Raw genomic sequence first — 49,500 nt, 5'->3', positions numbered from 1 at the left:
CTGATTCCGGCGGCGTTGGCGGAAATCGGCTACCCGTATTGGGATGAAAGCGAAAACCCGGCTTACAAGCTGTTCCTAGGCTAACCCGCTGAGGAGCACTGCTGCGCTGCTACCCTGACTAATAAGCTCTGACAGGAATTTACCAAAAATGGAATATTTCACCGCCATCAAAATCGTCCACGTTGTCGCCACCGTGCTGCTTCTACTCAGCGCATTGGCGCTTGTGGTCTGGGTCATTCGCAGCCGCCGTGCTGGCGACTTGACCGCCCAGCGCCGCACCTTGCAGCGACCATGGTTGTTTGCCTGGATCTTGATGGGCTTGTGCTTGTTGATCTTGCCGGTCAGCGGCTGGTGGCTGGTGCATTACGCCGGCTGGCCATTGGGCCAGACCTGGTTATTGGCCGCGAGCGTGCTTTACACCTTCGGTACCCTGAGCTGGGCGTGGCTGTTGGTGCGCCTCAACCGCCTGCGCGTCCCCTCCGTCATCGGTCACCCCAAATTCACCTTGGCCCTCGCCCTGTTCTGCGGCGTGTGTTTTATCGCCATCGCGGGGTTGATGGGGGCTAAGCCGGTTTAAACCCAAGCGTTATGTCCGGAGTACCGAGACTCCCTCTTCGCAACTTATTCGCGGAGGAACCATTCGAAACGGCTTAATTCCTCAGCGTGATTACCGGCCAGCCACGCCGCTCGGCTTCAGCGCGCAACGTTGGATCTGGGTCGACAGCTATTGGGTTGGCTACTTGCTCCAGTAAGGGCAGGTCGTTCATTGAGTCGCTGTAGAAGTAGCTGTCGTCGAGATTGAATCCGGTCTCCTCTAGCCAGCGATTAAGTCGCGTCACTTTCCCTTCGCGGAAGCACGGGACGTCGGTTGTTCGCCCGCTGTAGCGACCATCAACGATTTCGCACTCGGTGGCCAGCAAGGTATCAACACCAAACCGCGCAACGATTGGCGCGGTCACAAAGCGGTTGGTGGCGGTGATCACCAGCAGTTTGTCACCCGCTTTACGGTGCTTAGCCACCAGCGCTTCGGCTTTGGGCAAAATAATCGGCTCGATGCAGTCGCGCATGAACTCACGGTGCCATATGTCCAACTGGGCCATGTCGGTGCGACCGAGGATTTCCAGGCTGAAGTTCAGATAGTCCGTCAGGTTGAGGGTTCCCGCCAGGTAATCCTGGTAAAACGCGTCGTTGCGCGTTTTGTAGGCGATGGCGTCGAGAATGCCGCGTTCGCAGAGATAATCTCCCCAAGCGTGATCGCTATCGCCACCTAGAAGTGTGTTGTCAAGGTCGAATAAGGCCAGGCGCATGAAGTTACTCACTGAATTACCACGGAAAAGGCCGTCAGAATACGAGCTTTTCACAAGAGTTCACATAAGCTGCGAAGCCTCGTTGCTGCTTTCAACAGCTTTGTGGAACAATGCGACGACATGCGTTTACGAGGCCGCTGCCGTGATCGACCCCGATGGTTTCCGTCCTAATGTCGGGATTATTCTGACAAATGATGCTGGTCAGGTCTTATGGGCTCGGCGAATCAACCAAGATGCCTGGCAGTTTCCGCAGGGTGGAATCAACCCGCTCGAGACGCCAGAAGACGCTTTGTATCGCGAATTGAATGAAGAAGTCGGGCTGGAACGGCAGGATGTTGAAATTCTCGCCTGCACCCGTGGCTGGTTGCGTTATCGTTTGCCGCAGCGTTTGGTCAGAACGCACAGCCAACCGCTGTGCATCGGCCAGAAGCAAAAGTGGTTTCTTCTGCGCCTGATCTCAAACGAGCAGCGGGTAAGGATGGATTTGACCGGTAAACCGGAGTTTGATGGCTGGCGTTGGGTCAGTTATTGGTATCCGTTGGGCCAGGTAGTGACATTCAAGCGCGAGGTTTACAGACGCGCCCTTAAAGAACTTGCACCGCGCCTGTTGGCGCGCGACTGACCACGGAGTTCGACCCCCAGCCATGCTCAATACGCTGCGCAAGATCGTCCAGGAAGTTAACTCCGCCAAGGATCTCAAGGCGGCGTTGGGGATTATTGTGTTACGCGTCAGAGAGGCCATGGGCAGCCAGGTCTGCTCGGTCTATTTGCTCGACACCGAATCCAACCGCTTTGTATTAATGGCCACCGAGGGCCTGAACAAGCGATCCATTGGTAAGGTCAGCATGGCGCCGAACGAAGGTTTGGTCGGTCTCGTGGGGACCCGCGAAGAGCCGCTGAATCTGGAAAACGCTGTTGACCACCCACGTTATCGCTACTTTGCCGAGACTGGTGAAGAGCGCTACGCCTCGTTCCTTGGCGCACCGATTATCCACCACCGTCGCGTGGTCGGGGTGTTGGTGATCCAGCAAAAGGAGCGGCGCCAGTTCGACGAGGGCGAAGAAGCCTTTCTCGTGACCATGAGCGCTCAGTTGGCTGGCGTTATCGCCCACGCCGAAGCCACTGGTTCGATTCGTGGCTTGGGTCGTCAAGGCAAAGGCATTCAAGAAGCCAAGTTTGTTGGCGTGCCGGGCTCGCCAGGCGCGGCTGTCGGTACAGCTGTGGTGATGTTGCCCCCGGCTGATCTGGAAGTGGTGCCCGACAAGAACGTCAGCGACATTAAAGCTGAATTGGCGTTGTTCCAAAATGCACTGGAAGGCGTACGCGGCGATATGCGTTCGCTCTCGGCCAAACTCGCCACGCAGCTGCGACCTGAAGAGCGTGCATTATTTGATGTTTACCTGATGATGCTCGACGACGCTTCTCTGGGCAGTGAAGTGACCGACGTGATCAAGACCGGCCAATGGGCCCAAGGTGCACTGCGCCAGGTAGTCAACGAGCACGTCAAACGTTTTGAATTGATGGACGACGCTTATCTGCGTGAGCGCGCCTCCGACGTCAAGGATTTGGGTCGTCGGCTGTTGGCTTATCTGCAGGAAGCACGTCAGCAAACCTTGGTTTATCCCGACAACACCATTCTGGTCAGCGAAGAACTGTCACCGGCGATGCTCGGTGAGGTGCCCGAAGGCAAGTTGGTCGGCCTGATCTCGGTGCTCGGTTCCGGCAACTCCCACGTCGCGATTTTGGCGCGGGCCATGGGTATTCCCACGGTCATGGGCGTGGTGGATCTACCTTATTCCAAAGTCGATGGCATCCAGCTGATTGTCGATGGCTATCACGGTGAGGTTTACACCAACCCCAGCGATATTTTGCGCAAGCAATACGCTGAAGTGGTCGAAGAAGAGCGCCAGCTGTCCTTAGGTCTGGACTCCTTGCGTGAATTGCCGTGCGTGACGCTGGACGGGCATCGCATGCCACTTTGGGTCAACACCGGCCTGCTGGCAGACGTCGCGCGCGCGCAACAGCGCGGAGCCGAAGGTGTAGGTCTTTACCGCACTGAAGTGCCGTTCATGATCAATCAGCGTTTTCCGAGCGAAAAAGAACAACTCGCGATTTATCGCGAACAATTGGCGGCTTTCCACCCATTGCCAGTGACCATGCGCAGCCTGGACATCGGTGGCGATAAATCGCTGTCGTACTTTCCGATTAAAGAAGACAACCCGTTCCTGGGCTGGCGCGGTATCCGCGTCACCCTCGATCACCCGGAAATTTTCCTGGTGCAGACCCGCGCCATGCTCAAGGCCAGTGAGGGCTTGAACAACCTGCGGATTTTGCTGCCAATGATTTCCAGCACCCACGAAGTGGAAGAAGCGTTACACCTGATCCACCGAGCCTGGGGCGAAGTACGCGACGAAGGGTTCGACGTGCCGATGCCGCCAATTGGTGTGATGGTTGAAGTCCCGGCAGCGGTGTACCAAACCCGTGAATTGGCGCGTCAGGTGGACTTCCTTTCGGTGGGTTCCAACGACTTGACCCAATACTTATTGGCGGTAGATCGCAACAACCCACGGGTTGCCGATCTGTATGACTACCTGCACCCGGCAGTGCTGATGGCGTTGCAGCATGTGGTGCACGATGCCCATTTGGAAGGTAAACCAGTGAGCATTTGCGGTGAGATGGCCGGCGACCCCGCGGCAGCGGTGCTATTGATGGCAATGGGTTATGACAGTTTGTCGATGAATGCCACCAACTTGCCGAAAGTGAAGTGGATGTTGCGTCAGATCCACCTGAGCAAGGCCAAGGAGTTGCTGGCGCAATTGATGACCAACGACAATCCGCAAGTCATCCGCAGCTCGTTGCAGTTGGCCCTGCGTAATCTTGGCCTGGCCCGGATGATTAATCCGGCGTCGGTTAAAGGGCATTGATCACGCAGCACGGCACCACAGGGATTTAGGTCAAACAATCAACTCAACCACCCCTAAATGCCCGCCATACGGCCCGAAGCTGTGTTCAGCGAAGTGACGACTGCCGTCGGCATTAACGATCAATGCGCTGCTGGCGCGCGTGCCGTAGTTCGGGCTGGAAATAAACACGCTGGATAACAGGCTTTCCGTAACCCGTCCTACCCCGGTGTCAGGTAGACCAGCCTCGGGTGCAATGTCAGGATCGCGCAGTAACCCCAATAGCGCCGAGACTTGCGGATCGTCTAATTCAGCGAGCAGCGCCGCTTTGGCTTTCAACAGCTTTGGCCATGGAGTGTCCAGTCCGGCGTTTGATAGGCCGTAAACACCGGCCTTGAGTAGCTGCGGCTGCGCACTGACCGCACTCAGGAAAAACAAAGAATCCGCCGTGCCCAGCAACAAATTGAAACCCCCATATTCGCCTGCACATGCCACCACTTCGGCCAGATAATCCTCAATGGGCTGCTCACCGGTCAGAAACCGCGCAACCAGTTCGCCGCGAGAGCGTCGTCCCGGCGGGTGATTCGGATCGCGAATGTTAGTCAGCGCTGCAAATCGACCGTGGTTTCCGATACCGAGCCACGTCCCACCAGCTTCCAGATCCCGGCCCGCATACACGCCGGGCGCATCGTGCCATTCAGTCATTGGCTGGGTCGGGCGCGCGTAAAATTCATCGCGGTTGGCAGCGACGATCAGCGGTTGCCGGTGAGTGGGGCGCCAAGCGAAGACGATCAGGCACATGCGAACCTCCTTTTTCACCACTGTACCGCAGATCGATCCGACACCCATCCGCTCACACGGGTAGAGCTAAAGGGTGTGCTTCCGTTACCATGACCGATTGAAAATCGCAGACGGCTGACCGCTGCTGCCAAAGCGTTTATTTGAGGAGTCGCAATGCTGCCTTACCCGCAGATTGATCCAGTTGCATTGGCCATTGGCCCGCTGCAGATTCATTGGTATGGCTTGATGTACCTGGTCGGCATTGGTGGTGCATGGTTACTCGCGTCACGTCGTATGAACCGTTTCGACCCGACCTGGACCAAAGAAAAGCTCTCCGACCTGATCTTTTGGCTAGCCATGGGGGTTATCGTCGGTGGGCGACTGGGCTATGTGCTGTTCTATGACCTGAGTGCCTACATCGCCAATCCGCTGTTGATTTTCGAAGTTTGGAAAGGCGGTATGGCGTTCCACGGCGGCTTTATCGGCGTGATGATTGCCGCCTGGTGGTTCGGCAGGCGCAACGGCAAGTCGTTCTTCCAATTGATGGACTATGTTGCGCCGATGGTCCCGATTGGTTTGGGCGCCGGGCGTATCGGCAACTTCATCAATGCCGAATTGTGGGGCAAACCGACGGACCTGCCGTGGGCCATGATTTTCCCGCCGTTCAGCGATCCGGCGCAGTTGCCGCGTCATCCGTCGCAGCTTTATCAATTCGCGCTGGAAGGCGTGGCACTGTTCGTCATCCTCTGGCTGTTCTCGCGCAAACCCCGTCCGACCATGGCGGTTTCCGGGATGTTCGCGTTGTTCTATGGGATCTTCCGCTTTGTCGTCGAATTCGTCCGCGTGCCGGATGCGCAGCTGGGCTATTTGGCTTGGGGCTGGGTCACTATGGGTCAGATTCTGAGCCTGCCAATGATCATTGGCGGTCTGGTGCTGATCTGGCTGGCGTATCACCGCGCATCTGCCACCAAAAGCGCGACGGTTTAACACTGAAATGCCGGGCGTTTACGTCCGGCGGGTTCATTGATGCAGGGTAATGTATGAAGCAATATCTGGATCTGGTCGCTCATGTGATCCAAAACGGAACGCTGCAAGCGAACCGCACCGGGGTCAAAACCATTAGTTTTCCCGGCGCCATGCTGCGTTATGACCTGAAAGAGGGCTTCCCGGCGATTACCACCCGGCGCATGGCCTTTAAGTCGGCCATCGGCGAAATGGTCGGTTTCCTGCGTGGCGTGAGCAACGCCGCAGAGTTTCGAGAGCTGGGTTGCAAGGTCTGGGACCAAAACGCCAACGAAAACGCGCAATGGCTGGACAACCCATTCCGCAAGGGCGAAGACGATTTAGGCGAAATTTACGGTGTGCAATGGCGCAAGTGGCCCGCGTATAAACGTATCGATTCTGGCAACGTCAAGGCTATCGAGCTGGCGATCAGTCATGGCTATCGGCAAATTGCTCAGTCCGAAGAATACGGTCAGGCCTATGTGGTGCTGTACAAGGCCATCGACCAGATTCGCCAGTGTGTCGACACCATCATGAAAGACCCAGGCAGCCGGCGGATTCTGTTTCATGGCTGGAACTGCGCGCAATTGGATGAAATGGCCTTACCGCCGTGTCATCTGCTTTACCAGTTCCACCCTAACCAGGAAACTCGCGAAATCTCCCTGACGCTGTATATCCGCTCCAACGATTTGGGGCTGGGAACGCCGTTCAACCTGACCGAAGGCGCGGCGTTGCTGTCGCTGATCGGACGCCTGACGGGCTACACCCCGCGTTGGTTCACGTATTTCATTGGTGATGCCCACGTCTATGAAAATCACCTGGACATGCTCAATGAACAGCTCAAGCGCGAGCCGTTCCCGGCGCCTCAGTTGGTGATCTCCGAGCGCGTGCCAGCGTTCGCCCAGACTGGCGTGTATCAACCAGAATGGTTGGAGCTGATCGAACCGGCTGATTTCTCGCTGGAAGGGTATCAACATCACCCAGCCATGACGGCGCCGATGGCTGTTTGAAAATGGGTGCCTGACACATCGCCTTCCCGAATGAATTCGGGAAGGGCTTAGCGCGTTGTCGTAGACACGCCGCCATCAATGCCCATGACTTCTCCCCACATGAGAATGCTCGCTCTCCACCGCTATCACCGCGCCACTCACTTCCAACTGCTGCAAAATCCCACAGTGTTTCAGCGTGCCGTCGGTGCAGCGTTGGCGCAGTTCCAGTAATTGCGTTTGCAGCGCTTGCAGGCTGGCGACCCGGGCGTTGACGTGTTGGATGTGTTCGTCGATCAATGCATTGACGCTCTCGCATTGGTCTTGCGGGCTGTCACGCAAACTCAACAGGCTGCGGATTTCTTCGTGAGTCATGTCCAGGCTGCGGCAATTGCGAATAAACGTCAGCCGCTCAACATGAGCCTGGGTGTACACCCGATAATTGCCGTCACTGCGCGCAGGCGGCGGCAGCAGGCTTTCGCGTTCGTAGTAGCGGATGGTTTCCACTTGGCAATCGGTCAGTTTTGCCAGTTCGCCAATCTTCATGGATTTATCTCAAATAGTTGCTTGACCCTATAGTGGCTACAGGGTGTTCACTTGGCAATAAGCGCCAACAAGGACACCCTTATGAATTCCCTCGAACACCGCCACGTCAAACTGCCCGCCGCCCATGATCATGACCACGGCTGCTGTTCGAGCGCTAGCGCTCCGGCCATCGTTAAAATCGCTACGTCGTCTGCTTCGGCTGGCCGGCTGAGCAGTTTTCGCATCGAGCAAATGGACTGTCCTACCGAGCAAACCTTGATCCAGAACAAACTGGGCAAGCTCGCCGGTGTTCAGCAGTTGGAATTCAACCTGATCAATCGGGTGCTGGCAGTGACCCACGATCTGCCTTGCGTCGATCCAATCATTGAAGCCATCAAGTCGATAGGCATGCATGCCGAGCCGATTGAGAAGGGCGCTGATCTCGCCGCGCCCGCACCGATGCCGCAGAAAAAATCCTGGTGGCCGCTGGCTGTGTCGGGCGTCGCCGCGTTGGCCTCCGAAGTGATTCACTTTACTCAGTTGGCGCCAACGTGGGTGGTTGCGCTGGTGGCGATCATTGCGATTTTGAGCGGTGGCCTGAGCACCTACAGAAAGGGCTGGATCGCCCTGAAGAACTTCAACTTGAACATCAATGCGCTGATGAGCATCGCGGTGACCGGTGCTGTGTTGATTGGGCAGTGGCCAGAAGCGGCCATGGTGATGTTCTTGTTCACCGTGGCGGAACTGATCGAAGCCAAATCTCTTGACCGCGCACGCAATGCCATCGGCGGTTTGATGCAGATGACCCCGGACGTTGCCACCGTGCAACAGGTCGACGGTTCATGGGTTGAGCAAGACGTGAAACACATCGAGCTGGGCGCTCGTGTACGGATTAAGCCCGGTGAGCGCATTGGTTTGGACGGCGATGTGGTGTCCGGCAGTTCGACCATTGATCAGGCATCTATTACCGGAGAAAGCCTGCCGGTAGAAAAGACCGTGGGCGATAAAGTCTTCGCCGGCACCCTCAATCAATCGGGCTCACTGGAATATACGGTGACGGCGGCGGCCAACAATTCGACCTTGGCGCGAATCATCCATGCGGTGGAAGCGGCGCAAGGCTCGCGGGCGCCGACCCAGCGGTTTGTCGACAGCTTCTCGAAAATATACACGCCAGCGGTGTTTATCTTGGCCTTGGCCGTGGCAATCATCGCGCCGCTGTTCATGGGCGCGGTCTGGTTCGATTGGATCTATCGGGCGCTGGTGCTGTTGGTGGTTGCGTGTCCTTGTGCGTTGGTGATTTCCACCCCGGTGACCATTGTCAGCGGTTTGGCTGCTGCTGCGCGTAAAGGGATTTTGGTCAAGGGCGGTGTGTATTTGGAAAACGGGCATCGGCTCAATTATTTAGCGCTGGATAAAACCGGGACCATCACCCACGGCAAACCGGTGCAGACCGATTTCATGTTGCTTGAGGCGCTGACGACTGATGCCGTCGCCATCGCCGCCAGCCTGGCCAATCGCTCGGACCATCCGGTGTCCCAAGCCATCGCCAAGGCCGCGGATACACAGGGCGTTTCGCTACACGACGTGCAGGCGTTCGAGGCGCTAGTGGGTCGTGGAGTGAAGGGCGAAGTCGCGGGTCGGGTTTATTACTTGGGTAACCACCGCCTCGTCGAAGAGCTGGCGCTGTGTTCCGTCGCACTGGAAGAGAAGCTCGATGCGCTGGAAATCCAAGGCAAAACCGTGGTCCTGCTGTGTGATCAGTCCGGCCCGCTGGCGCTGTTCGCAGTGGCCGATACGGTCAAGGACAGCTCCCGTGAAGCGATCCGCCAATTGCACGAATTGGGCATCAAAACTGTGATGCTGACTGGCGACAACCCGCACACCGCCAAGGCAATTGCCGAGCAAGTGGGGATTGAACAGGCGCAGGGTAATTTATTGCCAGCAGACAAGTTGCAGGCCATTGAGCAATTGTATGCCCAGGGGCATCGGATCGGGATGGTAGGTGACGGCATCAACGACGCCCCGGCGTTGGCGCGGTCGGAGATTGGTTTCGCCATGGCTGCCGCAGGCACCGACACCGCAATTGAAACTGCGGATGTGGCGTTGATGGACGATGACTTGCGCAAGATCCCGGCGTTTATCCGACTGTCACACCAGACCTCGGCGATTCTGAAGCAGAACATCGTGCTGGCGCTGGTGATCAAGGCGGTTTTCCTGGCGATCACCTTCGCGGGCATGGCGACTATGTGGATGGCGGTGTTCGCTGACATGGGTGTGAGTTTGTTGGTGGTGTTTAACGGTCTGCGGTTGCTCAGAAAATAAGCGTTGCCCATGACATCGTCTTCGCAAGCTTGCTTGCGAAAAGGATGACACGGTGTTTAGTTGGAAAATCGCTTCTGGCCCCACTCAATCATGCCTTGCAGCAGATTTTTCAGAACCTTTTGCGTCGGTTCAGCCAAATCCTTGCGGTAGTTGAACGGCTCGTATTCTTCCATGTACGTGCTTTGCGCCAGCTCAAGTTGTACGGCGTGGATGTTGTTGGCCGGGTCTCCGTAGTGGCGAGTGATGTGGCCGCCTTTGAAGCGCCCATTCAGTACGTGGGTGTAATCGGTGGCCGCTGCGCACGTGGCTTGGAGCAAGGTGGCCAGTTCCGTGTCGCAGCTCAGGCCATTGAAAGTGCCGAGGTTGAAGTCCGGCAAACGGCCTTCAAACAAATGCGGAATCGAGCCCCGGATCGAGTGCGCATCGAACAGCAGCGCATAACCAAAATCGTCGCGTAAGCGCGCCAACTCTTGTTGCAGCGTCTGGTGATACGGCGTCCATATCTGCGCCAGATACGTTGCGCGTTCTTCGGTGCTGGGCATCTGGTTTTCGCGGAACAGCGGCTCGCCGTCGAACAGGATGGCCGGGTACAACCCGGTGGTCGCACCAACGTACAGCGGCTTGTCATCTGACGGTCGATTGAGGTCGATGACGAAGCGCGAGTATTCAGCGGCCAAGGTGCTGGCGCCCAGTTCTTCGGCGAAGTCATACAGCGTCGGGATGTGCCAGTCGGTGTCCGGCAGGCTGTGCGCCGCGTCCACCAAGCCTGTTTTCACCGCCGGGGTCAAATTTAACCCGGCGTGGGGCATGCTGATCAGCAGCGGCAACCGGCCACGTTTGAAATTCAGAACCTTGTCCACAAGTGCCTCCTGTTAAATAAAACATATGACATTCAATTGTAGGCGCGCATTACTCACACCGACTCAACCCCATGCCGCACGATCCGCTTGTCCAAATCACCACCAAGCCAGTAGGCCAAATCCGCTGGTCGTTCGATCTTCCAAGCCACAAAGTCAGCAAACTTGCCCACTTCCAGTGAACCATGGGTGTCGCCCAATCCCAATGCTTTAGCGGCGTTGAGAGTCACGCCGGCCAAGGCTTCTTCCGGGGTCATGCGGAACAAGGTGCAGGCCATGTTCAGCATCAATCGCAGGGATAGCGCGGGCGAGGTGCCGGGGTTCAGATCGGTAGCGATGGCGATATCGACCCCGTGCTTACGCAACGCATCCATCGGCGGTAGTTGGGTTTCCCGAAGAAAGTAGTACGCGCCAGGCAGCAATACGGCGACGGTTCCGGCAGCGCCCATGGCGATAGCGTCAGCCTCGCTCATGAATTCCAGGTGATCCGCCGACAGCGCCTGATAGCGCGCCGCAAGACTCGATCCGGCTAAGGATGACAACTGCTCGGCGTGTAACTTCACCGGTAAACCCAGTTCGCCCGCGCAAATGAACACTTGTTCAACCTGTGCCGGTGAGAACGCCAGGTATTCGCAGAACGCATCCACTGCGTCCACCAAGCCTTCTGCCGCCAATGCCGGGAGCATCACGCTGCAAATGTGGTGGATGTAGTCGTCGGCGCGATCCTTGTATTCCGGTGGCAATGCGTGGGCCGCCAGGCACGTGCTGCGAACCGTGACCGGAAGCACGGTGCCCAGACGCCGAATGACCCGCAGGATTTTGCGTTCGCTGGCCAAATCCAGGCCGTAGCCGGACTTGATTTCCACGGTGGTAACGCCGTCGTGTAGCAAACGCTTGAGGCGTTGTTCGGCGCTGGCGAACAGCTCGTCCTCGCTGGCTGCTCGGGTAGCGCGCACGGTGCTGGCGATTCCTCCGCCTGCCGCCGCGATTTGCGCGTAGCTCACGCCGTTCAATCGTTGCTCAAACTCGCCACTGCGGTTGCCGCCGAATACGGTGTGAGTGTGACAGTCGATCAAGCCGGGGGTTACCCACGCGCCGTCGAGGCTGATGACGCTAGTGAAGTCTTCGGTTGGGGCATCGGCTTGCGGCCCAATCCACTCGATGAGTTCGCCTGAGGTGACAATGGCGGCGTTTTCGATAATTGAGTAGCTGCCCTGCGCCATCGTCGCTACGTGGCAGTGCTTCCAGAGCGTTTTCATCTAGGGTCTCCGCAGTCATAACGTTAGGAGCCAACAACCTGTTGGCGAGGCGGTATGTCAGGCATACCGCGTCAGGCTTTCACCAACACGTTGGCTCCTACAGGAGTGGTTTACAAGCTTGGTAATACGTTCGCCGGGATTAACGTGTTCAAGCATTTGGACGCCAACAACTGCATGGCGGCTTCGATGTCTGGCGCAAAAAAACGGTCCTTGTCGTAGAAGGATACTTTGCTGCGCAGGGCGGTGCGTGCTTGTTCCAGTTTCGGCGAGCTTTTCAAGCCTTCACGAAAGTCCAGACCCTGGCAGGCGGCCAACCATTCCACAGCGAGAATACCGCGTACATTTTCGGCCATTTCCCACAGACGCTTACCCGCAGCCGGTGCCATGGAAACGTGGTCTTCCTGGTTGGCCGAAGTTGGAATGCTGTCGACACTGTGCGGATGCGCCAAGGCTTTGTTCTCGCTGGCCAGTGCGGCGGCGGTCACTTGGGCAATCATGAAGCCGGAGTTCACCCCGCCATTAGCCACCAGAAACGGCGGTAATTGCGACATGTGCTTATCCATCATCAGCGAGATACGGCGCTCGCTAAGGGCGCCGATTTCGGCGAAGGCCAGGGCCAGGTTATCGGCGGCCATCGCTACCGGTTCGGCGTGGAAGTTACCGCCTGAAATCACTTCACCCTCAGCCGCAAACACCAACGGGTTGTCCGACACCGCGTTGGCTTCGATGCCCAACACTTCAGCGGCCTGACGCAGTTGAGTCAGGCAGGCGCCCATGACTTGCGGTTGGCAGCGCAGCGAGTACGGGTCTTGGACCTTGTCGCAATCTCGGTGGGAATCAGAAATCGGGCTGCTGTCGCCTAACAGGTCGCGGTAGCACGCAGCGGCGTCGATTTGGCCGCGTTGGCCCCGGGCTGCGTGAATCCGTGCGTCGAATGGTGCACGCGAACCCAACACCGCTTCCACGGTTAACGCACCACAGGCCATCGCAGCGGCGAACAGGTCTTCACTTTCGAACAGACCACGCAACGCGAACGCAGTGGACACCTGGGTGCCGTTGAGCAATGCCAAGCCTTCTTTTGCGGCCAGTGTCAGCGGCTTCAACCCGGCTACGGCCAAGGCTTCGGTCGCTTCCAGCCATTCGCCTTTGTAGCGGGCTTTGCCTTCACCCAGCAGCACCAGTGACATGTGCGCCAAAGGTGCAAGATCGCCCGACGCGCCCACCGAACCCTTGAGTGGAATGTGCGGGTAAACCTCGGCATTGATCAGCGCGATCAAGGCGTTGATGACCTGACGACGAATACCGGAGAAACCACGGCTGAGGCTGTTGACCTTGAGTACCATGACCAGACGCACCAGCTCATCACTGATCGGCTGACCGATCCCGGCGGCATGGGACAACACCAATGAGCGCTGAAGATTTTCCAGATCCTCGCTGGCAATGCGCGTCGAGGCCAGCAGACCGAAACCGGTGTTGATACCGTAGGCGGTGCGGTCTTCGGCGAGAATTTGCTCAACACAGGCCACGCTGTTTTCGATCTGCTGTGAGGCGCTTTCATGCAGGCTAAGGTTGACCGGGTGGTGATAAATCTCACGCAGTTGCGCCAATGTCAGGGTGCCGGGAATCAGGTTAAGCTCAGTCACGTTGTTACTCCATCAAATGGTGGCCACCCGCCGTTGTACGAACCGATTTACGTATTCGTCTGCGGGTGAATATAGAATTTCTTTGGGCGTACCCACTTGGATCAACTGACCGTCCTTAAGGATGGCAATGCGGTTGCCGATGCGCAGTGCTTCGTCAAGATCATGGGTGATGAATACGATGGTTTTGTGCAAGCTGGCTTGCAGCGCCAGCAGTTGGTCTTGCATCTCGGCGCGGATTAACGGGTCGAGTGCGCTAAAGGCTTCGTCCATCAAAATGATGTCGGTGTCAGCCGCCAATGCGCGGGCAAGTCCTACGCGCTGACGCATGCCGCCCGACAGCTGATGCGGATATTTATCTTCATAACCCTTGAGGTCCACGGCGCCGATCCAGTGCATCGCGCGCTCGGCACAGAACGTCTTGGACTCACCACGGACTTTCAAGCCGTACGCCACGTTATCGACTACGGTCTTGTGTGGCAGCAGGCCGAAGCTTTGAAACACCATGCTGATTTTATGCCGACGAAATTGACGCAAGGCTTCCATGTCGTAGCCAAGGATGTCTTCGCCATCCACCAGAAGCTGCCCGCTAGTAGGGTCGATCAGGCGGTTGATGTGACGCACCAAGGTCGATTTGCCGGAGCCGGACAACCCCATGATTACAAAAATTTCGCCGCTTTCAATAGACAGCGACAGGTCGCTGACCCCGACTACACAGCCGGTTTGTGCCAATACCTGATCCTTGGATTTGTGGTCTTTAATCATTCGCAGCGCCTCTGTCGAGCGATTGCCGAAGATTTTAAAGACGTTTCTGACGACGATCTTACTCATCGCTTCGCTCATTTGGTCGCCTCATGCCGTGGTCGACCGTAGGCCTGCGTGATGCGGTCGATGACCACCGCGAGAATCACGATGGCCAGACCGGCTTCCAGTCCTTTGCCGACATTGAGGGTTTGAATCCCGACCAGCACGTCTTCACCCAGCCCGCGTGCGCCAATCATTGAGGCGATCACCACCATCGACAAGGCCATCATCGTGGTCTGGTTGATCCCGGCCATGATGCTCGGCAGCGCCAGCGGCAGTTGTACACCGAACAACTGTTGCCAGCGATTAGCGCCAAAGGCGTTGATTGCCTCCATAACTTCACCGTCGACCTGACGAATACCCAGATCGGTCAGGCGGATCAGCGGCGGCGCGGCGTAAATCACCGTGGCAAAAATCGCGGGTACTTTGCCCAAGCCAAACAGCATCAGCACGGGTATGAGGTACACGAAGCTGGGCATGGTCTGCATGATGTCCAGCAACGGCATCATCACCGACCTAAGTCGGTTGTTGCGCGCCGTCAGGATGCCCAGCGGAATACCAATCGCCACTGAAATAATCGTCGCCACTAGCATCAGGGCGAGGGTTTGCATCAGTTTGTCCCACAGGCCTACGGCGCCCACCAGGAACAGCAGACCAACAATCACAACTGTCGTGAACAGCTTGCGTGTCGCGTGCCAGGCAATGCCGCCGACAATCGCTAGCATCAGCCACCATGGCGCCAGGCGCAGCAGGGCTTCAAGGTTGACGATGGCCCACAGCAGGGTGTTTGAGATCTGACGAAACACGTCGCCATAGTTAATCACCAGCGTGTCGACCCATCGATTGACCCAGTCAGCGATGGAGAAAGTGAAGCTCTCGGGGAACATAGAAGGCTCTCGATCAAATAGGAGTAGCAAAACGGCGGTCAGGCCGATCAGCTTAGGCGATTCGCGGCGTACTTTGGTTGTCCATGCTTGATTCGTCTTAGACGAAAACACGCACAATTCCATCGTCTCAGCCCGCTGAATGGCTTCGGCGTTCACTGTTGTTCCCATTAACGAGTGCATTTTATGGTCGTCAGTTCATTGCTGTCCGAGCCCGCGAATGTGTTGCTATTGTTTGCGGGGCATCGGACTCCTCCAGGAGAATCAGCCGGTCAGGAATCGGGCTGTGCCATTTCTTCGCGATCAGGTAATACACGACGGCGGGCACGACCAGCCCAATGATCCATGAAATGTCGGTATCACCCAGGCGCTCGACCAAGGGACCGGTGTAAAACTGAGTGGCAATGAACGGCATCTGAATCACCACACCGAACACGTACACACCGATGCCAATCCAGTTCCAGCGACCGTAACGGCCATCGGGATCGGACAGCGCCGGGATGTCGTAGCGTTCTTTGGTGACGCAATAGAAATCCACCAGGTTGATCGCGCTCCACGGGGTAAAGAACGCCAGCAGAAACAGGATGAACGCCGAGAAATCCTTGAGGAACGAATCTTTGCCCGCCAATGCCAACAGTGTGGCGACGCCGACCATGCCGAAAATATAGGCCAGACGCAGGCCAGTGGAGATGTGCCGGCTGCCGCGAAAGCCGCTGACGATGGTGGCAATCGACATGAAGCTGCCATAGGCGTTGAGGGTGGTGATCGTGACCTTGCCAAACGCGACGCTGAAATACAGCAGAGCCGCAACCACTCCTGTGCCGCCGAGGCTGACGATGAACGAGACTTCATGGTGGGCGAAGGACTTACCGGCTAACGCTGCTGCAAACACACCGAACACCATCGACGCCTGCGCACCGATAACCGACCCCAGGCCAACGGCCCAGAAGGTTTTTACTGCTGAGGTTCTGCGCGGCAAATAGCGCGAATAGTCCGCCACGTAGGGACCAAACGCGATCTGCCAGGACGCCGACAACGACATCGCTAACAGGAAGCTGGCGAGGGAAAAGTGCTTGTTGCCCAACAGGGCGCCGATATCATTTCCAGCTAGCAGCGCGCCGAACAGGTAAACAAAGGCGATGATGCCAATCACGCTCGCTATCCGGCCGATCACATGGATGACCCGGTAACCAAAAATGGTCGCCACCACGATCAGCGCAGCGAAAATAAGGATACCCTGCCAGTCCGGGACGTGAATCAGCTGCGCCACTGCCTGCCCGGCAAGCACCGAACCGCTGGCGGAAAAGCCGATGTACATCAAACATACCAACACCAACGGAATCACCGCGCCGTACACGCCAAACTGCACGCGGCTGGAGATCATTTGCGGCAGGCCCAGCTTCGGGCCTTGAGCCGCGTGCAACGCCATCACGCCGCCGCCCAGCAATTGGCCGATCAGCAAACCCACCAACGACCAGAACACATCACCGCCCAGCACCACGGCCAAGGCCCCGGTGACGATGGCAGTGACTTGTAGGTTGGCGCCTAGCCACAACGTGAACTGACTGAACAGACGACCGTGTCTTTCAGCGTCCGGAATGTAATCGATCGAACGCCTTTCGATCAGGGATTGGTTGGCAACGCGATCATCTGGAACAGCCATGCGACCACCTCTATGGGGGAATGCGGTAGGGACATCAGGGCACAGCGTGAAAACCTGTGGGACCGAATTCATTGGGGAAGCGGCATGTCTGACACACCGCGTTTATCCATTCCCGAATGAATTCGGTCCCACAATGGCGGGGTTAGCGATTCAGCATCGGCAGGTTCAAACCCTGCTCGTTGGCGCAATCAATCGCGATTTGATAACCCGCGTCGGCGTGGCGCATGACACCGGTCGCTGGGTCGTTGTGCAGCACGCGGGCGATACGTTCTGCCGCTTCGTCGGAACCGTCGCACACAATCACCATGCCAGAATGTTGCGAGAAGCCCATGCCAACGCCGCCGCCGTGGTGCAAAGACACCCACGTTGCGCCACTGGCGGTGTTGAGCAGGGCGTTGAGCAACGGCCAGTCAGAGACCGCATCGGAACCATCCTGCATTGACTCGGTTTCGCGGTTCGGGCTGGCCACTGAACCGGAGTCCAGGTGGTCACGGCCGATCACAACCGGTGCCGACAACTCGCCGCTGCGGACCATTTCGTTGAACGCCAGGCCGAGCTTGGCGCGCTGGCCCAGGCCCACCCAGCAAATACGTGCTGGCAAACCCTGGAACGCGATGCGCTCGCGGGCCATGTTCAGCCAGTTATGCAGGTGGGCGTCGTCCGGGATCAGCTCTTTGACCTTGGCGTCGGTTTTGTAGATGTCTTCCGGGTCGCCAGACAAGGCCGCCCAACGGAAAGGGCCTACACCGCGGCAGAACAGTGGGCGAATGTAAGCGGGCACAAATCCTGGGAAGTCGAACGCGTTGGCTACGCCTTCGTCTTTGGCCATCTGGCGGATGTTGTTGCCATAGTCGAAGGTCGGCACGCCGGCTTTCTGGAAGTCCAGCATCGCTTGAACATGAACCGCCATCGATTGCTTGGCGGCTTTAACCACGTTCGCAGGCTCAGTCAGGGCGCGGGCGCGGTATTCTTCCCAGGTCCAACCAGCCGGCAAGTAACCGTTGAGTGGGTCGTGGGCGCTGGTTTGGTCAGTGACCATATCCGGGCGCACGCCACGGCGAACCATTTCCGGGAGGATCTCGGCAGCGTTACCGCACAGCGCGATGGAGATGGCTTTGCCTTCAGCGGTGTATTTGGCGATACGGGCCAATGCGTCGTCGAGATCGATTGCTTGCTCGTCTACATAGCGAGTCTTGAGGCGGAAATCGATACGGCTCTGTTGGCATTCAATGTTCAGCGAGCACGCACCGGCCATGCCTGCGGCCAACGGTTGAGCACCGCCCATTCCGCCCAGGCCAGCGGTCAGTACCCATTTGCCTTCCAAGCTGCCGTTGTAGTGTTGGCGACCGGCTTCAACAAAGGTTTCGTAAGTGCCTTGAACGATGCCTTGGCTGCCGATGTAGATCCAACTGCCGGCAGTCATCTGGCCGTACATGGCCAGGCCCTTGGCATCCAGTTCGTTGAAGTGTTCCCAAGTGGCCCAGTGTGGCACCAGGTTTGAGTTGGCAATCAGCACCCGTGGCGCGTTGCTGTGGGTCTTGAATACGCCCACCGGTTTGCCGGATTGAATCAGCAGGGTTTCGTCGTCATTCAGGTTGGTCAGGCTTTCGACGATCTTGTCGTAGCATTCCCAGTTACGCGCGGCGCGGCCGATGCCACCGTAAACCACGAGTTCTTTCGGGTTCTCTGCCACTTCCGGGTCGAGGTTGTTCATCAACATTCGCAGCGGCGCTTCGGTCATCCAGCTCTTGGCGGTCAGCTTGGTCCCACGGGCGGCGCGAACTTCAACGTCACGATGGCGGGTCCAGGTTTCAGGGGTCCAGTGGTTATTGTCAGTCACGAAAAAACTCCTCAGCGAAGTGGGCAAGCCGGTCGGTGTCGAGTTTCTCGAACAGGCGAAGCGGATTCAGCCAATAAAATTCATCGTTCGGATGCATGGGTAGCAGGGCGGTTACCGTCACAGCTATGTGCACACATCTTTACTTGTACATACAAGCATATGCAATCGTAAGACCAACTTCATTTGGGTGTCCAGAAGAAAGTTTTCCAGAGCAATAGAAGGCCCGAAACAGAGGGGTCTTGGCAGGATTAAAAGTGATGGGCGGTGATTGGGTGCGGTCGCCGGTTGGCGAATAGATGAGCGATTTCGCGCTACGCTGGGGCGTTCGGTAACAGCGTGCGAGGGGTTGGTGCGCGTAAAAGCGTTTAGCGAATGCTGGCTATACCGGCTTTAACCGTCGCGGCTTAGAACATCGAGAATGACTTCGTCGATGCGATCCAGTGTGGCAGGGCTCAGCGGTTCGTTGTCCTTGGTGGCCATCGGTGTTCCGTTCAATCGGGCTAGGGTTTTGCGGACTTATCAAATCGCAGTCAGTTCGATCACACAGCAGGTTTCGTTGACCGACAATTCCAACAAGCCGGGGTTACCGTCCAGTTGCAGGCAGTCATGCTTGCCCAGACCGTGGGTGGAGGTGCCTGTGGTGACGCTCAAACCCTCTGTCACGCTGAAGACCAGCACTGTGCCAGCAGAACTGAAAAAACGCTGATGTCCGTCGATCCATTGCAGGCGGGCGTTGTAACGGTGTGGCGCGTAAATCAGGTTGAAGTCACGTATGTCGCCGCCGAGCAATGTACAGCTGGCTTGGCTCTCGCCGCTAAATGCCAGCGGATCCAAGGGCAGCAGTGCACGCGTGATCTGGCCGTCGACGTGCAATGTCATGCCGTCGCCTTGCAGCACCGTGATGATTCGCTGGTAGCCGGGAAAGCTGGAAAAGCCGCCCGATTCGGCGATGTCGGCAATCGACAGACGCCAGCCAAAACCGTCCATTCCGGTGCCGGCGTCGCGGGTGATTTCCTCAGTGCTGCCACCACCGTTTTTCCACGGCATGCGCGGGTAGTCGGCGGCGCGTAGAACGGTCAGTTGACTCATTTGCTGAAACGTCCTTCCAGGCGATGCCGGGAGCCGGGGTGAATCAGGCGTGCGGCGGTCACCGGCTGACGACCTGACCATGTGCGGCGGCGAATCAGCAGGCACGGCTCACCGCGTTCGATTTGCAGCAACTCGCATTCCAGTTCTTCAGCCAAAATGGCTTCGACCACGTGTTCACCCTCGGTCAGCGGTGCGACTTGCGACAGATAGGCGTAAGGCGTTTGTTTGGTGAAGTCCTGCATCAGGTAGTGCGGCGCTACCTGAGCGTTGACGAAGCGGTCTTCGATTTGCACCGGGATGTCATTCTCGAAATGCACGATCAGCGAGTGAAATACCCGCTGGCCTTCACGCATGTCCAAGGCCAGGGCCCGTTCGGAGCCTGCGGCTTCTTCGTTCAGGATGATGACTTTGCAAGTATGAACATGGCCGCGCGAGGCAATTTCATCGGCGATGTTGTGTACTTCAAAAAGCGCTGACTGGCTTTTGGGCTCGGCGACAAACGTACCGACGCCTTGCATACGCACCAACAGGCCTTCGGCGGTCAGTTCACGCAGGGCTCGGTTGATGGTCATGCGGCTGAAGCCCAGTTGGGTCACCAGTTCACTTTCCGACGGCACGCGATGATGCGGCGCCCACGTGCCATTCTGGATTTGCTGGGCGATCATCTGCTTCACGCGCGCGTATAAAGGCGCCGGACTGTCACCCATCTGGGCAGCCAGTGGAGAGAGGGCAGGCGGAGTCGGCACAGTGAAATCCTTGTTCGATAGGTGATGATTCGGGAAGTGGGTCTAAGGCGCAGAAGCGCTCAAGCTAACCATTAACCCGACCGACGACAAGCTTGCCGCAGTTTACCGAGCAGACAAACGTCTGTATATGTATATACAAATTACACGATGGGGTGCAGGTCCATGTCCGTCTTCTTTGCCGAGCGCGCATTATTGCCCACCGGCTGGGCCAACAATGTTCGTCTCGATGTCAGCGCCAATGGGGTGCTGACGAGCGTTCAAGCCGATGCCGATGCCCAGGGCGCCGAGGTCCTCAAAGGGCCATTGGTGCCGGGAATGCCCAACCTGCATTCCCATGCGTTCCAGCGTGCGATGGCCGGTTTGGCCGAAGTGGCGGGCAACCCCAATGACAGTTTCTGGACGTGGCGAGAGTTGATGTACCGCTTGGTGGGGCAGATCAATCCAGAGCAGCTTGGGGTCATCGCTCGGCAGTTGTACATCGAGATGCTCAAGGGCGGTTACACCTCAGTCGCTGAATTTCATTACGTACACCAGGACACCACCGGCAAGCCTTACGCAAACCCTGCTGAACTGGCCCTGCACATCAGCCAGGCCGCGAGTTCAGCCGGTATAGGTCTGACCTTGTTGCCGGTGTTGTACAGCCACTCTGGGTTTGGCGGTCAGGCGCCTAACGAAGGTCAGCGCCGATTTATCCACACCACTGACAGTTACCTCGACCTACAAGCGCGTCTACTGCCGATTCTTGCCCAGCAGCCAGCGCAATCCTTGGGCTTATGCTTTCACTCGTTGCGCGCGGTAACGCCGCGGCAAATCAGCGACGTACTGGCCGCCAGCGACTCACTCTGCCCGGTGCATATTCATATCGCCGAGCAGCAGAAGGAAGTGGATGACTGCCTGAGCTGGAGCGGTCGGCGTCCGCTGCAATGGTTGTATGAAAACGCCTCGGTCGATCAGCGCTGGTGCCTGGTTCACGCCACCCACGCTAACCCGGAAGAAGTGGCGCTGATGGCTGATAGCGGCGCGATTGCCGGGTTGTGCCTGACCACTGAAGCCAACTTGGGGGACGGTATTTTTCCGGCGGTGGACTACATCGCGCAGGGCGGCCGTTGGGGGATTGGCTCGGACAGTCATGTGTCATTGAGCGTGGTCGAAGAGCTGCGCTGGCTGGAATATGGTCAGCGTTTGCGCGATCAGCGACGCAATCGCGTGTACCGCCGTGATCAGCCGATGGTTGGACGCACGTTGTTCGATGCGGCACTCAGCGGTGGCGCGCAAGCAATGGGGCAGGCGATTGGTTCGCTGAACGTCGGGCAGCGTGCGGATTGGCTGGTGCTGGACGGTAACGATCCCTACCTGTCGACGGCCGCCGGTGATGCGATTCTTAACCGTTGGTTGTTTGCGGGCAGTGACCGGCAGATTCGCGACGTCATGGTCAACGGGCGTTGGGTGATCCGCAACGGCCGGCATGCTGATGAAGAACACAGTAATCGTGCGTTTGCTCAGGTGTTGCGGGAGTTGTTGGGTTAGCCTTTGGCCCACAGATCCGCGCCAGACACCTATCTCCGTAGAGCCAACGTGTTGGCCAGGCGTGTTACCCGATGCACCGCACCAAGCCGCTTCGCCAACACGTTAGCTCCAGAGTGACGTCTATAGCTTATCCGGCTTGATGATCATCGAATCATCCACCCGCCAGATCAGCTTGGTCGTGTCGTAGCCCTGCTGCCGTGCCCTGGCCAACAAGTCCTGTTTCGTCGCCTCGGACACTTTCGACGTGCGTGATAACAGCCACAAGTATTTGCGATCCGGGTTCCCCACTAGAGCGGTCTTGTAACCGTCGTCGACATACAGCACCCAATAATCGCCCTTCGCCAAGCTCGGAAACAGTCGCGAGAACCAGTTGTCGAAGACAACCCACAACTTGTCGGTTTTGCCCGCTACCTGCGGCGACGCCGTGCCTGTGGCTTGCTCCCACGTGCCGTCCAGCTTACGGCAACGATTGGTTACGCCGATATTGCCATCCTCTTTGAGTACGTAAAGCGCTTGCGATTGAGCGCAGTTGCGCTGAAAGAACATCGGCAGCCTTGCCAGTTCGTACCACGTCCCTTGGTACCGTTTGAGGTCCACATGATCGACCGTTTTCGGCTCGATCAGATCGCTCGAAGAATGTGTGCAGCCCGCTAAAAACAGACTCGCCATCAACCCAACCCATAAACGCATCACGTTCTCCCTAGCGGCTTATTTTAAGCCTTGGCCCGAGTAGATCAGCACTTTGTCACCGCCGTACTGGACGCTGATAAAACTCACTTTATCGCCCCATGTGCAACTGGACATACCCAATGCACCCGAACATTCGGTCGGGCTACCCAACAGATTCTCGACTTGCGCCTTATCCATGCCTGCCGACAACTTGGAGTAATTTTCCTGAGTCACCTTGCTGCAAGCGGCTAACAATACACAAAACGACAACAACGCGACGGTGCGCAAAGACATGAATTGAAGCTCCAACAAGTGAGGGGGCGTCGCCACGGCGCAGAAAACGCCAAGCGGACAGCAATAGGTTAGAAGAGAAATAAGCAAACTGGTTCCCGGCCGGTCAAAGGGAGTGCTTCTTCGCGGAACCAGTCTGCTGGCAATGGCTGGACCGGTAAAAATTGGGCAGAGCGCTGTAGGTTTTTTCTGCTGTGTTTGTACGGTATTTCAGCAGTGTTTGTAGGCCTCCTCTCCATTTTTTTCACGATATTTCACTTCGGTTTTTTGGCTGATAGGGTGGCGAAATTCCTGTCCGGAGCCAGCGCCATGACCCAGTGTTTCAAAGACCACGAATGCGACAAACAGTTGTTGAATCACAACACCAAGCCCATCGAAGAATGCGAGACGCACCGGATCGAGCTTTACGGGGTCATGCAGGACGTCGTCGACGTGCCGTTTTTGACCTGCTCTGGACTCTGGCGAGTCTTCCAACGCGAAGCCGAAGAAATTGTCGCTCCCGGCGGCGTCCTAATCGCCGACCCCATCGAACGCAATCGCGCGATCAACGCCGCCTATGCCCGGTTGTGGCTGCACGATAATCGTTTCCAGTGGGCCGGCCTCGCAGCGTTTGCCTCCAAGCAAGTGGGGTGCGGATTGTTGCATGCGGCCGATATGACTGAGGTTATTCAGGCAGAACGCGACGCAAGGCAGCGCTTGATCGACTCCAATGCGGCATCGAATCCCGGTTTTCTGGGGGCCTACATCTTCAAAGATACAGATCAGCAGGCACTGGACGATTACCAAACCGCCCGCGGCAACAATCCTGTTCCTCTAAGCGACCTAAGTTTGGGAGCGGAACCGTCATCCTTGATGCAGCAACAGTTTCAGTACGTTTACGACATGTTGGCGCTGGGCAATACCACCTTGTTCCTCGATATTTTCCCGTTGCATGCGTTTTACAAAAAACGTGGGATTGAAGAGTTAAAAACCTGTTTGGACGAGCGCGAGACCATTTATGGCCATCCAAAGTTTCCGGTGTTGTGGCCGGTGGGAAAGGAGACGCTTGAGTTCGGTCGTAGCCATTTAGAAATACTGCTGGCCTTCGAGGCGATAGAAAGGGGGGATATTGCCGGGAGTGTGAGGAAATTGGCGGTACATGAGCAACGCAATATTCTGCAGCCCGCCATCTACAAAGACCCACAGCTCAAACTGTTACTGCGCGGTAACCATGTTTCCTATGTAACCGGTTTTCCATCGGGCGTGGCGCAAGCGATTGAATTGACCTTGGCGAGCCAATGCCAGCCAGTCGTGGATGGGCGCACCCTCGAATTCAGCAGTAATCCGTTTGCAGACTTGTCAGTTTACAAGCAGCGCATAGCCTTCGTATTTCAGGCCGCGGCGCGTTTCGACGAGATGCTGGGCGACGAAAATCGTCCATTGCTGGAACAGTCGATCAAGGAAATTGCCGAAGGGGCGGGGGTTCGATGAAGCGGCGATACTGGGTCTGCCTGATGCTCCTGACGTTATGGGCAGCAGATGTCTTGCGGTCATGGTACGAACGGGAGATCGCTCTCGAAATAGGCGGCACCTACGAGGAGATGCTCAAGCGTTCATCAGCCCGCTTTAGTTTGCCTTTCCCCGGTGAGGGAACATGGCCTGGCTGGCCAAAGTCCGACGCGCAGTTAAGATTCATCGACCCGCAGTATGGTTTTGTCACTCCAAAGAGCTCTGATTTCTACGTTATATTCAACGACAACATTATTCAGAGCTTGACTATATATCCGCAAACCGAGCCCTTGTTACTCGATGACGCCCTACAGGTCGTCTTGGATCTTCAGGATCAATGGCGTCGGGGTGGTTGGGAAGATAAAAAACAAAAAAGATTCCCGCCCTTCGCTGATACACCGCAATGGCGTGCTCAATTGCGCAACGGGCCCATCGGTGGAACAACCTATTGGTATGCCGGTGATAAATACCAGGCCTTGTTGGCAATGAATCGATCTAAGGACAGTAAACACCCCGAAGAAGAACGCTACCGAATTTTCCTGAATGTTGGTAAGCCTTGGACACCTTATCCATGAGTTGTCGTTGTTAAATCTGCCTAATGGTTTTGAACATTCATCCTGTGCAAGTTTACGTCAACTAACGCTATCTAAAATACCTATACCAAACCCAGGAGTACCCTATGCCTATGCCACCCTACTTGACCATTATCGGCGAAAAACAAAAATTGATTACTGAGGGCTGTTCGTCGTTAGAGTCGATTGGCAACAACTACCAGCTCGGGCGAGAAGATCAAATTCTGGTGGATTCATTTGATCAGCATTTTGGTCGACCCCAAGGGGCGCAGCCCGGCCATCGGGTTCATGGGCCCTTCACCATTACCAAGATGCTCGATAAGTCGACCCCATTACTGTTTGAAGCGTGGCGCACGGGTGAAACACTGAGCCAATGCAAGTTTGACTGGTATCGAATTTCACCTAATGGTTTTCATGAGCATTTTTTTACCATGGTCTATAAAGACGCCCTGATTACCGATATACATATCGCAATGCCACATTGGCGCGATCCTGCATTTGCTCATATCACTCAATTGGAAACTGTTACGTTTACGTATCGGAACAACAGCTCGACTCATGAAACCTGCGGAACGATGGGCTCCGACTACTGGAATGAGGGAGCGTCGGCATGAAGTTGGTGCATCGTCGTAAACTCAACATGGGAGAAGAAAAATACGTCCATTCTCCCGCTGAAGCCTTGGTGATAGTCAAAAGACTTTTAGCTGGGCATCGGAAAATCGAAGGTTTGGCCGAATTGCGACGCGCCTCGATGGTCTTTCGCGATCGTTATGTCTGGGAGCAGATTGAGCGCGGCGAGTGGGTGCTGACGAAGCCTGAGGCGCGCACGTTTGACATGGGGGATTACGAGCCGCACGCTCGCCACCGCAGAATAATGGCGGCAGTAGAGAACCCACCGCCACAGCCAAAGCCGCTTGTGCTGTTCTTCCGCGCAACCGATAGCCAAACGGCAGGGCGGATTATTAACCGAAAATATATAGCCAGCCTTGATGGAACAAAGGATTCGCGAAAGATTGACGACCAGGGAATTGGTTATGTGCCGCTGCCATCAAAGAGGGTCAGGGTGTCCATGCGTCTAGTCGGTATTTAGGCGATCAAAACCTGGACCCACGCCCCAGCAAAAACAAAACCTCCTCAGCCGTCGACTCCCGCCCCAACACCTCGTTGCGATGGGGAAAGCGCTTGAACCGGGCAATCACTCTTTGATGCTTTTTCGCGTAATCCAGATTGCTGGCAATAACCGGGCGATCAGCGTCGGGCTGTGCATCCAGCAGTTTGGCCAGCAGTGCGATGGCCTGATCTTGATGAACCAGGTTTTCGCTGTGCTCCAGAACGATATAAATGAAGGTGCTTTGGATGGCCGATAGCTTTTGATCGAGGCCGAGCGCTAGCCCCTCAGCGACAACAGTTTGCGCACGGGTGTCCCCGGCGAACGCCTTGGGTGTGTCACGAAAGATCATGCGGGGGAGTTGGTCGAGCAGCAGCACCAGCGCTAACCAGCCTTGCGGGCTCTGTGCCCAGTCGGACAAGTCGCCGGCCAGTGCTTGCTCTACCTGAACCGCGAAACGCTGATGCGCCTCGCTGTCCTGGCTTTTTTTCTTGCCGAACCACAGCTTGCCCTTGGCTTTTTCGACTTCAAAAGGCGATTCGGCTGAACCGAACCACCATTCAAGCAACGGCTGCCAGGGGGCGACCAAGGTTTATTCCTTGTGATAAGACGTGGCGCGCTCGACTTCTTCTTTGGAGCCGAGGAACACCGCAACCCGCTGGTGCAGGCCTTGTGGCTGAATGTCGAGGATGCGCTGATGGCCGTCGGTGGACATCCCGCCGGCTTGTTCCACGATGAACGACATCGGGTTGGCTTCGTACATCAGGCGTAGTTTGCCGGGTTTCGAGGCGTCGCGGCTGTCGCGTGGGTACATGAACATGCCGCCACGGGTCAGGATGCGATGCACGTCGGCAACCATGGCCGCGATCCAGCGCATGTTGTAATTCTTTTTCAGCGGGCCGTCTTCGCCCGCCAGCAGCTCTTCCACGTAGCGTTTGACCGGAGCTTCCCAGTGACGCTGGTTAGACATGTTGATGGCGAACTCCTGGGTGGACTCAGGAATCTGCATGTCTTCGTGGGTCAGGACGAAGCTGCCCAATTCGCGGTCCAGCGTGAAGCCTTTGACGCCGTCGCCCAGTGTCAGGACCAGCATGGTCTGCGGGCCGTAGATGGCATAGCCGGCCGCGACCTGCTTGGTGCCAGGTTGCAGGAATGCTTGCTCGCTCAGGGTATCGTTCTGGCTCAGGTGGGCGTCCGGGCAACGTAATACCGAGAAAATGGTGCCGACCGAGACGTTAACGTCGATGTTCGACGAGCCGTCCAGTGGGTCAAATACCAGCAGGTACGCGCCTTTTGGGTATTTGCCCGGGATCTGGTAGGCATTGTCCATTTCTTCGGACGCCATGCCGGCCAAGTGACCGCCCCATTCGTTGGCTTCGAGCAGGATTTCGTTGGAAATCACGTCGAGCTTTTTCTGCACTTCGCCCTGTACGTTTTCAGTGCCCATGCTGCCGAGCACCCCACCCAATGCGCCTTTGGAGACGGCATGGCTGATTTCCTTGCAGGCGCGCGCCACCACTTCGATAAGGAAGCGCAGATCGGCAGGAGTGTTGTTGCTGCGGGTCTGCTCAATCAAATAACGACTCAGGGTAACGCGGGACATGGAGAGCTCCGTAGGTGGGGGATAAAAAGCCCGCGCAGTTTAACGCGAGTGGGCACGTAATACTCCAGTCAGACTGGGATCTGACTCAGAGAGTTCATGTGTGGGGTGAGAGTAGCCTCAAAACGGAGATCAACAGGTGCGCCCGGTCAAGATTTTGCAGGCCGCGAGGGGATTCGTTTTAGATTGTGAAACGGTTTGACCGAATACTGGGGGGGGGGCGGATAAATTCGCTCCCCTCCAGTAATTCTGCCTATCTCTGCAGCTTTCTATTCCTCCAATGCCCTCCAAATATCATTGGAATATTCACGAATGGTTCGGTCCGATGAGAACCAGCCCATGCGTGCGGTGTTGAGCACGGCGGAGCGCCACCAGCTTTTGGGGTCGTGCCACATCGCTTCTACTTTGGCTTGTGCCTGCCAATACGATTCGAAATCCGCACAGACCAGAAAACGGTCATACGCCAGCAATTGATCGATCAAGCCAACGTAGCGATTCGGATCATCCGGCGAAAATACACCGCCCCGAATCGCTTGTAACACGTCATTGAGTCTGGGCGACGCGGCAACGTCCGCATCGGCGCTGTAGTCGCCGATACGTTTGCGCGCTTCGACTTGTTGTGAGGTCAGGCCGAATATGAACATATGATCGAGGCCGATCAGCTCGCTCATTTCCACGTTGGCGCCATCCAATGTGCCGATGGTCAGTGCGCCATTGAGGCCGAACTTCATGTTGCTGGTGCCCGACGCTTCCAGGCCCGCCGTGGAGATCTGCTCCGACAGGTCTGCAGCGGGAATAATGCTTTCGGCCAAACTGACGTTGTAGTTCGGCATGAACACGACTTTGAGCATGCCGCGCACCGTTGGGTCGTTATTCACGGTTCGGGCAATGTCATTGGTCAACTTGATGATCAATTTAGCCGTGTGGTAACTGGCCGCTGCTTTGCCGGCGAATATCTTGACCCGAGGCACCCAGTTTGTCCCCGGCTCCGCACGCATCGCTTGATACAGCGCAACGGTATGAAACAGGTTAAGCAGCTGCCGTTTGTATTCGTGAATACGTTTGACCTGTACGTCGAACATCGCTTCGGGATCGACCACAATTCCCAGGCGCTCTTGAATAATATTCGCCAGCGCTTTTTTGCTCTTCAGGCGCTGCTCCATGAACTGTTTGCGAAACGTGGCCTTTTCGGCAAACGGCTCAAGTTCGATCAAGCGTGTTTCAGCGTTATCGAGCATATCAACGCCCAATGCCTCAACCAGCATCCCCGTGAGCAACGGGTTTGCCTGATGCAGCCAGCGGCGGAAGGTAATGCCGTTGGTTTTGTTGTTGATCCGATCCGGGTAGAGCTTGTGCAATTGTGCAAACACAGTTTTGCGCATCAACTGGGTGTGCAGGGCCGAAACACCGTTGATGCTGTGTGAGCCGATGAATGCCAGGTTGCCCATCCGAACACGGCGGCCGTTGTCTTCTTCAATCAACGACACGGCACGCAGCACCTCGAAATCGTGAATGCCTTTGGCGCGCAACTGATCAATGTGCAGGGCATTTATCAGGTAAATGATCTGCATGTGTCGAGGCAGCATCCGCTCCATCAAGCCCACAGACCAAGTTTCCAAAGCCTCGGGAAGCAAGGTGTGGTTGGTATAGGCCAGCGTTTCGACAGTGATTTTCCAGGCGGCATCCCAAGGGATGCCGTGGGTGTCCATCAGCAGGCGCATTAACTCAGCGACGGCAATTGAGGGGTGAGTGTCGTTCATCTGAATCGCGGCGTGGTCGGCCAGGCTGTATAGCGTTTCATGCATGTTCAGGTGCCGGCGCAGCAGATCCTGGAGCGACGCTGAGACGAAGAAATACTCTTGGCGCAGGCGTAGTTCTTGGCCCGCCTCGGTGCTGTCGTTGGGGTAAAGCACCCGAGAAATGCTTTCGGCTCGAACCACTTCCGCTACGGCACCAAAGTGGTCGCCTGCGTTGAAGCGCTCTAGATGCAGGTCTTCCACTGCCCGTGCCCGCCACAAACGCAACGTATTAACGCTTGATCCGCGCCAGCCGACGACAGGGGTGTCATACGCTACGGCTCGAACTGTTTCACCCGCACGCCAGACTTGTCGTTGCTCACCGTCTTCATTAGTGACTGTTTCGACGCTGCCGCTGAAGCCGACCGGGTAGATCACTTCCGCACGTTCGAATTCCCAAGGGTTGCCGAAATCCAGCCAGTTCTCGGTTTGTTCTTGCTGCCAGCCGTCGACCACGGCTTGACGGAACAAACCGTGCTCATAGCGAATTCCGTAACCGTGGGCGGCAACACCAAGTGTGGACATGCTTTCCATAAAGCATGCGGCCAAGCGGCCAAGACCACCATTACCCAGCGCAGCGTCGGGTTCCAGCAGGCGAATACGTTCCAGGTCCACACCCAGCTCGGCAATGGCCTCGCGGGCGATTTCCAATAACCCCAGGTTGCTCAAGCTGTCGTAGAGCAAGCGGCCGATTAAAAATTCGAGGGAAAGGTAGTAGACCCGTTTCTGGCCTTTGCGGTAAATCTGCCGCGTATGGTCCATCCAGTGCTCAACCATGTGGTCGCGCGCAGCCAGGGCGACGGCTTCAAACCAGTCATGTTCAAACGCATGATCTGGGTCTTTGCCCACCGCATAAGTGAGTTTTTCGAGTACAGCGGCGCGAAATGCAGCTACCTCGGTGTCACGAACAAGCGGTTCCTCTGACATCTATGCGACCTCTAACGAGCAGACGAATTAGGATTGGGGATGTTTTACTCTAGTCCCTTCGACAGGGGTACGGGTGTCTGGTTCGCGAGTAATTGCGATTGTCCAAATGCTTGCATTGATCGTTCCATCCGACTTTTCAATCTTCAAAGCCCCTGTTTCTCTAAGGGCATGATCATTCCGCGATTCGGGTTTATGATGCCGAACGGTAGATAAACAAAAGCCCCCTTTGGAGCACCTATGCAGACTTTGTACCCGCAGATCAAACCCTACGCCCGGCATGATCTGGCTGTGGAAAAGCCTCATGTGTTGTACGTCGATGAAAGTGGGTCGCCCGAGGGTTTGCCGGTCGTATTCATCCACGGCGGCCCTGGCTCGGGTTGTGATGCTCAAAGTCGTCGGTTTTTTGATCCGAACATGTACCGCATCATCACCTTCGACCAACGCGGCTGCGGCCGTTCAACTCCCCACGCCAGCCTTGAAAACAACACCACTTGGCATTTGGTACAAGACTTGGAGCGAATCCGTGAGCACCTAGGTATCGAAAAGTGGGTGTTGTTCGGAGGGTCTTGGGGCTCGACGTTAGCATTGGCTTACGCTCAAACCCATCCTGAGCGCGTGCATGCATTGATTTTGCGCGGGATCTTTTTAGCCCGTGCGCAGGAAATCGAATGGTTTTATCAGAAAGGCGCAAGCCGACTGTTCCCGGACTATTGGCAGGATTATCTGGCGCCCATTCCACTGGACGAGCGGGGTGATTTGCTCGCGGCGTTTCACAAACGCTTGACCGGCACTGATCAGATTGCGCAGATGCACGCGGCCAAGGCCTGGTCAATTTGGGAAGGGCGCTGCGCTACGATGCGGCCTAATCCGGCGGTGCTTGATCGGTTTTCCGAGCCGCAACGCGCGTTGTCCATTGCCCGTATCGAATGCCATTACTTCTCTAACAATACCTTCCTGGAAGAGAATCAGCTGATTCGCGACATGCCTAAAATTGCGCATTTACCGGGCGTCATCGTCCATGGCCGTTATGACGTGATTTGTCCGCTGGATAATGCGTGGGAATTGCATCAAGCCTGGCCAAACAGTGAATTGCAGGTGATTCGTGACGCCGGGCATGCTGCATCGGAACCGTGCATCACCGATGCGTTAGTGCGCGCAGCGAACCAGATTGGCCGGCGCCTGCTCGATTTACCGCCAGAAGAGGCTTAAGCATCAGTAATGAAAGGTCTTTTACAGCGAGTGCGTAATGCTCGAGTCGAAGTGGCAGGCGAAATTGTGGGCGCTATTGATCAGGGATTATTGGTATTGATCGGTGTAGAGCCTCAAGACACTCAATCGAGTGCCGACACGCTACTGCGCAAGTTGATGAACTACCGAGTGTTCAGCGATGCCGACGGCAAAATGAACCTGTCACTGGTTGATATCGGCGGCGGTCTGTTGCTGGTCTCGCAGTTCACGTTGGCCGCAGAGACTAAAAGCGGCTTGCGTCCGAGTTTTTCAAAAGCGGCGCCGCCGCAGTTGGCAGCTGAGCTGTTCAGCTATCTAGTAGCGCAGGCTAAAGTCATGCATGGCTCGGTCGAAACGGGCCAATTCGGTGCAAATATGCAGGTGCACCTAGTCAATGATGGCCCTGTGACATTTTTGCTTGAGAGTTAAACGGGGGTTTACCGTGAAGCGTCCGGATTAATTAGATGGAAAAGCGAGAAATAGTTCATCGGACCTGATGCGTTGTAGCGCGGGCTACTAGATAATCGCGCGCTACGGGGATCAACGTTCGTTGGCCCAATGATATAGCCAGAGGCTAGTCCGTCGCCGTGTAGGGAATCATTACGCCCTTTCGGAGTCGGAACAATGCTCGCCAATTCGCCATGTGATAGCAGGCTGTTGGTTTTTTGATCTGTTTTTCGGCGAGGGTTGCTCGTGATTGTTAGTCCCTGTATTGCTCCAATGACATTTGCTAAACGTTCGCGCAGTGCTCTGCTGGCTGGCTCGGCACTGATCTGTTTGCTCAGTTCAAGTTCGCTTTGGGCGTTCGATCTGGAAGATGTCGCGGCTAAGGCTAAAGACCTTGCCGGACAAAAATTTGAAGCACCCAAGAGCAATCTGCCCAACGAATTCCGCGACATGAAGTTCGCCGATTATCAGAAAATTCGTTTCATTGAAGCCAAGGGCCTGTGGGCTGGGGAGAAGACGCCATTCAAAGTGTCCTTCTACCATCAAGGTATGCACTTCGATACACCGGTCAAAATTAACGAAGTTACTGCTTCTGATGTTCAGGAAATCAAGTACGACCCGAGTCATTTTGATTTCGGTGACTTGAAATTTGACCCTAAGGCTACCGAGAAACTCGGTTACGCCGGCTTTCGTGTGCTGTACCCGATTAACAAAGACGACAAGAACGACGAAATCATGACGATGCTGGGCGCGAGTTACTTCCGCGTGATCGGCAAGGGTCAGGTTTATGGTCTGTCTGCACGCGGCATGGCCATCGACACTGCCATGCCATCAGGTGAGGAGTTCCCGCGGTTCACCGAATTCTGGATTGAGCGTCCAAACCCGGATGACAATCACCTTGTCATCTACGCACTGCTGGATTCGCCACGTGCTACAGGTGCTTATCAACTGACCCTGCGTCCAGGTACCAATACGTTGGTTGATGTTAAGAGCCGTATGTTCTTGCGTGAAAAGGTTGGCAAACTGGGTGTAGCCCCGCTGACCAGCATGTTCCTGTTCGGTGCCAATCAACCGTCCAAAGTACTCAATTACCGTCGTGAACTGCATGACTCCAGCGGTTTGTCGATTCAGGCCGCCAATGGCGAGTGGATCTGGCGTCCGCTGAACAATCCCAAACACCTTGCTGTCAGCAACTTCTCAGTCGAGAACCCGCGCGGCTTCGGTCTGCTTCAACGTGGCCGTAACTTTAGCCACTACGAAGACCTTGATGATCGTTACGACAAGCGCCCAAGTGCCTGGATCGAGCCGAAAGGTGACTGGGGCAAAGGCACAGTGGATCTGGTAGAAATTCCTACCGCAGACGAAACCAACGACAACATCGTTGCGTTCTGGAAGCCGGCTGTCGTCGCCGACCCGGGCCAACCGATGGACTTCAACTATCGCATTCACTGGACCATGGATGAGAACTCGATCCATTCGCCGGACTTGGGCTGGGTTAAACAAACCCTGCGCTCTACGGGCGACGTCAAGCAATCAAACCTTGTTCGTCAGCCTGACGGCAGCGTCGCGTTCCTGGTCGACTTCGAAGGTCCAGTGCTCACCAAGTTAGGTGAAGATCCGGCAATTCGTAGCCAAGTGACCACGGACGACAACACCGATCTGGTGGAAAACAATCTCCGGTATAACCCGGTGACTAAAGGCTGGCGCTTGACGTTGCGACTCAAGGCCAAAGACACCAACAAGTCGATCGATATGAAGGCCTACCTACTGCGCGAAGTGCCTGCCGAGCCGGGTAAAGAGCCTGCCCTCATCGCTGAAAAAGCAGATAAAAAAGTCCAAAAGAAGGCCGATATCAAGCCTGTTCCTACTGCGAAAGAAGAGAAAGGCGACACAGCCAAAACTGACGCAGCCAAGCCTGCCGATTCGACTAAACTCGCTGATGCAAAGGCCGACCCTACCAAGGCTGGTACTGCAAAATCCGACGTAGTGAAAGCTGATGCGGCGAAAGATATGAAACAAGCCCCGCAGCCTGCTACAGAAGCTTTACCAACTAATCCGGAGCCAGCCAAGAGCATACAAGTCTTGACTGAGACTTGGAGCTACCAGTTGCCCGCCGATGAGTAAGTCCCAAACCGTGCCAGTGTCTCTAACCGAGTATCTGGCGCATTTGCCCATGAAAGATGCGCAGCGGGCGGAACTCGCTGACTGCGCGTCTTTCGCCGAACTGCATGAGCGTCTTTCCATGCAGCCGGTTGCAGATGTTGCCAATGCCGCCCAGGCATCTGTTGGTCGCCGCCTGACATTGACCACCGCTGACGAACTGGAAGAGGCAGAAATGCTTGTTCTCGATGCCAGCGGGAGGGTTTGCCTCAAGGCGACCCCCCCGATTCGTCGAACCAAAGTGGTTCCCGAGCCGTGGCGCACCAACATTCTGGTGCGTGCCTGGCGGCGGATGACCGGGCGCACCAATATTCCGGACCCTCCACAACGCGAGTTGCCTCAGGCCCGCTGGCGGTTCGTAGGCTCGCTTCGCCGCTACATTTTGCTGGTGCTGATGCTGGGTCAAACTATCGTCGCCAGCTTCTACATGAAAGGGATCATGCCTTACCAAGGCTGGTCGTTCGTGTCGTGGGAAGAAGTCTCGGGTCAGTCATTGACCCAAACGGTGTGGCAAGTGCTGCCTTACGCCTTGCAAACGAGTATTTTGTTGCTGTTTGGAATTTTGTTCTGCTGGGTATCGGCGGGTTTCTGGACGGCGCTGATGGGCTTTCTGGAACTGCTGACCGGGCATGATAAATACCGTATCTCGGGCGCTAGCGCAGGTGACGAGCCGATTGAAAAAAGTGCCCGAACGGCCCTTGTGATGCCGATTTGCAACGAAGACGTCGCTCGTGTTTTCGCCGGTCTGCGCGCTACGTTCGAGTCGGTCGCTGCCACTGGCGATCTGAATCGTTTTGACTTCTTCGTGCTTAGTGACACTAACGACACGGATATCGCGGTGGCCGAGCAACAGTCCTGGCTTGACGTGTGTCGCGAAACCAATGGCTTCGGCAAGATTTTTTACCGCCGTCGCCGCCGTCGTGTGAAACGTAAAAGCGGCAACCTCGACGACTTCTGCCGTCGTTGGGGCGGCGAATATCGCTACATGGTCGTACTGGATGCCGACAGCGTCATGAGCGGTGAATGCCTGACCAGTCTGGTGCGTTTGATGGAAGCCACGCCAGACGCCGGCATCATCCAGACCGCGCCACGGGCGTCGGGCATGGACACGCTTTATGCGCGCATGCAGCAATTCGCTACGCGGGTCTACGGTCCGCTGTTTACGGCTGGTTTGCATTTCTGGCAGCTGGGTGAGTCCCACTATTGGGGTCACAACGCCATCATCCGCATGAAACCGTTTATCGAGCACTGTGCCTTGGCACCATTGCCTGGTAAAGGCGCGTTTGCCGGTGCGATTTTGTCCCACGACTTCGTCGAAGCTGCACTGATGCGTCGTGCCGGATGGGGAGTATGGATTGCCTACGATTTGCCTGGCAGCTATGAAGAATTGCCGCCTAACCTGTTGGATGAACTCAAGCGCGACCGTCGTTGGTGCCACGGCAACCTGATGAACTTCCGGTTGTTTCTGGTCAAAGGCATGCACCCGGTTCACCGTGCCGTATTTTTGACCGGCGTGATGTCGTACTTGTCGGCGCCGCTTTGGTTCTTCTTTTTGGTGCTCTCAACCGCGTTGCTGGCAGTCAATACGTTGATGGAACCGCAGTATTTCATGGCGCCCCGGCAACTCTATCCGCTATGGCCACAATGGCACCCGGACAAGGCAGTTGCGCTGTTTTCGACCACTATCGTGCTGTTGTTCTTGCCTAAGCTGCTGAGCATTATCTTGATCTGGGCTAAGGGCTCGGTGGGTTTCGGCGGTCGCATTAAAGTTACGCTGTCGATGCTCATGGAAATGTTCTTCTCGGTGCTGTTGGCACCGGTGCGGATGTTGTTCCATACCCGTTTTGTAATGGCCGCGTTTCTGGGCTGGGCGGCAACATGGGACTCGCCGCAACGTGATGATGGTTCTACTTCGTGGCTCGAAGCGACCAAACGCCACGGTCCACAGACATTGCTGGGTGCTTGCTGGGCTGTGTTGGTGGCGTCGCTCAACCCAAGCTTCCTCTGGTGGTTGGCACCTATCGTCGGGTCACTTATGTTGTCGATTCCGGTCTCGGTGATTTCCAGCCGAGTAACTCTTGGCCTCAAGGCGCGGGACGAAAAGCTTTTTCTTATTCCTGAAGAATATGCGCCACCCCAAGAGCTCATCGCGACTGATAAGTACAACCATGAAAACCGTTGGCATGCATTGAAACAGGGCTTCATTCGGGCCGTAGTCGATCCGCAGCAGAACGCTTTGGCGTGTGCCTTGGCCACGTCGCGGCATTTGCAGTCGGAGCCGGTTGAATGGACGCGCATTGAACGTGTTCGTCAGGCAATGAAGGTCGGTCCAGATAACCTTACTAACCAGGAGCGTTTGATGCTGCTGAGCGATCCGGTTGCGCTGGCGCGTCTGCATGAGCAAGTCTGGAGCGAAGGTCATACCGAATGGCTGGCGGCATGGCGCGAGTCAATCGCTGCCGATCCACATGCGCCGTTGTTGCCCCTGCAACCTGTTGCTCACTCCCTTGAGCCGCTTCTGGTTAACGCCTGATAACGCCCAAGCAGGAAATAAAAACGCCGTTGAGTTCATCTTCAACGGCGTTTTTTTATGTATTTTCCCTATAGGAGCCAGCGTGTTGGCGAGAGTCCGACGCGGTTCGTCTGAGTGACCGCCTTGCTAAGCATGGGCTCCTACACCCGAAAACGGCTCAACAGTCCCTGCAGATGATTACCCAATCGTGCCAGTTCGATACTGGAGACGGCGGTCTCCTCGCTGGCCGCCGCAGTTTGTTCAGAGATGTCGCGCACGTTCAAAACACTGCGGGTGATTTCCTCGGCCACGGCGGTTTGTTGCTCTCCGGCAGTCGCTATCTGCTGGTTCATGCTTTGAATCGTCGACACCGTGCGAGTGATTTGCTCCAGGGCACGGCCGGCTTGACGGCTCAACTCCACGCTGTTGTCGGTCAGGACGCGGCTGTTGTCGAGGGAGGACGCAACTTGTTGCGTGCCGTTCTGCAAGGCGGCAATCAATTCTTCAATTTCTTCTGTGGACTGCTGGGTGCGTTGCGCCAGGCTGCGCACTTCGTCAGCCACCACCGCGAATCCGCGCCCGGCTTCTCCCGCCCGCGCGGCCTCGATAGCCGCATTCAACGCCAATAGATTGGTTTGTTGCGATACCGATTTAATCACATCCAGTACGCTTCCAATTTTGTCGCTTTCGGTCTTGAGCTGAGCCATCGCGTGGGTTGAATGACCCACTTCGGTAGCCAGCAGTTCAATTTGGCTAATCGCTTCGGCCACCACTTTATCCCCCTCACGCGCTTGTTGATCGGCCTGGGTGGCCGCGTGGGAAGCCTCTTCAGCGTTGCGCGCGACCTCCATGACCGTGGCAGTCATCTGGTTCATCGCAGTGGCGACCTGATCGGTTTCGTCCTTCTGAGTGGTCACGCCGACGTTAGTCTGCTCCGTTACCGCAGACAGTTGCTCAGCCGCACTGGCGATTTGGGTCACGCCGTCGCCTATTCCGCCGATCAACTCACGCAGGCTTAAGATCATTTGTTGCATGCTGGTTTGCAATTGGCCCATTTCATCACTGCGTTCAATGATCACGTCGTGGCTGAGGTCACCATTAGCGATACGGCCCGCCGCTATCAGGGTTTGCTGTAAGGGCACAATGATCTGTTGAGTCATCAACCAAGCGGCGCAAAGACCAAGCACCAACGCCAGGCTGGCGACACTGACGAGCATGGTCCGCGCCCGGGCAGCTTCGGTGTCACGTTGGCTCACTTGCCTGCTGCTCAGCTCGGCGCTGGCGGCGAGCAGCTTGTCGCCCAAGGCTTCCATCGTTTCCTGCGCGGCCTCGGTTTTGACCTGCATCTCTTTGAAGTCGCCGAGTCGGGCGCGATAATCCTGCAGCGTTTGACTAGCCAGCTGCAGCCCGCCAACAGTCGAGTCCGCTTGGTCTTCGGCTATCTGGCTGACCTCTTTGATTGCTTCATCGATGGCAGTAAGTGCCGCCAACTCATAGCTCTCCTGGCCGCTGAAGGTATAGGCCTGCACCTGATAGCGGGCCATTTGGATTTTCTGGCGTAATTGCGAAATATTAGTGAACTCTTCCAGTCGGTCGCTACTGTCCTGCTCTTGACTGACTGCTTTTAAGACGTCGGTTTCTACCCGCGCCACGGTTTGCATGGCGTGCTCGGATTGTTTTTCGAGCAGGGCTCGGGTGCTTTCGCGCTCTTGAATAGTCTGGCCCAGATGCTCGAATGTGCTTTCGAACGTGCGCACGTTTGCGCTCTGATCGGACAGCAATGTCAGGCTTTCGGGATCGTCGATAGCCTTGCGCAACGCATCGAGTTGCGCTTCGAGTTCATTAAGACGCTTAACGACTGCGGTGGCGGATTGCGGCGTGTTTTCTAGGCGAAAGGCAGTTCGTTCGATGCGTAAGTCTTTGGTGGCACTGCTCAATTGCCCAATCGCAGACAGCGATTCCGAGCGTTCGACCATGGTATCCAGACCGTGCCAACCGGTCAGAGTAATTATCAGTGTCAACAGTAAAACCAGGCCAAAGCCCATTGCGAGTTTGAGTTTGACGCCGGTATTGCCAAGCATTTGGGACAAGGATCGGAACATGAGAAATTCATCCTGTGATGACGACGAGAAGTCGGCGAAACAGTGTTTCGCCTTGTTCAGCGCATCGGCAGGAGGTGGAGTCGCGCGACCTGAATCGGTTGTAGGAAAAATCTGAACATTCAGAAGCAGGCCCAAGGAGCCCGTGTTTACCGGCGCCTCGGCAGCGGTATGTTCTAGACCTTGAACTTACCGACCAGTGATTGCAGCTGATTACCCAAGCGTGCCAGTTCGACGCTGGAGGCTGCGGTTTCCTTACTGGCGGCGGACGTTTGATCAGACACGTCGCGCACGTTGAGCACGCTGCGGTTAATTTCTTCGGCCGTGGCGCTCTGCTGTTCGGCGGCTGCGGCAATTTGCAGGTTCATGGACTGGATCGCCGAAACCGTGCGCGTGATGTTTCCCAGCGAGCTGCCGGCGCGACGGGTCAACTCCACGCTACTGACGGTTAGTTCGCGGCTCTTGTCCATAATTGTTGCTACTTGCCGAGTACCGGTCTGCAAGCTGATGATCAGTTCCTCGATTTCTTCGGTGGACTTCTGCGTGCGCTGGGCGAGACTGCGTACTTCATCGGCCACCACTGCGAAGCCTCGTCCCGCTTCGCCCGCGCGTGCGGCCTCAATGGCAGCGTTGAGCGCTAGCAGATTGGTTTGCTGCGCAACGGCTTTGATTACGTCGAGTACGCTGCCGATCTTGTCACTTTCGCGTTTGAGTTCGCCCATCGCCTCGGTTGAGTTGCCGACTTCGCCAGCCAAAAGTTCGATCTGGGCGATGGCTTCGTTGACCACTCGGTCACCTTCGCGGGCTTGTTGATCAGCGGCTACAGCGGCTTCGGACGCTTCTTCAGCGTTACGCGCGACTTCTTGAACCGTGGCGGTCATTTCGTGCATCGCGGTGGCCACTTGATCGGTTTCAAGCTTTTGACTATCGACACCCGCGTTGGTTTTTTTGGTCACGGTCGACAGCTGCTCGGCAGCGTTGGCGATCTTGGTCACGCCCTCGCTGATGCCACCTACTAATGCCCTTAGACCCAGCGTCATCTGCTGAATGGAGCTTTGTAACTGGCCTAGTTCATCGCGACGTTCGACTTGCAAATCATGGCTCAAGTCACCTGAAGCAACTCGCTCCACGACTTTGAGTGTCTGTAGCAGCGGTACCACGATTTGGCGAGTAATGGCCCAAGCCGAGATCACCCCAAACAGGAGCGCGAGTAACGTGGCGAGGCTAAGCGTGGACCGCGCTTGAGCACTGTCGGCGTCGCGTCGGGCATTTTGCGAGGCGGCCAGCTGAGTGCTGAACGCTTGCAGGCGTTTTCCCTGGACGGCCATTTTGTCCAACGCTTGGTTGCTCAGCATTTGGGCATCACGGTATTGGCCTACCGCATCACGGTACGCTTTGAGCGCATCGCTGGCGTCTTTAAGTCTGCTCAGGTACTCAGACGGTATCGAGCCCGGTAGGCTATTAAGACCCACTAATGCCTCATCGATTGCTGCAGTGGCGCTCTTCTCGAATTCCGGTTTGCCGCTGTAGGTGTAGCCCAGCACCTGAAAGCGCGCTTGCTGTATTAGCTTGCTCAAGTACACCACATTGTTGAACTCAAGGATGCTATCGCCCTGCAGCAGCGACTCTTCAATGCCGGAAACGGTCTTCACCGCTTGGTCAGCAGTAATACCAAGATGAGTGCGGCTGGCTTCGCGCGTCTGAATGGCATGGGTCATTTCACTGAAGGCCCGTCGATACAGGCTGTTTGCATCGGCCTGTTCGTCGAGTGTTTCTTGATCAGTTGGCGTTTCTATCAATACGCGCGCGTGGGAAATTTCTTGCTCAATTTGATCAAGCGCATCGGTAACTTCCTTCGCGGATTCCGTGCTGAACAACCTCTCATAGTTCAACCGTGCAATGCGCAAGTTAGTGGTCAAGTCAGTGAGTCGAATGATCGACGCCAGCTTGTCGCCCCGATCAATCAGCGTCGACACGCTAAACCAGCCAGTCAGGGTGATCAGTATCGTTAGCACTAACACCGTGCCGAAGCCGATAGCCAGTTTCAGGCTAACGCTTACGTTTCCCAGGTTTCGTACTAGCCAACGGTACATGACATTTCCTCGACGTTTAGTTGTTATAGATGTGGTTGTCTATCGGCGGAAGATTCGGGAACTGTAGTGTTGAATTATCGTCGGTCCGGTCAGGTTTAAAACAGGCGGGCGAGGAGCGCGGTAACAGCGGTCTCGACGCGCAAGATACGTTCGCCTAGTTGCACGGGTTGAAGTCCTGCTTTGCCTAGTAGATCAACTTCGTAAGGGATCCAACCACCCTCTGGGCCAATGGCAAGCGTCACCGGTTGAGTGATGCCGCGTGGGCATGCTGGGTAGTCGCCGGGGTGACCGACCAGTCCCAGCGTTCCTTCAACCCATTGCGGTAAACGGTCTTCAACAAACGGTTTGAAGCGTTTTTCGATGATGATCTCGGGCAGCACGCTGTCGCGGGCTTGCTCCAAACCGAGGATCAGTTGTTCACGGATGGCTTCGGGTTTGAGGAAGGGGGTTTGCCAAAAGCTTTTTTCTACCCGATAGCTGTTGAGCAAAATCACCCGTGGCACGCCCATCGTGGCGACGGTCTGGAACACGCGGCGCAGCATTTTCGGTCTTGGCAGGGCCAGCAGCAGGGTCAGTGACAATTTGGCTGGTGGCGTGCGATCAAGGCTGATTTGCAGCTCCGCTTCGTGATTTTCCAGTCGCAGCACTTCAGCTGACCCTAACAAACCGCCGATTCGCCCTACGCGCAGCGTGTCACCCACCACTGCGCGATGCACCTCTTGCATGTGCTTGAGCCGACGGTCGCGCAACACGACCCGATCAGCCGAAATAAAGTCGGCGTCTTCGAGTAACAGCACGTTCACGGCTGGGGTGCTGGCGGCTGGTCTTGCTTGTCTTCGTCGGGCTGGTCATCTGGGTGATCGCCGCGTTTGACGATCAAACCGCTGCACAGCAGGCCTATTTCGAACAGCAGCCACATCGGCACGGCAAGCAAGGTCTGCGAGAAGATGTCCGGCGGGGTCAAAATCATGCCGACGACAAAGCAGCCAATGACCACGTATGGACGCATTTTTTTCAGGTATTTGACGTCGACAATACCGATCCACACCAGCAGCACTACGGCCACTGGAATCTCGAACGCAACGCCGAACGCGAGGAACAGCGTCATGACAAAGTCTAGATAACTGGCAATGTCGGTCATCATCGAGACGCCTTCTGGCGTCACGCTGGCGAAGAAGTGGAAAATCAGCGGGAATACCAGGAAGTACGCGAACGCCATGCCTGAATAGAACAGGATGATGCTCGACACCAGCAATGGCACGGCGACGCGCTTTTCATGTTTGTACAGTCCTGGCGCAATGAAGCCCCAGATCTGGTGCAGGATCACCGGCATCGCCAAGAACAGCGAGCACATCATGGTCAGCTTGAATGGGGTCAGGAACGGCGAGGCCACATCGGTGGCAATCATCGTCGCCCCTTCAGGCAAGTAAACCCGCAGCGGTGCGGAAACTAACGTGTAGATCTTCTGGGTGAAGGTGAACAACCCGCCGAAGATCAAGAAAATCGCCAAGACGCAACGCAGCAGGCGCGTCCGCAATTCAGTGAGATGTGAGATCAGCGGCATCTGCTGATCGTTTTCCGGGATTTCTGCGCTCATGGGGCTCGCGGTGGCAAAGTTGGATCGTTGGCGGAAGGTTCGCTTGGAACCGGGCTCACGTGTACAGCCGGGGTTGGCGTCGCTGTCGTCACTGGCGTGTCATGCTCAGGAACGATTTTGGCGGCATCGGGCGTGCCTAACGGTGCGGCAGTCAAGGGTGCGGCTGCTAACGAGGCGGTCGGCGGGGCAATAGTGTGCGCCTCAACCGTAGGACTGATCGTCGCGACCGGTTCGGCCTGTATTTGCTGCGGAGATTGCAGCGGCGCGAATATTTTCTTAGCCTCTTCTTCCAACGACATAATGTGCTCGTTGTGTAGCTGGCGACGAATCTCATCGGCCCCGATTTCGCGCTCAACTTCCTGCTTGATCGCGTTGAAGCTGCGTTTCAGCCGCCCCACCCACAGGCCCGCCGTACGCGCCGCACCGGGCAGGCGCTCTGGCCCTAGAACCAACAAGGCGACGAGACCGACAAGCAGCAGTTCAGAGAAGCTGATACCAAACATTCAACACGACCTAGTCTTTACGGATGGGCTCTTCGACTTTGTGCGCTTGCACGTCGATGGTGTGAGGCTCATGCAATGTGGATGCTTGAGGCGCTGCTTGAGGCGGCTGCATTGGTTGCACTGGTGGCTGCGGCTCTGCGGGCTTGGATTCTTCATCATTCATGGCTTTGCGAAAGCCCTTGATCGTCTCGCCGACGTCCGAGCCCAGGTTTTTGAGCTTTTTGGTGCCGAATACCAGCACGACGACCACCAAAATAATGATCCAGTGTTTCCAGTCAAAAATGCCCATGAAACATTCCTCTTGATAGTGATGCGTGTTTAATCGGCTGAGCGTGCGGCTTTTTCCGCGTGTCCGGACAATCCAAAACGGCGATCCAGCTCATCCAACACTGCCTGGGGGTGCTGGCCTAAGGCGGCGAGCATAACCATGCTGTGAAACCACAGGTCTGCGGTTTCGTAAATGACATCGCTGCAATCACCGCTTACGGCGGCATCTTTAGCTGCGATTATGGTTTCGACCGATTCTTCACCGACCTTTTCCAGAATCTTGTTCAAGCCCTTGTGATACAAGCTGGCGACATAAGAGCTGTCAGCTGCTGCGCCTTTGCGTGATTCAAGTACCTCGGCCAGGCGGGCCAGAGTGTCATTCATGTGTGTGTCCTGCCTGATAGATGGCGTGAGGGTCTTTTATAACCGGGTCGACGACTTTCCAGCCGGCGTCTTCATAGACGCGGTAAAAACAGCTTTCACGCCCCGTGTGACAGGCGATGTCACCAACCTGTTCAACCATTAGAATCAACACGTCAGCGTCGCAATCAAGACGCAGTTCATGAAGTATCTGTACATGTCCCGATTCTTCACCTTTGCGCCAGAGTTTGCCACGGGAACGCGACCAGTAAATGGCTCGATTCTCGGCGATGGTCAAACTGAGGGCTTCGCGGTTCATCCAGGCCATCATCAGCACGCGGCCGGTTTTGTAATGTTGGGCGATTGCAGGCACCAGGTCGTCGCGGTCCCACTTTATGTCGTCTAGCCAGTCTTTCATTGTCGACTCCGGCAGCCCGGCGCATTGGCCCGGCGGGTTGGATAGTGTGCCAGTTGCGGGCTATCGACGCACGACCAGATACAAGCCGGCGACCAGCATCGTCCACGCGGGCCAGGCGGCCAATGCTAGCATTGCGCTGCCGCCGGTCGTCAGGGTCGAGGCCAACACCGCGCCGCCTGCCAACAACACCGCGCCGAGCAGCCTTAGCGCCCAGCCATCCCCGCTCCGTGTAGGTCGCTCGCGCCAAGGCGCAGGCGGGTCGAAAGCGTGGGGCTGAGACATACGCTCGAGCAGGTCACGGGTCATGCCCGCCAAGTGCGGTATCTGCTCGACCTGCGATTGAAGGTTATGCAGTAAGGTTTTTGGGCTGACGCGTTCACGCATCCAACGCTCCAGAAACGGTTGTGCGGTTTTCCATAGATCCAGTTCCGGGTACAGCTGTCGGCCTAAGCCTTCAATGTTGAGCAGAGTTTTTTGCAGTAGCACCAGTTGCGGCTGGACTTCCATATTGAAACGACGTGCGGTCTGGAACAAGCGCATAAGAACCTGGCCGAACGAAATATCCTTCAGCGGTTTCTCGAAAATCGGCTCGCACACAGTTCGAATCGCGGCTTCGAATTCATTGAGTTTAGTCTCCGCCGGCACCCATCCAGAGTCGATGTGCAATTGCGCCACGCGCCGATAGTCGCGTTTGAAGAACGCAAACAAATTGCGCGCCAAGTAGTCCTGATCCTCGGGGGTCAAGCTGCCGACGATGCCACAGTCAATAGCAATGTATTGTGGGCTCCATGGATTTACGGTGCTGACGAAAATGTTGCCGGGATGCATGTCAGCGTGAAAGAAGCTGTCGCGAAACACCTGAGTGAAGAAAATTTCAACCCCGCGCTCGGCCAGTAATTTCATGTCGGTGCGTTGATCGGCCAAGGTAGCCAGATCGGTGACTTGAACTCCGTAGATCCGCTCCATCACCAGCACTTTCGGGCGGCACCAGTCCCAATAAACTTGTGGCACGTATAGCAGCGCCGAGCCTTCGAAGTTGCGCTTGAGCTGGCTCGAGTTGGCTGCTTCGCGTAACAGGTCGAGTTCGTCGTAGATGGTTTTTTCGTAGTCGCTGACCACGTCTACCGGATGCAGTAAGCGCGCGTCGGCCGAAAGCCGCTCGGCAATTCGCGCCAAAATGAACAGCCACGCCAGGTCTTGGCTGATGATCGGTTTCAGGCCGGGTCGCACAACCTTGACCACCACCTCTTCACCGGTTTTAAGTCGCGCAGCGTGAACTTGCGCCACCGACGCTGAGGCTAGCGGTGCGACGTCGAAGCGACTGAACACGGCGCTGATTTTAGCGCCTAGCTGTTGCTCGATCAGGTCAACTGCTTGCTGAGAGTCGAAAGGTGGCACCCGGTCCTGTAGACGCATCAACTCGTCGGCAATGTCTTCTGGAAGCAGATCGCGGCGGGTAGAGAGCAATTGACCGAACTTGATGAAGATCGGCCCGAGGTCTTGTAAGGCCAAACGCAAGCGCGCGCCTCGGCTCAGCTTCAGGGTTCTGCGCGGGAACCAACGCCACGGCATGACGTAGCGCAAGGCAAGCATCCACCATGGCAGCGGTAGCGCGAAGAGTAAGTCATCAAGACGGTAGCGGATAACCACGCGTTGGATACGAAACAAACGGCGGACGGCGAGCAGCTTCATGCGTTATCGCTGGGTTTGAGGAGGAGGGCAAGGCGCTCGAAACGCGCCTCGAGACGTTCAAGGTCTTGCTTGGTTTGGTCTAATTCGGCAAAGCGCGCTTGGGCTTCGCGGTGACCGACTAATGTGCGTGACTCTTCATTAAGGTAGTCGGCAAGGTTGTGCGTCAGGTTTGTCACGCTGTCGCGGGTCCAGCGAGCACTATTACGCAGGTGGCCGTTGAGTAGCGGGCTGGCAATAGGACCGAGCCAGCGCGAGAGTTCGTACTCCCAATCCAGTTCAAGGTCTTGCAACACGCCGACCAACTCCAGCAGCACCGCGCTGTCGCCGTCCAACTCAACGTCGGGTCCATGCAGCACGGCGGTTTTATCCTGGGTCATCGCCAAGCGCAGCAGCGTCGATGCTGGTGCCCGAAGGGTGCAGTCGGCTGCGGCTTCCCAATGGGTTGCCAGCATCAAACCTTCGTTGCTGGGCAAAATGAACAGCGACAACGAGGGACTACGGCAATCGACCGCAATCACTTTGCCCGTCAGACGTGCCAGACGTGGCAAGGCGGTGCTATCCATCCGTAGCACACGGTTGATGCCGTGTTCGACGCTAGCGAGCAAGCCCCTGAGTATCATCAGGGCTTGATGCCACGATGCAGGGCAACAATGCCTGCGGTCATGTTGTGATACGTCACACGATCAAAGCCGGCTTCTACCATCATCGATTTAAGGGTTTCCTGATTCGGATGCATGCGAATCGACTCTGCCAGATAGCGGTAACTTTCCGAGTCGTTGGTAATCAACTTGCCCATCAACGGCATGAAAGCAAACGAGTACGCGTCGTAGGCTTTGGACATCAGCTTGTTAGTCGGTTTGGAAAATTCCAGGACTAAAAGGCGACCACCGGGTTTGAGCACCCGAAGCATCGAGCGCAGCGCGTCTTCTTTATGGGTCACGTTTCGCAAGCCGAACGCGATGGTCACGCAGTCAAAATGATTGTCGGGGAACGGCAGTTTTTCCGCGTCTGCCTGGACGAACTTGACGTTGCCGGCCACGCCCAGATCAAGCAACCGGTCGCGACCGACCTTAAGCATCGAGGCATTGATGTCGGCCAACACGACTTCGCCTGTCGGCCCGACCAAGTGTGAGAATTTTTTCGTCAGATCGCCGGTGCCACCCGCGATATCCAGCACTCGATTCCCAGTCCTGACGCCAGACAACTCGATGGCAAAACGCTTCCATAACCGGTGCATGCCACCGGACAGTAGGTCGTTCATCAGGTCGTATTTGGCCGCTACGGAGTGAAAAACCTCGGCAACCTTCTCCGCTTTCTGGCTTTCCGGCACGTTTTTGAAGCCGAAGTGAGTGGTGGGTTCGGCATCGCTGCCTTTGCGCTGATCATTCATGTCGCTGTCACCGGAAGAGAATGCCAGCCATTCTAATCCCGGAGGCTGGCTTTGTCTTGGCAAGGCTTAATGTAAGTATAGTGACGCGCCGGGACCGATTGACGCATCCGACGTTAATTAAGTGCTGGCCGAACCTATGGATACAGGAGTCTTCGATGGCCCGAATTAGCGTTGAGCGTGCCCACGACCTGGGTCGTGAGGCAGCAAAACAGAAAGCCGAAATACTGGTTAAGAAGCTGGCCGAAAAATACTCGGTAGAGCCAAAGTGGTCAGGCGATACCGTCAAACTTGCGGGTTCGGGCGTCAGCGGCACGGTAAGTGTGTTTGATGAATGGATTAAAGTTGAGGTTGAAGTCGGCTTCTTGATGTCCGCGTTCAGCGGCACGATCAAGAGTGAAATCGAAAAAGCGTTAGATAAAGTGTTGGTGTGAGCCACACCGCGTCGCCCGCTTCCCGAATAAATTCGGTCCCACAGAGTGAACTGACCCCCTGTATGAGCTAAATCATTCGCGAAGAGGCTGGCAACGGCAGTGAATATCTTTTTGCTTCAACCTAGGGTGAGCATTCTAATTTTTCTGATTACTTTGGCCTTCATGCCCGCTAAAAATTCGGGCAGTTCCTCCAACCCTTGAGCGTGAGGTGCACCATGGCCAAAGTAACCTTGAAAAAGAAAGTCGAAGCCGAACAGGCGACCGGCCTTTCCGAAGTAAAACTGTATGCCCGCAAAATTTGGCTGGCTGGCTTGGGCGCCTACTCCAAGGCTGGTTTTGAGGGCGCGGAATACGTCAAAGATCTGATCAAAACCGGTGAAGGGGTCGAGCGCGAAGGCAAGAAAGTGGTTAATGAACAGATCGAAGCGGCCAACAGTGAGATTGATACCGTAAAAAGTGAAGTGAAAGGTTTGAAGGGCGAACTCGAAGTTCAATTCGAGAAAGTCGAGCATGCTTTTGACAGTCGTGTCTCGCGGGCCTTGAATCGCTTCGGAATTGCGTCTAAACATGATGTTCAGAGGCTGTCTGCTAAGCTCGACGGGCTGACGGCATTGCTTGAACGCGTTGCGCGTAAACAATAAGGAGAGCGGGATGGCTGGCAAAAAGAAAATCGAAAAAGAAGGCAGCTCGTGGATTGGCGAGGTTGAGAAATACTCACGCCAAATCTGGCTAGCTGGTTTAGGCGCTTACTCCAAGATCAGCAATGACGGAAGTAAGCTTTTCGAAACGCTTGTGAAGGACGGCGAGAAGGCTGAAAAGCAAACCAAGAACGGCGTCGACAAGCAAGTTGACGCTGCCAAGGCAACCGCTAAAACGGCAAAATCCCGTGTCGGCGATGTCAAAGACCTGGCGATGGGCAAGTGGAGCGAGCTTGAAGGTGCGTTCGACAAGCGCCTCAATAGCGCGATTTCTCGCCTGGGTGTACCGAGCCGTAACGAAGTCAAAGCGCTGCACAGCAAGGTCGATTTGTTGACCCGGCAGATTGAGAAGTTGACGGGTGCGGCGGTGGCCCCCGCGTCGAGAGCGGCTGCGACAAAACCGGTTGTTACTAAGGCAGCGGCAAAACCTGCGGCCAAGCCAGTGGCCAAAGCACCGGCCAAAATTGCAGCGGCCAAGCCCGCCACTAAACCTGTTCCGGCTAAGCCTGTAGCTGCCAAAGCTGCAGCTAAACCGGCTGCTAAAGCAGTAACGGCCAAGGCAGCAGCAAAACCGGCAGCCGCAAAAAAGCCTCCAACGCCAAAAGCGGCAACGCCCAAGCCTGCGGCTAAACCGGCTACAACCTCAGCCCCGAGCGCTTCAACCGCCCCGGCAGCAAATCCTGCGCCAGCCACGACCCCCGCGTCGCCGCCAGCCAGCCAGTCCTGATTTTTACGGGCTGCCCAAGCCCGGCCGTGTGGCCGGGCTTTTTATTGTTTTTTGCAGTATGTCTGTAGGAAAGATCTATCTGGTAATCAGAGACGTCCTACAAGTATCCAGGCCATTCCCGATATCCGTTAATAATTTCTCTCCGCACACTTTGGTTATCTTTCCGATGAGAAGAGATTGCCAATGTCCCAGGTCACCGCCCCAACCTTCACCCTAAGCGTCAAAGGTCTCGAAGATCCTCGCTTGCAGGTATTGGCGTTTGAGGGCGCAGAAGCCGTCAGCACGCCCTACGCCATC

The 49,500-nt window shown here is 56.2% G+C and carries 46 protein-coding genes and 2 pseudogenes; 19 read left to right on the top strand and 29 right to left on the bottom strand.

What is annotated here, in order from left to right; genetic code table 11:
• Both QN378_RS22235 and QN378_RS22230 read left to right on the top strand, forming a co-directional pair.
• A pseudogene (locus tag QN378_RS22235) lies at nt 1-84 on the top strand (threonine dehydratase); the annotation flags it as partial.
• A gap of 64 nt (nt 85-148) precedes the next feature.
• On the top strand, nt 149-577 hold the full coding sequence (locus QN378_RS22230; RefSeq protein WP_323550633.1) for a DUF2269 family protein: 429 nt from the start codon (nt 149-151) through the stop codon (nt 575-577).
• Between the two features lie 73 nt (nt 578-650).
• On the opposite strand, the gene QN378_RS22225 is transcribed toward QN378_RS22230, so the two are convergent.
• Complete coding sequence (locus QN378_RS22225) at nt 651-1,307, bottom strand: HAD family hydrolase (RefSeq protein ID WP_322206349.1); 657 nt, start codon at nt 1,305-1,307, stop codon at nt 651-653.
• Between the two features lie 142 nt (nt 1,308-1,449).
• On the opposite strand from QN378_RS22225, the gene QN378_RS22220 reads away from it, so the two are divergent.
• Both QN378_RS22220 and ptsP read left to right on the top strand, forming a co-directional pair.
• Nucleotides 1,450-1,929 (top strand): RNA pyrophosphohydrolase, encoded by a 480-nt coding sequence (locus QN378_RS22220; RefSeq protein ID WP_322206987.1) that lies wholly within the window; start codon nt 1,450-1,452, stop codon nt 1,927-1,929.
• Nucleotides 1,930-1,951: 22 nt separating this feature from the next.
• The gene (gene ptsP, locus QN378_RS22215; RefSeq protein WP_322206350.1) at nt 1,952-4,231 is read left to right on the top strand and encodes a phosphoenolpyruvate--protein phosphotransferase; all 2,280 of its coding nucleotides are present in this window, start codon (nt 1,952-1,954) and stop codon (nt 4,229-4,231) included.
• A 30-nt stretch (nt 4,232-4,261) separates the two neighbouring features.
• Here ptsP and QN378_RS22210 read toward each other — a convergent pair whose 3' ends face one another.
• Complete coding sequence (locus QN378_RS22210; RefSeq protein WP_323550636.1) at nt 4,262-5,008, bottom strand: NRDE family protein; 747 nt, start codon at nt 5,006-5,008, stop codon at nt 4,262-4,264.
• Between the two features lie 153 nt (nt 5,009-5,161).
• On the opposite strand from QN378_RS22210, the gene lgt reads away from it, so the two are divergent.
• Both lgt and QN378_RS22200 read left to right on the top strand, forming a co-directional pair.
• Entirely contained in the window at nt 5,162-5,974 is an 813-nt protein-coding gene (gene lgt / locus QN378_RS22205) for a prolipoprotein diacylglyceryl transferase (RefSeq protein WP_322206352.1), read from the top strand.
• A 53-nt stretch (nt 5,975-6,027) separates the two neighbouring features.
• Entirely contained in the window at nt 6,028-6,999 is a 972-nt protein-coding gene (locus QN378_RS22200; RefSeq protein WP_322206353.1) for a thymidylate synthase, read from the top strand.
• 75 nt (nt 7,000-7,074) lie between these two features.
• On the opposite strand, the gene cadR is transcribed toward QN378_RS22200, so the two are convergent.
• The gene (gene cadR, locus QN378_RS22195; RefSeq protein ID WP_322206354.1) at nt 7,075-7,521 is read right to left on the bottom strand and encodes a Cd(II)/Pb(II)-responsive transcriptional regulator; all 447 of its coding nucleotides are present in this window, start codon (nt 7,519-7,521) and stop codon (nt 7,075-7,077) included.
• Between the two features lie 81 nt (nt 7,522-7,602).
• Here cadR and QN378_RS22190 point away from each other — a divergent pair, with 81 nt between their 5' ends.
• The gene (locus QN378_RS22190; protein WP_323550638.1) at nt 7,603-9,822 is read left to right on the top strand and encodes a heavy metal translocating P-type ATPase; all 2,220 of its coding nucleotides are present in this window, start codon (nt 7,603-7,605) and stop codon (nt 9,820-9,822) included.
• Nucleotides 9,823-9,878: 56 nt separating this feature from the next.
• On the opposite strand, the gene hutG is transcribed toward QN378_RS22190, so the two are convergent.
• The 9 genes from hutG to hutC all read right to left on the bottom strand — a co-directional run bounded on the left by hutG (nt 9,879) and on the right by hutC (nt 20,565).
• Nucleotides 9,879-10,682, bottom strand: a complete 804-nt coding sequence (hutG, locus tag QN378_RS22185; protein ID WP_323550640.1) for an N-formylglutamate deformylase — start codon at nt 10,680-10,682, stop codon at nt 9,879-9,881.
• 53 nt (nt 10,683-10,735) lie between these two features.
• Nucleotides 10,736-11,938, bottom strand: a complete 1,203-nt coding sequence (gene hutI, locus QN378_RS22180; RefSeq protein WP_322206357.1) for an imidazolonepropionase — start codon at nt 11,936-11,938, stop codon at nt 10,736-10,738.
• Nucleotides 11,939-12,048: 110 nt separating this feature from the next.
• The gene (gene hutH / locus QN378_RS22175) at nt 12,049-13,581 is read right to left on the bottom strand and encodes a histidine ammonia-lyase (protein WP_323550642.1); all 1,533 of its coding nucleotides are present in this window, start codon (nt 13,579-13,581) and stop codon (nt 12,049-12,051) included.
• Between the two features lie 12 nt (nt 13,582-13,593).
• Entirely contained in the window at nt 13,594-14,421 is an 828-nt protein-coding gene (locus QN378_RS22170) for a glycine betaine/L-proline ABC transporter ATP-binding protein (RefSeq protein WP_322206359.1), read from the bottom strand.
• A complete protein-coding gene (locus QN378_RS22165) occupies nt 14,418-15,269 on the bottom strand; it encodes a proline/glycine betaine ABC transporter permease (protein ID WP_322206988.1) in 852 nt (283 codons plus the stop codon). The genes QN378_RS22170 and QN378_RS22165 overlap by 4 nt, the downstream gene beginning before the upstream one ends.
• A gap of 190 nt (nt 15,270-15,459) precedes the next feature.
• Nucleotides 15,460-16,929: a cytosine permease gene (locus tag QN378_RS22160; protein WP_322206360.1), complete on the bottom strand. Its 1,470-nt coding sequence runs from the start codon at nt 16,927-16,929 to the stop codon at nt 15,460-15,462.
• Nucleotides 16,930-17,071: 142 nt separating this feature from the next.
• Nucleotides 17,072-18,769 (bottom strand): urocanate hydratase, encoded by a 1,698-nt coding sequence (gene hutU, locus QN378_RS22155; protein WP_322206361.1) that lies wholly within the window; start codon nt 18,767-18,769, stop codon nt 17,072-17,074.
• Between the two features lie 519 nt (nt 18,770-19,288).
• Nucleotides 19,289-19,858 carry a HutD family protein gene (locus tag QN378_RS22150; RefSeq protein ID WP_323550645.1) on the bottom strand — a complete coding sequence of 190 codons (570 nt, stop codon included), beginning with the start codon at nt 19,856-19,858 and terminating at the stop codon, nt 19,289-19,291.
• Nucleotides 19,855-20,565 (bottom strand): histidine utilization repressor, encoded by a 711-nt coding sequence (gene hutC / locus QN378_RS22145; RefSeq protein WP_322170660.1) that lies wholly within the window; start codon nt 20,563-20,565, stop codon nt 19,855-19,857. The genes QN378_RS22150 and hutC overlap by 4 nt, the downstream gene beginning before the upstream one ends.
• Before the next feature lie 201 nt (nt 20,566-20,766).
• Between hutC and QN378_RS22140 the strand changes: the two genes are divergently transcribed.
• Complete coding sequence (locus QN378_RS22140) at nt 20,767-22,131, top strand: formimidoylglutamate deiminase (protein WP_323550646.1); 1,365 nt, start codon at nt 20,767-20,769, stop codon at nt 22,129-22,131.
• Nucleotides 22,132-22,251: 120 nt separating this feature from the next.
• Here the strand turns inward: QN378_RS22140 and QN378_RS22135 are convergent, their stop codons facing one another.
• Both QN378_RS22135 and bamE read right to left on the bottom strand, forming a co-directional pair.
• The gene (locus QN378_RS22135) at nt 22,252-22,821 is read right to left on the bottom strand and encodes a lipocalin family protein (RefSeq protein ID WP_322206365.1); all 570 of its coding nucleotides are present in this window, start codon (nt 22,819-22,821) and stop codon (nt 22,252-22,254) included.
• A gap of 18 nt (nt 22,822-22,839) precedes the next feature.
• Entirely contained in the window at nt 22,840-23,094 is a 255-nt protein-coding gene (gene bamE, locus QN378_RS22130) for an outer membrane protein assembly factor BamE domain-containing protein (protein ID WP_322167198.1), read from the bottom strand.
• 306 nt (nt 23,095-23,400) lie between these two features.
• Here bamE and QN378_RS22125 point away from each other — a divergent pair, with 306 nt between their 5' ends.
• From QN378_RS22125 to QN378_RS22110, 4 genes are all read left to right on the top strand, one after another.
• Nucleotides 23,401-24,561: a DUF2515 family protein gene (locus tag QN378_RS22125; protein WP_323550648.1), complete on the top strand. Its 1,161-nt coding sequence runs from the start codon at nt 23,401-23,403 to the stop codon at nt 24,559-24,561.
• Nucleotides 24,562-24,584: 23 nt separating this feature from the next.
• Complete coding sequence (locus QN378_RS22120) at nt 24,585-25,154, top strand: hypothetical protein (RefSeq protein WP_322206368.1); 570 nt, start codon at nt 24,585-24,587, stop codon at nt 25,152-25,154.
• Between the two features lie 104 nt (nt 25,155-25,258).
• Nucleotides 25,259-25,765, top strand: a complete 507-nt coding sequence (locus tag QN378_RS22115) for an Hcp family type VI secretion system effector (protein WP_323550650.1) — start codon at nt 25,259-25,261, stop codon at nt 25,763-25,765.
• Nucleotides 25,762-26,241: a hypothetical protein gene (locus QN378_RS22110; protein ID WP_323550651.1), complete on the top strand. Its 480-nt coding sequence runs from the start codon at nt 25,762-25,764 to the stop codon at nt 26,239-26,241. The genes QN378_RS22115 and QN378_RS22110 overlap by 4 nt, the downstream gene beginning before the upstream one ends.
• Before the next feature lie 4 nt (nt 26,242-26,245).
• Here the strand turns inward: QN378_RS22110 and QN378_RS22105 are convergent, their stop codons facing one another.
• The 3 genes from QN378_RS22105 to QN378_RS22095 all read right to left on the bottom strand — a co-directional run bounded on the left by QN378_RS22105 (nt 26,246) and on the right by QN378_RS22095 (nt 30,582).
• Entirely contained in the window at nt 26,246-26,848 is a 603-nt protein-coding gene (locus QN378_RS22105) for a DUF924 family protein (RefSeq protein ID WP_323550652.1), read from the bottom strand.
• A gap of 3 nt (nt 26,849-26,851) precedes the next feature.
• Entirely contained in the window at nt 26,852-27,862 is a 1,011-nt protein-coding gene (locus tag QN378_RS22100; protein ID WP_322206372.1) for a class 1 fructose-bisphosphatase, read from the bottom strand.
• Nucleotides 27,863-28,128: 266 nt separating this feature from the next.
• Nucleotides 28,129-30,582: a glycogen/starch/alpha-glucan phosphorylase gene (locus QN378_RS22095; protein WP_322206373.1), complete on the bottom strand. Its 2,454-nt coding sequence runs from the start codon at nt 30,580-30,582 to the stop codon at nt 28,129-28,131.
• A gap of 237 nt (nt 30,583-30,819) precedes the next feature.
• Between QN378_RS22095 and pip the strand changes: the two genes are divergently transcribed.
• The 4 genes from pip to mdoH all read left to right on the top strand — a co-directional run bounded on the left by pip (nt 30,820) and on the right by mdoH (nt 36,949).
• The gene (gene pip / locus QN378_RS22090) at nt 30,820-31,791 is read left to right on the top strand and encodes a prolyl aminopeptidase (RefSeq protein ID WP_322206374.1); all 972 of its coding nucleotides are present in this window, start codon (nt 30,820-30,822) and stop codon (nt 31,789-31,791) included.
• A 9-nt stretch (nt 31,792-31,800) separates the two neighbouring features.
• Nucleotides 31,801-32,238, top strand: coding sequence for a D-aminoacyl-tRNA deacylase (gene dtd / locus QN378_RS22085; protein WP_322206375.1), 438 nt, complete (start codon nt 31,801-31,803; stop codon nt 32,236-32,238).
• 264 nt (nt 32,239-32,502) lie between these two features.
• Nucleotides 32,503-34,380 carry a glucan biosynthesis protein gene (locus QN378_RS22080; protein WP_323550653.1) on the top strand — a complete coding sequence of 626 codons (1,878 nt, stop codon included), beginning with the start codon at nt 32,503-32,505 and terminating at the stop codon, nt 34,378-34,380.
• Complete coding sequence (mdoH, locus tag QN378_RS22075; protein ID WP_323550654.1) at nt 34,373-36,949, top strand: glucans biosynthesis glucosyltransferase MdoH; 2,577 nt, start codon at nt 34,373-34,375, stop codon at nt 36,947-36,949. Before QN378_RS22080 ends, mdoH begins: the two co-directional genes overlap by 8 nt.
• Before the next feature lie 140 nt (nt 36,950-37,089).
• Here mdoH and QN378_RS22070 read toward each other — a convergent pair whose 3' ends face one another.
• From QN378_RS22070 to ubiE, 12 genes and pseudogenes are all read right to left on the bottom strand, one after another.
• Entirely contained in the window at nt 37,090-39,030 is a 1,941-nt protein-coding gene (locus QN378_RS22070) for a methyl-accepting chemotaxis protein (RefSeq protein WP_323550655.1), read from the bottom strand.
• A gap of 173 nt (nt 39,031-39,203) precedes the next feature.
• Nucleotides 39,204-39,917: a methyl-accepting chemotaxis protein gene (locus QN378_RS23700; RefSeq protein WP_407074125.1), complete on the bottom strand. Its 714-nt coding sequence runs from the start codon at nt 39,915-39,917 to the stop codon at nt 39,204-39,206.
• Between the two features lie 144 nt (nt 39,918-40,061).
• A pseudogene (locus QN378_RS23695) lies at nt 40,062-41,120 on the bottom strand (methyl-accepting chemotaxis protein); the annotation flags it as partial.
• Nucleotides 41,121-41,215: 95 nt separating this feature from the next.
• Nucleotides 41,216-41,923: a 16S rRNA (uracil(1498)-N(3))-methyltransferase gene (locus QN378_RS22060; RefSeq protein WP_322206380.1), complete on the bottom strand. Its 708-nt coding sequence runs from the start codon at nt 41,921-41,923 to the stop codon at nt 41,216-41,218.
• Nucleotides 41,920-42,717: a twin-arginine translocase subunit TatC gene (gene tatC, locus QN378_RS22055; protein ID WP_322206382.1), complete on the bottom strand. Its 798-nt coding sequence runs from the start codon at nt 42,715-42,717 to the stop codon at nt 41,920-41,922. Before tatC ends, QN378_RS22060 begins: the two co-directional genes overlap by 4 nt.
• Complete coding sequence (gene tatB, locus QN378_RS22050) at nt 42,714-43,220, bottom strand: Sec-independent protein translocase protein TatB (protein WP_322206383.1); 507 nt, start codon at nt 43,218-43,220, stop codon at nt 42,714-42,716. Before tatB ends, tatC begins: the two co-directional genes overlap by 4 nt.
• 10 nt (nt 43,221-43,230) lie before the next feature.
• Nucleotides 43,231-43,509 (bottom strand): twin-arginine translocase TatA/TatE family subunit, encoded by a 279-nt coding sequence (locus QN378_RS22045; protein ID WP_323550658.1) that lies wholly within the window; start codon nt 43,507-43,509, stop codon nt 43,231-43,233.
• Nucleotides 43,510-43,538: 29 nt separating this feature from the next.
• On the bottom strand, nt 43,539-43,871 hold the full coding sequence (locus tag QN378_RS22040) for a phosphoribosyl-ATP diphosphatase (protein WP_322206385.1): 333 nt from the start codon (nt 43,869-43,871) through the stop codon (nt 43,539-43,541).
• A complete protein-coding gene (hisI, locus tag QN378_RS22035; RefSeq protein ID WP_322206386.1) occupies nt 43,864-44,265 on the bottom strand; it encodes a phosphoribosyl-AMP cyclohydrolase in 402 nt (133 codons plus the stop codon). The genes QN378_RS22040 and hisI overlap by 8 nt, the downstream gene beginning before the upstream one ends.
• A gap of 60 nt (nt 44,266-44,325) precedes the next feature.
• On the bottom strand, nt 44,326-45,957 hold the full coding sequence (gene ubiB / locus QN378_RS22030; RefSeq protein ID WP_322206387.1) for a ubiquinone biosynthesis regulatory protein kinase UbiB: 1,632 nt from the start codon (nt 45,955-45,957) through the stop codon (nt 44,326-44,328).
• Entirely contained in the window at nt 45,954-46,577 is a 624-nt protein-coding gene (locus QN378_RS22025) for a ubiquinone biosynthesis accessory factor UbiJ (protein WP_322206388.1), read from the bottom strand. Before QN378_RS22025 ends, ubiB begins: the two co-directional genes overlap by 4 nt.
• A complete protein-coding gene (gene ubiE / locus QN378_RS22020; RefSeq protein WP_322167222.1) occupies nt 46,577-47,347 on the bottom strand; it encodes a bifunctional demethylmenaquinone methyltransferase/2-methoxy-6-polyprenyl-1,4-benzoquinol methylase UbiE in 771 nt (256 codons plus the stop codon). Before ubiE ends, QN378_RS22025 begins: the two co-directional genes overlap by 1 nt.
• A gap of 155 nt (nt 47,348-47,502) precedes the next feature.
• Here ubiE and QN378_RS22015 point away from each other — a divergent pair, with 155 nt between their 5' ends.
• From QN378_RS22015 to QN378_RS22005, 3 genes are all read left to right on the top strand, one after another.
• Nucleotides 47,503-47,778, top strand: a complete 276-nt coding sequence (locus QN378_RS22015) for a polyhydroxyalkanoic acid system family protein (protein WP_322206389.1) — start codon at nt 47,503-47,505, stop codon at nt 47,776-47,778.
• 215 nt (nt 47,779-47,993) lie between these two features.
• On the top strand, nt 47,994-48,419 hold the full coding sequence (locus QN378_RS22010; RefSeq protein WP_322206390.1) for a phasin family protein: 426 nt from the start codon (nt 47,994-47,996) through the stop codon (nt 48,417-48,419).
• 10 nt (nt 48,420-48,429) lie between these two features.
• On the top strand, nt 48,430-49,203 hold the full coding sequence (locus QN378_RS22005; protein ID WP_322206391.1) for a phasin family protein: 774 nt from the start codon (nt 48,430-48,432) through the stop codon (nt 49,201-49,203).
• The last annotated feature ends 297 nt before the right edge of the window (nt 49,204-49,500 follow it).

The organism is Pseudomonas sp. 10S5, assembly GCF_035019745.1.
Taxonomy (GTDB): domain Bacteria; phylum Pseudomonadota; class Gammaproteobacteria; order Pseudomonadales; family Pseudomonadaceae; genus Aquipseudomonas.
This window is presented reverse-complemented; position numbering and strand designations above follow the sequence as displayed.

What these genes read in the sequence shown, in the direction of transcription:
- QN378_RS22095 (WP_322206373.1), bottom strand. Translation starts at nt 30,582, where the DNA reads ATGTCAGAGGAACCGCTTGTTCGTGACACCGAGGTAGCTGCATTTCGC.
- QN378_RS22110 (WP_323550651.1), top strand. Translation starts at nt 25,762, where the DNA reads ATGAAGTTGGTGCATCGTCGTAAACTCAACATGGGAGAAGAAAAATAC.
- QN378_RS22190 (WP_323550638.1), top strand. Translation starts at nt 7,603, where the DNA reads ATGAATTCCCTCGAACACCGCCACGTCAAACTGCCCGCCGCCCATGAT.
- QN378_RS22135 (WP_322206365.1), bottom strand. Translation starts at nt 22,821, where the DNA reads ATGCGTTTATGGGTTGGGTTGATGGCGAGTCTGTTTTTAGCGGGCTGC.
- ubiE (WP_322167222.1), bottom strand. Translation starts at nt 47,347, where the DNA reads ATGAATGATCAGCGCAAAGGCAGCGATGCCGAACCCACCACTCACTTC.
- hutI (WP_322206357.1), bottom strand. Translation starts at nt 11,938, where the DNA reads ATGAAAACGCTCTGGAAGCACTGCCACGTAGCGACGATGGCGCAGGGC.
- cadR (WP_322206354.1), bottom strand. Translation starts at nt 7,521, where the DNA reads ATGAAGATTGGCGAACTGGCAAAACTGACCGATTGCCAAGTGGAAACC.
- mdoH (WP_323550654.1), top strand. Translation starts at nt 34,373, where the DNA reads ATGAGTAAGTCCCAAACCGTGCCAGTGTCTCTAACCGAGTATCTGGCG.
- tatC (WP_322206382.1), bottom strand. Translation starts at nt 42,717, where the DNA reads ATGAGCGCAGAAATCCCGGAAAACGATCAGCAGATGCCGCTGATCTCA.
- QN378_RS22040 (WP_322206385.1), bottom strand. Translation starts at nt 43,871, where the DNA reads ATGAATGACACTCTGGCCCGCCTGGCCGAGGTACTTGAATCACGCAAA.
- hutC (WP_322170660.1), bottom strand. Translation starts at nt 20,565, where the DNA reads ATGGGTGACAGTCCGGCGCCTTTATACGCGCGCGTGAAGCAGATGATC.
- QN378_RS22045 (WP_323550658.1), bottom strand. Translation starts at nt 43,509, where the DNA reads ATGGGCATTTTTGACTGGAAACACTGGATCATTATTTTGGTGGTCGTC.
- QN378_RS22165 (WP_322206988.1), bottom strand. Translation starts at nt 15,269, where the DNA reads ATGTTCCCCGAGAGCTTCACTTTCTCCATCGCTGACTGGGTCAATCGA.
- QN378_RS22230 (WP_323550633.1), top strand. Translation starts at nt 149, where the DNA reads ATGGAATATTTCACCGCCATCAAAATCGTCCACGTTGTCGCCACCGTG.
- QN378_RS22010 (WP_322206390.1), top strand. Translation starts at nt 47,994, where the DNA reads ATGGCCAAAGTAACCTTGAAAAAGAAAGTCGAAGCCGAACAGGCGACC.
- QN378_RS22120 (WP_322206368.1), top strand. Translation starts at nt 24,585, where the DNA reads ATGCTCCTGACGTTATGGGCAGCAGATGTCTTGCGGTCATGGTACGAA.
- QN378_RS22100 (WP_322206372.1), bottom strand. Translation starts at nt 27,862, where the DNA reads ATGTCCCGCGTTACCCTGAGTCGTTATTTGATTGAGCAGACCCGCAGC.
- QN378_RS22005 (WP_322206391.1), top strand. Translation starts at nt 48,430, where the DNA reads ATGGCTGGCAAAAAGAAAATCGAAAAAGAAGGCAGCTCGTGGATTGGC.
- pip (WP_322206374.1), top strand. Translation starts at nt 30,820, where the DNA reads ATGCAGACTTTGTACCCGCAGATCAAACCCTACGCCCGGCATGATCTG.
- tatB (WP_322206383.1), bottom strand. Translation starts at nt 43,220, where the DNA reads ATGTTTGGTATCAGCTTCTCTGAACTGCTGCTTGTCGGTCTCGTCGCC.
- QN378_RS22025 (WP_322206388.1), bottom strand. Translation starts at nt 46,577, where the DNA reads ATGATACTCAGGGGCTTGCTCGCTAGCGTCGAACACGGCATCAACCGT.
- QN378_RS22150 (WP_323550645.1), bottom strand. Translation starts at nt 19,858, where the DNA reads ATGAGTCAACTGACCGTTCTACGCGCCGCCGACTACCCGCGCATGCCG.
- dtd (WP_322206375.1), top strand. Translation starts at nt 31,801, where the DNA reads ATGAAAGGTCTTTTACAGCGAGTGCGTAATGCTCGAGTCGAAGTGGCA.
- lgt (WP_322206352.1), top strand. Translation starts at nt 5,162, where the DNA reads ATGCTGCCTTACCCGCAGATTGATCCAGTTGCATTGGCCATTGGCCCG.
- QN378_RS22015 (WP_322206389.1), top strand. Translation starts at nt 47,503, where the DNA reads ATGGCCCGAATTAGCGTTGAGCGTGCCCACGACCTGGGTCGTGAGGCA.
- QN378_RS22125 (WP_323550648.1), top strand. Translation starts at nt 23,401, where the DNA reads ATGACCCAGTGTTTCAAAGACCACGAATGCGACAAACAGTTGTTGAAT.
- ptsP (WP_322206350.1), top strand. Translation starts at nt 1,952, where the DNA reads ATGCTCAATACGCTGCGCAAGATCGTCCAGGAAGTTAACTCCGCCAAG.
- QN378_RS23700 (WP_407074125.1), bottom strand. Translation starts at nt 39,917, where the DNA reads ATGCACGAAATGACCGCCACGGTTCAAGAAGTCGCGCGTAACGCTGAA.
- QN378_RS22210 (WP_323550636.1), bottom strand. Translation starts at nt 5,008, where the DNA reads ATGTGCCTGATCGTCTTCGCTTGGCGCCCCACTCACCGGCAACCGCTG.
- QN378_RS22200 (WP_322206353.1), top strand. Translation starts at nt 6,028, where the DNA reads ATGAAGCAATATCTGGATCTGGTCGCTCATGTGATCCAAAACGGAACG.
- QN378_RS22160 (WP_322206360.1), bottom strand. Translation starts at nt 16,929, where the DNA reads ATGGCTGTTCCAGATGATCGCGTTGCCAACCAATCCCTGATCGAAAGG.
- QN378_RS22225 (WP_322206349.1), bottom strand. Translation starts at nt 1,307, where the DNA reads ATGCGCCTGGCCTTATTCGACCTTGACAACACACTTCTAGGTGGCGAT.
- QN378_RS22070 (WP_323550655.1), bottom strand. Translation starts at nt 39,030, where the DNA reads ATGTTCCGATCCTTGTCCCAAATGCTTGGCAATACCGGCGTCAAACTC.
- QN378_RS22115 (WP_323550650.1), top strand. Translation starts at nt 25,259, where the DNA reads ATGCCTATGCCACCCTACTTGACCATTATCGGCGAAAAACAAAAATTG.
- ubiB (WP_322206387.1), bottom strand. Translation starts at nt 45,957, where the DNA reads ATGAAGCTGCTCGCCGTCCGCCGTTTGTTTCGTATCCAACGCGTGGTT.
- QN378_RS22140 (WP_323550646.1), top strand. Translation starts at nt 20,767, where the DNA reads ATGTCCGTCTTCTTTGCCGAGCGCGCATTATTGCCCACCGGCTGGGCC.
- QN378_RS22170 (WP_322206359.1), bottom strand. Translation starts at nt 14,421, where the DNA reads ATGAGCGAAGCGATGAGTAAGATCGTCGTCAGAAACGTCTTTAAAATC.
- hisI (WP_322206386.1), bottom strand. Translation starts at nt 44,265, where the DNA reads ATGAAAGACTGGCTAGACGACATAAAGTGGGACCGCGACGACCTGGTG.
- bamE (WP_322167198.1), bottom strand. Translation starts at nt 23,094, where the DNA reads ATGTCTTTGCGCACCGTCGCGTTGTTGTCGTTTTGTGTATTGTTAGCC.